This is a genomic window from Flavobacterium sp. LC2016-12 (genome assembly GCF_015351595.1).
GTDB lineage: Bacteria > Bacteroidota > Bacteroidia > Flavobacteriales > Flavobacteriaceae > Flavobacterium.
Genome location: NZ_JADKPT010000002.1, coordinates 346,029 through 403,699, shown reverse-complemented (window position 1 = coordinate 403,699; position 57,671 = coordinate 346,029). Strand labels below are relative to the sequence as shown.

General features: G+C 32.8%; 56 protein-coding genes (1 of these 56 only partly in view). 43 read left to right on the top strand and 13 right to left on the bottom strand.

The features are described 5' to 3' along the window. The first annotated feature begins 256 nt into the window (after nt 1-256). Nucleotides 257-688 carry a ribose 5-phosphate isomerase B gene (gene rpiB / locus IRZ99_RS06175; RefSeq protein ID WP_194656423.1) on the top strand — a complete coding sequence of 144 codons (432 nt, stop codon included), beginning with the start codon at nt 257-259 and terminating at the stop codon, nt 686-688. Between the two features lie 190 nt (nt 689-878). Here rpiB and IRZ99_RS06170 read toward each other — a convergent pair whose 3' ends face one another. After that, nucleotides 879-1,148: a DUF1294 domain-containing protein gene (locus IRZ99_RS06170; RefSeq protein ID WP_194656422.1), complete on the bottom strand. Its 270-nt coding sequence runs from the start codon at nt 1,146-1,148 to the stop codon at nt 879-881. Nucleotides 1,149-1,243: 95 nt separating this feature from the next. Between IRZ99_RS06170 and IRZ99_RS06165 the strand changes: the two genes are divergently transcribed. The 3 genes from IRZ99_RS06165 to IRZ99_RS06155 all read left to right on the top strand — a co-directional run bounded on the left by IRZ99_RS06165 (nt 1,244) and on the right by IRZ99_RS06155 (nt 5,169). Next, nucleotides 1,244-2,065, top strand: coding sequence for a BRO family protein (locus IRZ99_RS06165; RefSeq protein ID WP_194656421.1), 822 nt, complete (start codon nt 1,244-1,246; stop codon nt 2,063-2,065). 113 nt (nt 2,066-2,178) lie between these two features. Next, entirely contained in the window at nt 2,179-4,302 is a 2,124-nt protein-coding gene (locus IRZ99_RS06160; RefSeq protein WP_194656420.1) for a Tex family protein, read from the top strand. 240 nt (nt 4,303-4,542) lie between these two features. Next, on the top strand, nt 4,543-5,169 hold the full coding sequence (locus IRZ99_RS06155; protein WP_194656419.1) for a hypothetical protein: 627 nt from the start codon (nt 4,543-4,545) through the stop codon (nt 5,167-5,169). 71 nt (nt 5,170-5,240) lie between these two features. Here the strand turns inward: IRZ99_RS06155 and IRZ99_RS06150 are convergent, their stop codons facing one another. Then, the gene (locus tag IRZ99_RS06150) at nt 5,241-5,420 is read right to left on the bottom strand and encodes a twin-arginine translocase TatA/TatE family subunit (protein ID WP_194656418.1); all 180 of its coding nucleotides are present in this window, start codon (nt 5,418-5,420) and stop codon (nt 5,241-5,243) included. Between the two features lie 211 nt (nt 5,421-5,631). Here IRZ99_RS06150 and IRZ99_RS06145 point away from each other — a divergent pair, with 211 nt between their 5' ends. From IRZ99_RS06145 to IRZ99_RS06105, 9 genes are all read left to right on the top strand, one after another. Beyond that, nucleotides 5,632-6,132 (top strand): peptidase, encoded by a 501-nt coding sequence (locus IRZ99_RS06145; protein WP_194656417.1) that lies wholly within the window; start codon nt 5,632-5,634, stop codon nt 6,130-6,132. Between the two features lie 11 nt (nt 6,133-6,143). Next, nucleotides 6,144-7,628 (top strand): GH3 auxin-responsive promoter family protein, encoded by a 1,485-nt coding sequence (locus IRZ99_RS06140; protein WP_194656416.1) that lies wholly within the window; start codon nt 6,144-6,146, stop codon nt 7,626-7,628. A 69-nt stretch (nt 7,629-7,697) separates the two neighbouring features. Then, nucleotides 7,698-8,333, top strand: coding sequence for a transposase (locus IRZ99_RS06135; protein WP_194656415.1), 636 nt, complete (start codon nt 7,698-7,700; stop codon nt 8,331-8,333). 82 nt (nt 8,334-8,415) lie between these two features. After that, nucleotides 8,416-10,095: a hypothetical protein gene (locus tag IRZ99_RS06130; RefSeq protein ID WP_194656414.1), complete on the top strand. Its 1,680-nt coding sequence runs from the start codon at nt 8,416-8,418 to the stop codon at nt 10,093-10,095. Between the two features lie 7 nt (nt 10,096-10,102). Further along, complete coding sequence (locus IRZ99_RS06125) at nt 10,103-11,092, top strand: hypothetical protein (RefSeq protein ID WP_194656413.1); 990 nt, start codon at nt 10,103-10,105, stop codon at nt 11,090-11,092. 5 nt (nt 11,093-11,097) lie between these two features. Further along, nucleotides 11,098-12,402: an MATE family efflux transporter gene (locus IRZ99_RS06120; protein WP_228519029.1), complete on the top strand. Its 1,305-nt coding sequence runs from the start codon at nt 11,098-11,100 to the stop codon at nt 12,400-12,402. Nucleotide 12,403: 1 nt separating this feature from the next. Then, the gene (locus tag IRZ99_RS06115; protein WP_194656412.1) at nt 12,404-13,489 is read left to right on the top strand and encodes a glycosyltransferase; all 1,086 of its coding nucleotides are present in this window, start codon (nt 12,404-12,406) and stop codon (nt 13,487-13,489) included. After that, complete coding sequence (locus IRZ99_RS06110; protein ID WP_194656411.1) at nt 13,489-14,553, top strand: hypothetical protein; 1,065 nt, start codon at nt 13,489-13,491, stop codon at nt 14,551-14,553. Before IRZ99_RS06115 ends, IRZ99_RS06110 begins: the two co-directional genes overlap by 1 nt. After that, a complete protein-coding gene (locus IRZ99_RS06105) occupies nt 14,525-15,829 on the top strand; it encodes an O-antigen ligase (RefSeq protein ID WP_194656410.1) in 1,305 nt (434 codons plus the stop codon). The genes IRZ99_RS06110 and IRZ99_RS06105 overlap by 29 nt, the downstream gene beginning before the upstream one ends. On the opposite strand, the gene IRZ99_RS06100 is transcribed toward IRZ99_RS06105, so the two are convergent. Then, complete coding sequence (locus IRZ99_RS06100; RefSeq protein WP_194656409.1) at nt 15,798-16,874, bottom strand: glycosyltransferase; 1,077 nt, start codon at nt 16,872-16,874, stop codon at nt 15,798-15,800. The two genes, IRZ99_RS06105 and IRZ99_RS06100, sit on opposite strands and share 32 nt — an antisense overlap. Before the next feature lie 182 nt (nt 16,875-17,056). Between IRZ99_RS06100 and IRZ99_RS06095 the strand changes: the two genes are divergently transcribed. Both IRZ99_RS06095 and IRZ99_RS06090 read left to right on the top strand, forming a co-directional pair. Next, a complete protein-coding gene (locus IRZ99_RS06095; protein ID WP_194656408.1) occupies nt 17,057-18,040 on the top strand; it encodes a UDP-glucuronic acid decarboxylase family protein in 984 nt (327 codons plus the stop codon). A gap of 12 nt (nt 18,041-18,052) precedes the next feature. Further along, nucleotides 18,053-18,820, top strand: coding sequence for a glycosyltransferase family 2 protein (locus tag IRZ99_RS06090; RefSeq protein WP_194656407.1), 768 nt, complete (start codon nt 18,053-18,055; stop codon nt 18,818-18,820). A gap of 74 nt (nt 18,821-18,894) precedes the next feature. On the opposite strand, the gene IRZ99_RS06085 is transcribed toward IRZ99_RS06090, so the two are convergent. Next, nucleotides 18,895-19,425, bottom strand: coding sequence for an ORF6N domain-containing protein (locus tag IRZ99_RS06085; protein ID WP_194656406.1), 531 nt, complete (start codon nt 19,423-19,425; stop codon nt 18,895-18,897). Between the two features lie 43 nt (nt 19,426-19,468). Next, entirely contained in the window at nt 19,469-20,779 is a 1,311-nt protein-coding gene (locus IRZ99_RS06080) for a phenylacetate--CoA ligase family protein (RefSeq protein ID WP_194656405.1), read from the bottom strand. 135 nt (nt 20,780-20,914) lie between these two features. Here IRZ99_RS06080 and purD point away from each other — a divergent pair, with 135 nt between their 5' ends. Beyond that, a complete protein-coding gene (purD, locus tag IRZ99_RS06075) occupies nt 20,915-22,189 on the top strand; it encodes a phosphoribosylamine--glycine ligase (RefSeq protein WP_194656404.1) in 1,275 nt (424 codons plus the stop codon). Here purD and IRZ99_RS06070 read toward each other — a convergent pair. Then, nucleotides 22,181-22,411 carry a uracil phosphoribosyltransferase gene (locus tag IRZ99_RS06070; RefSeq protein ID WP_074660106.1) on the bottom strand — a complete coding sequence of 77 codons (231 nt, stop codon included), beginning with the start codon at nt 22,409-22,411 and terminating at the stop codon, nt 22,181-22,183. The genes purD and IRZ99_RS06070 overlap by 9 nt on opposite strands. A 141-nt stretch (nt 22,412-22,552) precedes the next feature. Here IRZ99_RS06070 and IRZ99_RS06065 point away from each other — a divergent pair, with 141 nt between their 5' ends. After that, a complete protein-coding gene (locus IRZ99_RS06065) occupies nt 22,553-23,482 on the top strand; it encodes a DUF6427 family protein (protein WP_194656403.1) in 930 nt (309 codons plus the stop codon). Here the strand turns inward: IRZ99_RS06065 and upp are convergent. Next, complete coding sequence (upp, locus tag IRZ99_RS06060; protein WP_194656402.1) at nt 23,477-24,130, bottom strand: uracil phosphoribosyltransferase; 654 nt, start codon at nt 24,128-24,130, stop codon at nt 23,477-23,479. The genes IRZ99_RS06065 and upp overlap by 6 nt on opposite strands. Nucleotides 24,131-24,241: 111 nt before the next feature. On the opposite strand from upp, the gene IRZ99_RS06055 reads away from it, so the two are divergent. Then, complete coding sequence (locus IRZ99_RS06055) at nt 24,242-24,847, top strand: DUF4254 domain-containing protein (protein ID WP_194656401.1); 606 nt, start codon at nt 24,242-24,244, stop codon at nt 24,845-24,847. A gap of 39 nt (nt 24,848-24,886) precedes the next feature. Then, nucleotides 24,887-25,900, top strand: coding sequence for a glycosyltransferase family 9 protein (locus IRZ99_RS06050; RefSeq protein WP_194656400.1), 1,014 nt, complete (start codon nt 24,887-24,889; stop codon nt 25,898-25,900). Between the two features lie 84 nt (nt 25,901-25,984). Here IRZ99_RS06050 and IRZ99_RS06045 read toward each other — a convergent pair whose 3' ends face one another. Both IRZ99_RS06045 and IRZ99_RS06040 read right to left on the bottom strand, forming a co-directional pair. Then, nucleotides 25,985-26,383, bottom strand: coding sequence for a hypothetical protein (locus tag IRZ99_RS06045; RefSeq protein ID WP_194656399.1), 399 nt, complete (start codon nt 26,381-26,383; stop codon nt 25,985-25,987). A 264-nt stretch (nt 26,384-26,647) separates the two neighbouring features. Next, nucleotides 26,648-27,700, bottom strand: a complete 1,053-nt coding sequence (locus tag IRZ99_RS06040; protein WP_194656398.1) for a ferredoxin--NADP reductase — start codon at nt 27,698-27,700, stop codon at nt 26,648-26,650. A 128-nt stretch (nt 27,701-27,828) separates the two neighbouring features. Between IRZ99_RS06040 and IRZ99_RS06035 the strand changes: the two genes are divergently transcribed. From IRZ99_RS06035 to IRZ99_RS05920, 24 genes are all read left to right on the top strand, one after another. After that, entirely contained in the window at nt 27,829-29,289 is a 1,461-nt protein-coding gene (locus tag IRZ99_RS06035; RefSeq protein WP_194656397.1) for a DUF5687 family protein, read from the top strand. 83 nt (nt 29,290-29,372) lie between these two features. Then, nucleotides 29,373-30,068, top strand: coding sequence for an ABC transporter ATP-binding protein (locus IRZ99_RS06030; protein WP_194656396.1), 696 nt, complete (start codon nt 29,373-29,375; stop codon nt 30,066-30,068). A gap of 172 nt (nt 30,069-30,240) precedes the next feature. Continuing rightward, complete coding sequence (locus IRZ99_RS06025; RefSeq protein ID WP_370527655.1) at nt 30,241-32,772, top strand: tetratricopeptide repeat protein; 2,532 nt, start codon at nt 30,241-30,243, stop codon at nt 32,770-32,772. 3 nt (nt 32,773-32,775) lie between these two features. Beyond that, nucleotides 32,776-33,186 carry a polymer-forming cytoskeletal protein gene (locus tag IRZ99_RS06020; protein WP_194656394.1) on the top strand — a complete coding sequence of 137 codons (411 nt, stop codon included), beginning with the start codon at nt 32,776-32,778 and terminating at the stop codon, nt 33,184-33,186. Further along, nucleotides 33,152-33,379, top strand: coding sequence for an AtpZ/AtpI family protein (locus IRZ99_RS06015; protein WP_194656393.1), 228 nt, complete (start codon nt 33,152-33,154; stop codon nt 33,377-33,379). Before IRZ99_RS06020 ends, IRZ99_RS06015 begins: the two co-directional genes overlap by 35 nt. A 566-nt stretch (nt 33,380-33,945) precedes the next feature. Then, nucleotides 33,946-35,097 (top strand): F0F1 ATP synthase subunit A, encoded by a 1,152-nt coding sequence (gene atpB / locus IRZ99_RS06010; protein ID WP_194656392.1) that lies wholly within the window; start codon nt 33,946-33,948, stop codon nt 35,095-35,097. Nucleotides 35,098-35,198: 101 nt separating this feature from the next. Further along, nucleotides 35,199-35,390, top strand: coding sequence for an ATP synthase F0 subunit C (atpE, locus tag IRZ99_RS06005; protein ID WP_053472986.1), 192 nt, complete (start codon nt 35,199-35,201; stop codon nt 35,388-35,390). 126 nt (nt 35,391-35,516) lie between these two features. Further along, on the top strand, nt 35,517-36,017 hold the full coding sequence (locus tag IRZ99_RS06000; protein WP_194656391.1) for a F0F1 ATP synthase subunit B: 501 nt from the start codon (nt 35,517-35,519) through the stop codon (nt 36,015-36,017). Nucleotides 36,018-36,021: 4 nt separating this feature from the next. Beyond that, complete coding sequence (gene atpH, locus IRZ99_RS05995; protein WP_194656390.1) at nt 36,022-36,555, top strand: ATP synthase F1 subunit delta; 534 nt, start codon at nt 36,022-36,024, stop codon at nt 36,553-36,555. Nucleotides 36,556-36,593: 38 nt separating this feature from the next. Then, nucleotides 36,594-38,171 carry a F0F1 ATP synthase subunit alpha gene (gene atpA / locus IRZ99_RS05990; protein WP_194656389.1) on the top strand — a complete coding sequence of 526 codons (1,578 nt, stop codon included), beginning with the start codon at nt 36,594-36,596 and terminating at the stop codon, nt 38,169-38,171. 91 nt (nt 38,172-38,262) lie between these two features. Then, nucleotides 38,263-39,123: an ATP synthase F1 subunit gamma gene (gene atpG, locus IRZ99_RS05985; RefSeq protein WP_194656388.1), complete on the top strand. Its 861-nt coding sequence runs from the start codon at nt 38,263-38,265 to the stop codon at nt 39,121-39,123. Nucleotides 39,124-39,400: 277 nt separating this feature from the next. Then, nucleotides 39,401-40,075, top strand: coding sequence for a hypothetical protein (locus tag IRZ99_RS05980; RefSeq protein WP_194656387.1), 675 nt, complete (start codon nt 39,401-39,403; stop codon nt 40,073-40,075). Continuing rightward, entirely contained in the window at nt 40,075-41,196 is a 1,122-nt protein-coding gene (locus tag IRZ99_RS05975) for a hypothetical protein (RefSeq protein WP_194656386.1), read from the top strand. Before IRZ99_RS05980 ends, IRZ99_RS05975 begins: the two co-directional genes overlap by 1 nt. Before the next feature lie 27 nt (nt 41,197-41,223). After that, nucleotides 41,224-43,038 (top strand): phosphate ABC transporter substrate-binding/OmpA family protein, encoded by a 1,815-nt coding sequence (locus tag IRZ99_RS05970; protein WP_194656385.1) that lies wholly within the window; start codon nt 41,224-41,226, stop codon nt 43,036-43,038. A gap of 84 nt (nt 43,039-43,122) precedes the next feature. Continuing rightward, complete coding sequence (locus tag IRZ99_RS05965) at nt 43,123-43,854, top strand: ABC transporter permease (RefSeq protein ID WP_194656384.1); 732 nt, start codon at nt 43,123-43,125, stop codon at nt 43,852-43,854. 2 nt (nt 43,855-43,856) lie between these two features. Beyond that, complete coding sequence (locus IRZ99_RS05960) at nt 43,857-44,687, top strand: ATP-binding cassette domain-containing protein (RefSeq protein ID WP_194656383.1); 831 nt, start codon at nt 43,857-43,859, stop codon at nt 44,685-44,687. An 8-nt stretch (nt 44,688-44,695) separates the two neighbouring features. Continuing rightward, the gene (locus IRZ99_RS05955) at nt 44,696-46,228 is read left to right on the top strand and encodes an AAA family ATPase (protein WP_194656382.1); all 1,533 of its coding nucleotides are present in this window, start codon (nt 44,696-44,698) and stop codon (nt 46,226-46,228) included. Between the two features lie 575 nt (nt 46,229-46,803). Continuing rightward, nucleotides 46,804-47,250, top strand: coding sequence for a GNAT family N-acetyltransferase (locus IRZ99_RS05950; RefSeq protein WP_194656516.1), 447 nt, complete (start codon nt 46,804-46,806; stop codon nt 47,248-47,250). 94 nt (nt 47,251-47,344) lie between these two features. Beyond that, nucleotides 47,345-48,805, top strand: a complete 1,461-nt coding sequence (locus IRZ99_RS05945; protein WP_194656381.1) for a lipopolysaccharide biosynthesis protein — start codon at nt 47,345-47,347, stop codon at nt 48,803-48,805. Between the two features lie 29 nt (nt 48,806-48,834). After that, nucleotides 48,835-49,269: a dUTP diphosphatase gene (gene dut / locus IRZ99_RS05940; protein WP_074660083.1), complete on the top strand. Its 435-nt coding sequence runs from the start codon at nt 48,835-48,837 to the stop codon at nt 49,267-49,269. Between the two features lie 174 nt (nt 49,270-49,443). Beyond that, nucleotides 49,444-50,460: a sugar phosphate nucleotidyltransferase gene (locus tag IRZ99_RS05935; RefSeq protein ID WP_194656380.1), complete on the top strand. Its 1,017-nt coding sequence runs from the start codon at nt 49,444-49,446 to the stop codon at nt 50,458-50,460. A 29-nt stretch (nt 50,461-50,489) separates the two neighbouring features. Next, entirely contained in the window at nt 50,490-51,839 is a 1,350-nt protein-coding gene (locus IRZ99_RS05930; RefSeq protein ID WP_194656515.1) for a lipopolysaccharide assembly protein LapB, read from the top strand. A gap of 3 nt (nt 51,840-51,842) precedes the next feature. Then, nucleotides 51,843-52,622: a DUF4292 domain-containing protein gene (locus tag IRZ99_RS05925; protein ID WP_194656379.1), complete on the top strand. Its 780-nt coding sequence runs from the start codon at nt 51,843-51,845 to the stop codon at nt 52,620-52,622. Nucleotides 52,623-52,645: 23 nt separating this feature from the next. Continuing rightward, nucleotides 52,646-53,899, top strand: a complete 1,254-nt coding sequence (locus tag IRZ99_RS05920) for a murein hydrolase activator EnvC (protein WP_194656378.1) — start codon at nt 52,646-52,648, stop codon at nt 53,897-53,899. Between the two features lie 29 nt (nt 53,900-53,928). Here the strand turns inward: IRZ99_RS05920 and IRZ99_RS05915 are convergent, their stop codons facing one another. From IRZ99_RS05915 to IRZ99_RS05900, 4 genes are all read right to left on the bottom strand, one after another. Beyond that, entirely contained in the window at nt 53,929-54,876 is a 948-nt protein-coding gene (locus IRZ99_RS05915; protein ID WP_194656377.1) for a transglutaminase family protein, read from the bottom strand. A gap of 4 nt (nt 54,877-54,880) precedes the next feature. Continuing rightward, the gene (locus tag IRZ99_RS05910; protein ID WP_194656376.1) at nt 54,881-55,834 is read right to left on the bottom strand and encodes an alpha-E domain-containing protein; all 954 of its coding nucleotides are present in this window, start codon (nt 55,832-55,834) and stop codon (nt 54,881-54,883) included. A 32-nt stretch (nt 55,835-55,866) separates the two neighbouring features. Continuing rightward, nucleotides 55,867-57,303, bottom strand: a complete 1,437-nt coding sequence (locus IRZ99_RS05905; RefSeq protein WP_194656375.1) for a circularly permuted type 2 ATP-grasp protein — start codon at nt 57,301-57,303, stop codon at nt 55,867-55,869. A 330-nt stretch (nt 57,304-57,633) separates the two neighbouring features. Then, nucleotides 57,634-57,671, bottom strand: partial view of a CBS domain-containing protein gene (locus IRZ99_RS05900; RefSeq protein WP_194656374.1) — the end only. It continues 382 nt past the right edge of the window; the window shows 38 of its 420 coding nt (coding positions 383-420); its start codon lies beyond the right edge, outside the window; it ends in the stop codon at nt 57,634-57,636.

Genomic DNA, 57,671 nt, shown 5'->3' with positions numbered 1-57,671 from the left:
TGGGGAGTGTTTTACCACAAAGAACACAAAGTTTTTACGCAAAGTTAATAAAGTTAGGATCTATATATACGTGTTAATCTGTGTCAAAAAGGTCACAAAGTTTAATGCATATACTAAACAGTTTTTTCGCCACGACTTAAGGAATTTTATAAAACTAAAAATTCGTGAATTCGTGGCGAAAAAATTTAATTTCCTTTTTAGACATGTTTGTAATTGTTTGGTTAAATTTGCAATACACAACTAAATAGTATTTACAATGAAAATTTCGATAGGAAACGACCACGCAGGACCAGATTATAAAAAAGCAATTGTTGCCATGCTTAAAGCAAAAGGATATGAAGTAACGAATTACGGAACAGATTCTGAAGATTCTGTTGATTATCCAGATTATGGGCATCCGGTTGCGAATGATGTATCTGAAGGAAAAGCTGATTTTGGAATTGTTATCTGCGGAAGCGGAAACGGAATTGCAATGACAGTGAACAAACATCCAAAAGTAAGAGCTGGTTTATGCTGGACTAAAGAAATTGCTTATTTAACACGTTTACATAATGATGCCAACATTGTAAGTATTCCAGCGCGTTTTACGTCGGTTCCGCAAGCAGTAGAAATTGTTGAAACTTTTTTAACAACTGCATTTGAAGGTGGAAGACACCAAAACAGAGTGAATAAAATCGCCTGTTCGTAAAAAGTAAAAAAAATCGGGTGCTTCGCACCAATAAAAATAAACACACCGGGCGGATTTTTAAAATTCATCCGGTTTCTTGATTTATAAAAACGTTAATTCAGTCAGTTCGCTGATCAAATTAATGTAAATTCAGTCAGTGCGTTGACTGAATTTACATGTTATTTTTACTAATATAAACATAGTCAAGTATTTAGATTTTATCAGTTAGTATTAGATAAACTAAAACAATCTGGATCAAAAAAATCCCCGAAAACTTCACAATAAAAGAGGTTTTACTCGTTTTATGTTTAAAGAACAACATGGCGAGCAATAAACCAATTGATCCGCCGATGCCTTCAAGAAGAAACAATGTGTTTTCCGGAATTCTTCGTTTGTTTTTTCGGGCTTGATGTTTATCATATCCAGCGAGAACAAAAACAACAATATTTATAAATAAAAACGACACTAATAAAACTTTCATTGGCTTAAAATTAGAAACAAAGGTATTATTTTGGCTGTATAGAAGAAATTATTAATTTCAAACAAAGAATTAAATAATATAATTCCTAAATAATTATGAGCCCAGTGCAATTATTTGAAGAAAAGAAAGTGAGAAGTCATTATGATGCTGAGAAAGAAATTTGGTATTTCTCGGTAATTGATGTTATTCAGATTTTAACAGATAGCGTCAATCCAAGAGATTATTGGTATAAAATGAAAATTAGAGTAAAAACTGATGATGGGCTTGAACTGTCGACAGTTTGTCGACAATTCAAAATGATTGCTGAAGATGGAAAAATGAGAATGACAGATACTGCGGATACTGAAACATTATTACGTTTAATTCAATCTATTCCTTCCCCAAAAGCAGAGCCTTTTAAGCAATGGCTGGCGAAGGTTGGTTATGAAAGAATCCAGGAATTAGCAGATCCATCTCAAAGTTTAGATCGAGCTCGAGAAAATTGGCAAAATCTAGGTCGTAGTGAAAAATGGATTCAGCAACGAATGACAGGGCAGGAGACACGTAATAAATTGACAGATTATTGGAAGGAATCTGGAGTAGAGAAAAAGGATGAATTTGCATTGCTTACCAATATTATTCATCAGGAATGGACTGGATTATCTGTAAAGAAACATAAAGAAGTAAAAGGATTAAAATCTCAAAATTTAAGAGATCATATGTCGGAAGCCGAATTAATTTTTGCAGCTTTGGCAGAACTTTCTACAAGACAAATTGCCGAAAGTGATGAGGCAAAAGGGCTTTTAGAAAATGCAAAAGCAAGTAAAAAGGGAGGAGCAATTGCAAAAAATGCCCGAATAGCTTTGGAAGACAAAACAGGGAAAAGCGTCGTAACGGGAGAAAATTTTCTCCCTCTGGATAAAAAGAAACTAGAATAATTTTTTTTAAATATTTAGTTTATTTTTGGCCATGTTAAACCAAAACAAATAACACAAAATCTTTACAAACATTGCAAAACACTTTGCATCTTTGCGATTAAAATAACACAAGAATGACTAATATTCAATTCATTGCCAAGACTGTTCAAACGGCGCCAATTAACATTCAAAAAACCGTTCAACTATTAGAGGAAGATTGTACGATTCCGTTTATTTCCCGTTACCGAAAAGATACAACCGGGAATCTTGACGAAGTTCAAATTGAGCTAATTGCCAAACTTCAAAAAGAGTATGAAACGATTGTAAAACGTAAAGAAGCCGTTTTAAAATCAATTGAAGAACAAAAAGCGCTTACGCCAGAATTGAAACAAAAAATTGAACAAAGTTTTGATTTACAAGAAATTGAAGATTTTTACCTTCCCTACAAAAAGAAGAAAAAAACAAAAGCCGATGTGGCGCGCGAATTTGGTTTAGAGCCATTAGCGAAAATTATAATGTCGGAAAGTAATGTTGATGTTGATTTTATTTCGACGCAATATATCAATGAAAATGTAATTAACGAAGAAGCCGCCATGCAAGGCGCAAGAGATATTGTGGCCGAATGGATCAACGAGAATATTTTTGTTCGTAAGCAATTGAGAAGGTTATTTCAGCGAAAAGCGACTATCGGAACTAAAGTTGTAAAAAAGAAAGCCGAAGAAGAAGGAGCGCAAAAATTCAGTCAATATTTTGATTGGGAAGAACCTTTGACAAAAGCGCCATCGCACCGTTTATTAGCGATGCTTCGTGCAGAAAACGAAGGTTTTGTGAAGATGAAAGTTGATGTTGATTTGGATGAAGCTTATGATGTTATTGACGAAATTATCATTAAAAAACAAAATAGCACAACAGCTCATTTGCAGTTAGCGATTGAAGACAGTTATAAACGTTTATTGAATCCGGCAATTGGAAATGAGACTTTGCAGGAAGCAAAAGCAAAAGCAGATGCTAACTCAATTCAGGTTTTTGCTAACAATTTAGGGCAATTATTATTAGCTCCGCCGTTGGGAGAAAAACGAATTTTAGCGATCGATCCAGGTTTTAGAAGCGGTTGTAAAGTAGTTTGTCTGGATGAAAAAGGTGATTTGTTATACAATGAAACGATTTATCCGCATGCGCCTCAAAATGAGGAAGCAATGGCAATTAAGAAAATCCGTTCAATGGTAAATGCGTATCAAATTGATGCAATTTCTATTGGAAATGGAACAGCTTCAAGAGAAACGGAATTCTTCATCAAAAAAATTGCATTTGATAAACCGCTGCAGGTTTTTATCGTTTCAGAGGCTGGAGCTTCGGTTTATTCGGCTTCAAAAATTGCAAGGGAAGAATTTCCTAATTATGATGTTACAGTTCGTGGATCGGTCTCAATCGGGCGACGACTTTCAGATCCTTTGGCCGAATTGGTTAAAATCGACCCGAAAGCAATTGGCGTAGGCCAGTACCAACACGATGTTGATCAAACCAAATTAAAAGAAGAATTAGATAATACGGTAATTCGCTGCGTAAACTCGGTTGGAATCAATATCAACACCGCAAGTAAGCATTTACTAAGTTATGTGAGTGGAATAGGAGAGAAGCTGGCGGAAAACATTGTGCAGTATCGTTCAGAAAATGGTCCGTTTGAAGACAGAAAACAGTTGAAAAAAGTGCCTCGCTTAGGCGATAAGGCGTATCAGCAAGGTGCGGCTTTTATCAGAATTTCGAATGCTAAAAATCCGTTGGATAATTCGGCAGTACATCCGGAAGCTTATCCGGTTGTGGAGAAAATGGCAAAAGATCTGAAATTATCTGTAAATGACTTAATTGCAAACAAAGAGAAAACAGCGCTAATTAAAGCCGAAAACTATATTACACCTGAAATTGGTTTGCTTACGCTAAAAGACATCATTAAAGAGCTTGAAAAGCCTGGTTTAGACCCAAGAAAGTCTGCGAAGGTTTTTGAATTTGATGCGAATGTAAAATCGATCAAAGATTTAAGAACCGGAATGATTTTGCCGGGAATTGTGAATAACATTACCAACTTTGGCTGTTTTGTTGATATTGGAATCAAAGAAAGCGGATTGGTTCACATTTCTCAATTAAAAGCTGGTTTTGTAAGCGATGTAAATGAGGTTGTAAAATTGCATCAGCATGTTGATGTGAAGGTTACTGAGGTTGATGAAGACAGGAAGAGAATTCAATTAACGATGGTTTTGTAGAAATACCTAAATACCAAGTAGAAAAGTCTTAAAAAAAATCCCAAACGACAATTGCCGTTTGGGATTTTTGATTTTAAAGCTATCCAGGTTTTGTAAGTGAAGTTTTAGATTATAACAACTAATTGGCTGTAAATATGTTAAGTTAAATTAGGTAAAAAAAAAACCTTTTCCACTTCAATTTGTTAAACTAATTCTTACCTATTAGTATATATTTGCGGGAAATTAAAAACCCCAAATACCATGAAAAAAATTATTTTGATTCTAATTACGTTATTATTCTCCACCGTAGGACAGGCTAAATATCTTAAGGCAGTTTTGTATTTAGCAGATGGAACCAATAAAACTGGTTTAGCAAAACTTGTTGAAGAGAATGACTCTAAAGTTACTTTTAAAATAAACGAAGATGCAGATAATGAAAAAATAGCAAGTGCTGATGTTATTAAAATAGTATACACTAATGAATCAGGGAATATATTTACTATGGAATACCTTTATTTAACAAGTGCAGGTGTTTTTTCAGGAAAATTTTCAAATTCCAGAAAGAAATATTGGTTTGATATTATTTACAATAAAGAATATAAAATAGGTAAAATCTTTGATAAAGGAGATAGTAGAAGAAATACTTTCAGATCAGCCAGTTCTTCTTTTTATTTTGGAAAAAAAGGAACCGATCATTTAGTTTTTGGCTACAATACTATGGGAAATGTAGTTAAATCTTATGGAACAGATGCAATGATGAAGAAAATGGCGAAGCAGGAATTTGCAGATTGTCCAAAACTTAGTAAAGCGATCGAAAACGAAACATTTGAACTAGATACAGTATTAGATAGAATAACAGCTATTTTTAATAAAACAAAATGTAAATAAGAAAAAAAAATCCCAAATTACAATCATAACAATTGTAATTTGGGATTTCTAAATTTTAAAAGTTGTAATTATTATTTTACTTCTTCCTCTTCTTTTTTGGCAGCAGCAGGCTGGTCATCTTTGGCAGCGTTTTTAAATTCCTTAATTCCGCTTCCTAAACCTTTCATTAATTCTGGAATTTTTTTACCTCCAAAAAGTAATAACACAATACCTACTATTACAAGGATTTCTGTAAGACCTAATCTTCCCATGATTGTATATTTAATGCCGAAGCAAATTATTTTTCTAATTGTACCGCAAAGGTATATAGAAATATACGAACAAAAAGTGTTTTTGGATTAAAATATTTAGCGTTAGCAACGTTAAATATTTTATAAAATAGTAAATTAAGCAGATTCGTTCAAATCTGGTCGGCATCAACAAGGCGATTAATTATTATATTTGCTCATATAAAGAACCGAAATGACTAAGAAGAAACATAATTTCAGGAGAAAATTATTCACTAAAAACCGACTGGTAATTTTGAATGAAGACACTTTTGAAGAAACGTTTTCGCTCAAACTCAATCTAATGAATGTTTTCGTTGTGTTGTCTTTAGGAAGTATATTCTTAATTTTAATTACCACTTTTATTATTGCTTTTACGCCTTTGCGCGAATTTATTCCGGGATATTCTTCTTCTAAATTAAAAAGGGATGCAACCAGATTGGCAATAAAATCAGATTCACTAGAAACTGCTTTAAGGAAAAATGAAGCTTATATTCATGGAATACAGAAAGTTTTAAGAGGTGAACTGGACTATGCAAAATTCAATAAGGATTCGATTTTAGCAGAAGTTGATGAACCTTCAGAAGTAAATATGAAAGCTACTGAAGAAGAAATGAAATTAAGAGAATCTGTGGCAAAAATAGAAAAGGAGTCTGGCGAAAAAACGCCTGGTAAAAACAAAAGTGACAAGAAATAATAGTATAAAAAATGTCGATTAAATCTGTAGCAGCAAAATTATTTGCCAGCAAAATATATTATAAAACGCAAGCTTGGGCTAATAAACCGGTAGAAACACAACAAGAAGTTTTTAAGGGTTTAATAAACAGCGCAAAAGAAACTCAGTTTGGAGTTGATCATCATTTTGATAAAATAAAAACAGTTCACGATTTCAAGAAACGAGTTCCGATTCGTGATTATGAAGACTTAAAGCCTTATATCGACAAAGTTCGAATGGGCGAAAAGAATATTTTGTGGAAAGGAAAACCGCTTTATTTTGCGAAAACTTCAGGAACAACTTCGGGCGCAAAATATATTCCGCTGACAAAAGAATCAATGCCGTTTCATATTGAAGCTTCTAGAAATGCAATTCTTCATTATATATATGAAACCGGAAATGCAGATTTTGTGGACGGAAAAATGATATTCCTTCAAGGAAGTCCCATTCTAGTTGAAAAATACGGAATCAAATTTGGAAGACTTTCCGGAATTGGGGCGCATTTCGTTCCGAAATATCTCCAAAAAAACCGAATGCCATCCTGGGAAACCAATTGTATTGAAGATTGGGAAACCAAAATTGATGCGATTGTTGAGGAAACTATCGAGCAGGATATGACGATAATTTCCGGAATTCCGTCTTGGGTTCAAATGTATTTTGAGCGTTTGCAAGAGAAAAGCGGTGGTAAAAAAATCAGCGAATTATTCAAGAACTTTAATTTGTTTATTTACGGAGGTGTGAATTATGAGCCGTATCGTGCGAAGTTCGAAAATATGATTGGCAGAAAAATCGATAGTATCGAATTGTTTCCGGCTTCAGAAGGATTTTTTGCTTATCAGGATTCTCAAAAAGCAAAAGGAATGCTGCTGTTATTGAATTCTGGAATTTTCTACGAGTTTATTAAAGCAGATGAATTTTTCGAACCAAATCCAAAAAGTTATACTATTGGAGAAGTTGAGGTTGGCGTAAATTATGCTTTGATTATTTCGACAAATGCGGGACTTTGGCGTTATAATATTGGTGATACAGTGCAGTTTACTTCTTTGTTTCCGCATCGTGTGATAGTTTCAGGCCGAATCAAACATTATATTTCTGCATTTGGAGAACATGTCATTGCGAATGAAGTCGAAAATGCTATGAAAGAAGCCACTGCAGGAACCAAAATTGTTATCAACGAATTTACAGTAGCACCACAAATTAATCCGTCAAGCGGATTACCGTATCATGAATGGTTTGTAGAATTCGAGACCGAACCGGAGAATATGGAAGTTTTTGCTGAGGCAATTGACAGTTCTATGAGAAAGCAAAATATTTATTACGATGATTTGATTACAGGAAGTGTTTTACGAAAAGTGGTAGTAACCAAAGTTTCTAAAAATGGTTTTCAGGAATATATGAAATCGCAGGGAAAACTAGGTGGTCAGAATAAAACGCCGAGGTTATCTAATGATAGAAAGATTGCGGATAATTTGAAGTAACTTTCGAAATATTTCGAAGGTTAAATTATTTATTATCCCTATGAATAGGATGCAGAGTTATTAAAATTAATGAGTCAGGGAAAGTTTCAAAATAAATACCGTACTTCTTCTATAAGAGCTCAATGGTGGGATTATGGCTGGAATGGAGCCTATTTTATAACAATTTGTACACAAGACAGAGAACATTATTTTGGAGAAATTCAAAATGATAAAATGGTTTTGTCAGAAGTCGGTATTATTACGGATATATTGTGGCATCAAATTCCAATACACCATAAAAACGTTGAATTGGGTGATTTTGTGGTCATGCCAAATCATATTCACGGAATTTTGATTATTGATAAACAATCGGATAATATAGATGTTGATAATGTTGAGACAGGGCATGTAGAGACAGGGCATGCCCTGTCTCTACCGTCATCACCACCGTTACCGGCGTTACCATTATTACCCACAGAAACAATTCAAAAACCAGGTTCGCAACGTTTTCAAAATATTGGTAAAAATACCATTTCGTCAATTGTTGGTTCATATAAATCTGCGGTAACCAAACATGCTAATAGATTAGGATATCCACATCAATGGCAAAAATTATTTTATGACAATATCATTAGAAACAATAATGACTATCAAAGAATTTCTGATTATATTGTTTCAAATCCGGAAAATTGGGCGAAAGATAAATTTAAAAGAGAAGGTAAATAAAAATGATTTTTTAAAAAATTATGTGGGAGATACAAGGTATGCCTTGTATTTGCTTAAATTTGAGTTTATAAAATAATATAGAATGAAAGAAACCAAACATATATCAAGATCAAGGGCACAGGAATCATCTGCGGCTATTGAAAAAATGTACATCACAATGCGCCACTTATTCAACCGTGGTTTTTATAAACCAATGGGAGTTTCAGGCGACAGTTTACGCGAATCATTATTAGCATTACGCCCTGAGATTTACGGAAATATAGGTGAAGAAAAAGTAGAACTAAATGGTCTTTTGTACGTTATAGAACGTCTTCCGATAGGAATTGAACAATGTCGTTTTATCAATTTAACTTCAGACGAAGGATATTCTAAATCACATTTTCAGGCGATTGTTCCTCCAAAAAGAAGAAGAAACTGTTACAGAATCGATGAAGAACAAATGAATGTTGAAATCACACGTGGACGTTCTGACATCTACGATATTTTGACGCATTTGACTTTCATTTTTATCGAATCACATAAAATTAAAAACAGGGTTTTATTAGATGACGGAGGAGAGGTTTCACGCGATTGGCTGAAATTGGAGCAAGCGGTAACGCAAACAAAAAAACTGGCTTTAATAGAAAAAGAAAAAGCAATCTCGCACGTTGCCAATATTTTAGGAAGAACTTTTGAAGAAGTGTTGGATATTTACGATTCTTTCGGATCTGAAAATGCTCCGGATCGTTTTCTTCATGTGATTTATTGGTTAGGAAAATTGGCGATTGAAGAAGTTATCGAAAACAATAAAAGAACAATTACGTTCAGTCCGGTTTTAAGAGAGCGTTTAGGACACCATATTCACGGTGAAATCTGGGCAACGAACATCAAGGAGGTTTTAAAGACTAACAATCTTTTAAAACGCCCGATTCACGTGATAAGTGCAAACATGCACAGCGTTATGAATTCGATTTTCGCAACACCGTTATTGAAAACGAAATTCAAAGACAAATCAGATTTCTTTATTTATGAAGAATTAAGTAAGTCTGGTGCCAAAGATATTAGAGGTGTTGTCGAAGAACTGGCATTAAAAAACGGAATGATTTCTTTACCAGATACATCAGGAACAAATATTGATGTTCAGATTTTTGACACAGCCAAAATTGACTGGGAAAAAACCGGATTTCCAAAAGCGGTTATTGAAGAAGCCGCACCGGTTATTATTGTAATGGATTATGCGTTTGGAGAACAAGCCTATGAAACAATAGACGAGCTTTTGAAACCGTATAAAAAAGATACTTTATTGAATGTACGATCGGTTTCGATTATGGGAAAAGCCGGAATCTTGGAAGGCGGAAAAGGCGATATCATGATTCCGACAGCTCATATCAACGAAGGAACAGCTGATAATTATTTCTTTGAAAATGAATTAACAGGCGCTATGTTTGAAGGAAACGACATTGCCGTTTTTGAAGGTGCGATGGTTACCGTTTTAGGAACATCGTTGCAAAATAGAGATTTGTTGAAATTTTTCCATGAATCAACCTGGGGTGTAATTGGTCTTGAAATGGAAGGTTCTTATTATCAAAAAGCAATTCAGTCAGCATCAAAAATTAGAAAAAGTGTTCCGCACGATATTAAGGTTCGTTATGCTTATTATGCTTCTGATAATCCTTTGGAAACAGGAAGTACACTAGCTTCAGGCGGATTAGGAACGACTGGTGTAAAGCCAACTTATTTGATTACCATTAAAATTTTGGAACAAATTTTCAACGTAAAATAAAAAATAAATGAGTACAAAAGTACCCCAAAATTCAGATCAGGAAATAGATATTTTTCAGCTTTCAAGAAGCATAAACAGCTTTTTTGATCATGTAAACAGATCTATTTTTAGAGCAATTCAGTTTTTTATTCGAAACTGGATTGTGGTGTTGGTTTTGGTGGTGCTTGGAGCTGCACTGGGATATTATTTAGATTCCAATAAAAAATCATATAACAATCAGATTGTGGTAACGCCAAATTTTGAGAGTGTTGATTATTTATATGCCAAAGTCGATTTGATACAGGCCAAAATTGTTTCCGGAGATGTAGATTTTATTAGAAATACAGTGGGAATTGCAGATCCAAAAGCAATTCGAAGAATTGAAATTAAACCAATTGCAGATGTTTATAAATTTATTGAAGATAAAGAACAAAACTTTGAACTCATTAAATTAATGGCTGAGGTTGGTGAAGTAAAAAAGGTGTTAGAGGATAATGTTACGAGCAAAAATTACACCTATCACACTATTTCTTTTCTTTCAAACGGATTAGTAAACGAAAAAGAAGTTGTAGAGCCGTTATTGAAATATTTGAATAATTCGGCTTATTTTAATTCAATTCAAAAAATAGGTTATAAAAATCTGGAACGTGAAATCGCTCAAAATGATACCATAATAGCTCAGATCGATAATGTTTTAAACGGACTTTCGAGTACTGCAAAAAACAGCACTAAAAACGATAAACTGGTTTATTACAGTGAGAATTTGCAGCTAAATGACATTATAAAAACGAAACAAAAGTTAGTTACAGAACAAGGAAAAAATAGATTTAGAATTATAAGTTTTGATAAAACAATTAAAGATATTACTACAACTTTGAATATAAATGAAAATAAAACAGTCAACGGAAATTTTAAAATCTGGCTGCCAATTTTCTTTGTTTTTCTTTTTGTTTTAGTGAGTTTGTTCCGTAAATTTTATCGTAAGCAACTTGCAATCTCACACGCAAATCAACCTTAATACAATTGAAAACCAATTCTATTTTTGAAAGACTTTTGCAAAATCCATTTTTAAGACGAAGTTTTGGGACTTTGTTTTTAAGAATTTCGGGAGCGCTATTGTTATTTGGTTTTACAGTATTTTTGACAAAATCGTATAGCCCGAAATTGGTAGGACAATATGATTTTGCAAGATCCTTTCTTTTAGCAGTAGGAACTATTTGTTTGTTGGGTTTCGATCAGTCTATTTTATATTTTAAGGGCAAATTGGCAAGTTTGGACGCTGTAGACGCGTTAAAAAGCATATATGTCAAAATGGTTGCAATGCTTTTTGGAACTTCGGTTATCGCTCTGGTTATTATATTATTGATAGATAAAAAAGTAATCAATACTTATTTTGCAGATTCTGAAGTTTATTCCATTTTTTTAAAAGGAGCTGCAACCTTGTTTTTTTACGGTTTATCTACTTTAAATACTGAAGTGATCAGAGCTGTAGATAAATTATATATTGCAGAGTTATTTAGAAATATCATTAAATACATTCCGCTTATTATTGGTTCTATTGCCTTATTTTATTGGCATAAGGAAACTTATTTGGTAGATGTTTTTTTAATCGGATTTGTGTTTCTTGCCCTAATTAGTTCATTATTAGTTTTATATTATTTCGGTAAAATATCAGTAGTAAAGCCAAGTGAAGTTTTTTCGCATAAAGAAGTTTTTCTAAGATCATATCCAATCGCAATCAGCGGAATGGCTATATTTTTATTAATGTGTTTCGATATTATGTTTCTAAAGAAATATCGAAATGACGAAACAGTTGCTTTTTATTCAGTTGGAGTAAAATTGATGACTATTATTTCGGTGGTAATTTTATCCATAAATATTACGGTCTCTGCTAAAATTTCAGAATATTTTGCAAGCCAGAATAAAGCAGAATTAAAAAAAACAGTAAGAAACTGTGCTCGTTTGATTTTCGGAATTACATTTCCTGTAATTGTTTTAATCAGTGTTTTTTCTGAACATATTTTGTCTTTTTTTGGGCATCAATATATAGCGGCTAAAGAAGCTTTTCTCATTTTAATTATTGGTCAGGGAATTTGTTCTGCATTTGGTTCTGCTCCGATTTATTTGAATATGACCGGAAGACAGCACACTTTTCAGATGATTTTAATTATTGCTGTTGTTCTTAATTTTGTTTTAAACCGATTTTTAATTCCGGAATACGGAATGACTGGCGCTGCAATTGCGTTTGTTTCGGCTTCTCTTTTCTGGAATTTTGTGGTAGCAGTCTATATTTATAAAAAGGATAAAATAAAGATTTTTTTGAATTAAAATGAAAATACTTCAAGTCATAAATTGTCTGGAAACCGGCGGCGCTGAAAAGTTGCTTTTGGATTCAATTCCGCTTTATAATAAAAGAGGAATTCAGGTCGATTTATTACTCTTAAACGGAACGGATTTTCCTTTTTTAAAAGCATTAAAAACCATCAATTGCTGTAACATTTATTCTATAGGGTCAAAAGCATATAATCCGCTTCATATTTTTAGAATAATGCCCTTTTTACGAAAATACGATATTGCTCACGTTCATTTATTTCCATCACAATACTGGATTGTTTTGGCTAAGATTTTTTCTTTTTCCAAAATAAAATTGGTTGTTACAGAACATAGTGCGACTAATCCGCGCATAAATAATTTTTTTTTAAGTATTCTGGATCGCTTTATTTATAAATTTTATGATAAAGTGGTTTGCATTACAGAAGAGGTTTATCAAATTCGGAACAAACATTTAAGAAATCCAAAATCTCAGCTTGTCTTAATTCAAAATGGAGTTAAGCTACAAAACATTTATAATGCCAAACCTTATGAAAGAAAACTAATTTCAGAATCAATTCAGGACCAGGATATTTTATTAATACAAATTGCAAGCTTTAATAAGCATAAAGATCCTGAAACAGTTATAAATGCAATGCAATATTTAACTGAAAATTATAAGCTTATTTTTGTTGGAAATGGTCCATTTAGAGAAAATTGCGAAAATTTGGCAAAAAAAATTAACGTTGTAAATAGAGTGTTTTTTTTAGGAAGCCGCACTTATGTACCACAACTTTTAAAAGCTGCAGATATTTCTGTTCTAAGTTCAAAAGGCGAGGGATTAAGTCTTAGTGCGATTGAAAGTATGGCTTCAGGAAAACCTTTTGTAGCTTCAAATGTCTCCGGAATGGACATTGTTAAAGATGCCGGTATTTTGTTTGAAAAAGGAAATGCTGAAGAACTTGCGTTTCATGTTAAGAAGTTAATGGAGGATAAGGATTTTTATGAAAGTATTGTAAACTCCTGTCAAACAAGAGCCAAACAATTTGACATAGAATATATGATTGATAAACATATAGTTTTGTACAAAACAATAATTCAATAATGAAAAGAATGGTAAACAAAAGCACAATGGCATTTCTGCTGATTGCGATAGCTAATTTAGCTGTAGCTTTCTTGTCGTTTTTTATTTTACCACCAAGATTTTTTTACGATTCAGCAATTATAATTTATGATAAATTTGGTGAGATAGGTTATTTCGGAAGTTATCCGTTGACTATCTTATTTTATAAAATCTCGGGTTTACGCTATTTACCTTTTCCAATAATCGCACTTTTGCAATTTCCAATTTTAATATATATTTTATATAGAATTGGAATTCCTGATAATTTTGAAAAAGTCAACATAAAAAATCTTTTAGTGTATTTAGGAATTTTTATGATTGCTGTTTTCATAGCAATGCCCTCAAAAGAATTTATCACTTTTTTATATGTTGCGCCAATAGTGTTTATGTGTAGAAGTAAGCGATTCTCGTTTAAAAAAACCATAATAATATCGGTATTGTTGTTAGTTTTATTTGGTGCCTTATATAGGCCTTATTTTGCTTTGATTCCGGTAATAACTGGCGGGATGTATTTGATTAGTTTAATTAATTTTAAGAATAAGACGCTAACGACTCTTTTTTACGGTTTATTAATTGCCTTTTTTTTGTCATTAAGCTATGGAATAGTAAAAGGAGAATATTTTTCTGAAATGAGTCGTGAGTTAGTGAATAAAGCCCGAATTGGGGCGGCAGATGCAAATTCAATGATTGTACCGCCATTAAAACCGGATACTTGGTATGGAGAAATTGTCGCTATTTTTTACGGTTTTTTTACGGTGAACGTTCCTGTAAATGGTTTGAAACATATACTTTCACCTCAAATTTTAGTTTTTATAATTTGGCAACTTTTGCTGTTTTATATCTTACTGGTTCGTTTTTCTAAATGTTTAAAAGAAAGAAAAAAATACAATTATGAACTTTTAATTATGTTCATTTTGTTTTCATTTTTTATCCTGCAGGGAGTTTTTGAACCCGACTTAGGTTCGGCAATAAAACATAAAATTGGTGTTTTTCCTTTAATCTATTTTGCATTATATTATGAATATTTCCGAAAAGAACTTCAATAAAATATTTCATGTTTTTCTATGTTTGATCGGAGTTGCGATGATTTTTAGAAAACCATGTTCAGTGCTGATTATATTGTTTGCCGCATTTAATTTGATTTTCGTAAAAAAATTAAAATTTACTAAAACAGCATTGATTTTAATCGCGTGTATTGCTTCTCCAGTTTTACTGGAGTTATTACTGTTTTGGAACAATGATTCTTTTGCAAAAGGACTAAAAGCAATTGAAAAAAGTACTTCATTATTGATTTTCCCTTTGTTTATTATCGGAAATTATCATCGTGTAAATTTTCAAAAATTAGTGCAGACTTATGTGATTGCGACAACTTTAATCATGTTGTTTTTCTTTATCAGATTTAATATAATAGATGCTGAATTGATGAATAAATACCTAAACGGAATTCATTTATGGGAAATGGGATATCAGTTTGCAAATAGTATTGGAATTCATGCTCCGGCATTGAATATGCATCTGGCTTTTGTGTCGGTGTGTGCGCTTTATTTTGTTTTTGATAGTTTCAAAAATCATCAAAAAATACTATTTAAAATAGCAAGCGTGATTGTTTTTCTACTCTCTTTTTTCTTTGTTCTTTTTGTAAATACAAGAATGGCATTAATGAATGTTTTGGCAGGATATGTTATTGTTTTATTTTTTGAAATAAGCTCAAAATTCAATACAAAAAAGATTGTTTTTACTGCAATTACAGTTGTTGTTGTGGTAATGGGAATTATATTTTTCTTCGTTCAGAAAGATCCATATATGAAGGAAAAGTATTCGACAACAACATTTGCATATATGGATAAAGTAGGGAAATTAGATGAAATTGATCATCCTGAAATAAAGGTTTTTAATTCGTTGGTAACAAGGGTTTCGATCTGGAAATCGGCTTGGGAATTGTCTTTAAAAAATCTTCCTTTTGGAGTTGGTGCTTCTGATGGAAAACCGGAGTTAAACAAATATTATAAAGCAACGAATCAGCAATTTTTAGCTAAATATGAATTTCCAACACACAATCAATTTCTTGATTTTTTATTGAAATTTGGAATTCTGGGGCCGTTTGTGGTTCTTCTTTATATTTTCACAATGGGTTATTTGGGTTACGATTTAAAAAATGCGATGATATTTTCATTTTTCTTAATCTTTTTCACATCCAATTTAACTGACGATTTTTTACTCCGTTTTGACGGAATAGCCTTTAGTGGATTTTGGTTTTCTATTTTCGGAAGCTATTGGCTACAGAAAAATGTTATTCCTGATAAAGAGCCAGTAATTGTCTAAAGTTTTTATTTTTGTCGAATAAATCATGACATCTTAACAATGCATTTTCTCCAAAAGAAGCTCTTGTTTTAGGATCTTTTAAGATTTCAAAAAATCGTTCTAATTCGCTTATATCAGTAAAAAGAAAGCCTGTTTTATCATGTACAACAGCATCTTTATTTCCAATAATGTTAGTTGCTATTACTGGTTTTTGCATTGCCATCGCTTCAAGAACAGCAATTGGAAGCCCTTCCCAAAGAGATATTTGCATGTAAATATCAATGTTATTCAGTTCTTGTAAAACCGTTTTCCGATCTAAAATCCATCCTGTAATTCTGATGTTTGGAGCTGTAATTAAAGGTCTTAATTCACCATCACCAATCCAGACAAAATTGAAATCCGGAAACTGTAAAGCTATTTGATTTAACATTTCAGGATTTCTTGCAGCTGTAATTCTGGCCATTATGCCAATCGTTAATTTTTCGTTTTGATGAAGTGTAAAATGTTCACGGATATTATCAATATCGATTCCGTTTCGGATTAATTTTGCATCGCCAATTTTTTTGGCAATTTCAAGTTCAGTATCACCACAGGCAATAGTTGTTCCGCCAAAAAGCCATTGAAAGGTTTTCTCAATTCGCCAATATAAATTGGAGGTCGTGTTTGAAATATCAGTTCGTAAAAAGGAATAACCGTGTGGCGTGTAAAAGAGTTTTGTTTTTTTGAATAAAAAAAAATAAGCAATCCGACCCAAAATACCTGCTTTTGAGGAGTGAAGATGAACAACATCGGGATTAATTTTTCGAAGTTCCTTAATTAAATTGATAACCGCTTTTAAATCCTGAACAGGAGAAAACTCCCGAACCATAGGAATCTCAGTTAAGTTAACTCCATCTGAAAATTCAGATTTTATTTTACCCGGATCGATTTCTTTTCGATTGCCACTATAAATAATAGTGGTTTCTGTGTTTTTGTTTATTTCAGTATCGCCAAAGTAAGTCGATAAATCACGAAAATAAGTATAAACGCCGCCGCCCAGAGCTTCTATAATGTGTACAACTTTCAAAACAGGGGATTTTATTACGGGTAAAAATAGATAAATGTGTTTACAAATTATCTAAAAACGAGAAACTTCTTTTAAGATATGATTTCAAGTCTAATTTAAAGGACAGATATTTTATTACATTTGTGCCTCTATCTTAGGTTTTACTTAATAATAAAACTTGAAAAAGTCCAATTAAATCAATTATGAAAAGAATACTTATTACCGGAGCAGCAGGATTTTTAGGGTCGCATTTGTGTGACCGATTTATTAAAGAAGGCTATTTTGTTATTGGAATGGACAACCTGATTACGGGAGATCTTAAAAATATTGAGCACTTATTTAAGTTAGAAAATTTCGAATTTTATCATCATGATATCACCAAGTTTGTTCACGTTCCTGGTGATTTAGATTATATTTTGCATTTTGCTTCACCAGCTAGCCCAATTGATTATTTAAAAATTCCGATCCAGACTTTAAAAGTGGGATCGTTAGGAACGCATAATTTATTAGGATTGGCCCGTGTCAAAAAAGCAAGAATTTTAATTGCATCAACTTCGGAAGTTTATGGAGATCCGTTGGTTCATCCTCAAACGGAAGAATACTACGGAAACGTAAATACGATTGGCCCTCGCGGTGTTTACGACGAAGCCAAACGTTTTCAGGAATCGATCACTATGGCGTACCATACTTTTCATGGTGTAGAAACCAGAATCGTGCGTATTTTTAATACGTATGGACCAAGAATGCGATTAAATGACGGACGTGTAATTCCGGCTTTTATTGGTCAGGCTTTGCGTGGAGAAGATTTAACCATTTTCGGAGATGGAATGCAGACACGTTCTTTCTGTTACGTAGACGATCAGGTAGAAGGTATTTTCAGATTATTACATTCAGATTATGTTTATCCTGTAAATATTGGAAATCCGGACGAAATCACTATTAAGGATTTTGCTGAAGAAATCATCAAATTGACTGGAACTAATCAAAAAGTAGTGTATCATCCATTACCAATAAATGATCCTTTACAACGTCAGCCAGACACTACAAAAGCGAAAGAATTATTAGGATGGGAAGCAAAAGTAAGCCGTTCTGAAGGAATGAAAATTACTTATGATTATTTCAGATCGCTTTCTAAAGAAGAACTTTCCAAGGAAGAACATAAAGACTTTTCAAGTTATATAAAATAATTTCGAGCGTTAATGAGTGAATTAGTTTCTATTATAACGCCAACTTACAATGCTGAAAAGTTCATTCGGGCAACGATAGAATCAGTTCAAAATCAAACGTACCAAAATTGGGAAATGATTTTGGTTGATGACGCTTCAACGGATGAAACTGTAAAAATTATTCAGGATTTTGCCGAAAAAGACAGTAGAATAAAACTGTTTAAATTAGAAAAAAATTCAGGAAACGGTTTTGCACGAAATATAGCTTTAGAGAAAGCAGTCGGAAAATATATTGCTTATTTAGACGCCGATGATTTGTGGTTTCCGAATAAATTAGAAAAGCAGATTCAGTTTCTAAAAGAGAATAATTTGCATTTTACTTTCAGTTTTTACGATTGTATTGATGAAGAAGGAAATTCTTTAAACAGAAGAGTAGAAGCACCAGTTAATCTAACTTACGACGAACTGTTTTTTTGCAATTACGTTGGCAATTTAACCGCCATTTACGACGCAGATTATTTTGGTAAAATTGTAATTGAAGCCACTCAAAAGAGACAAGATTGGCGTTTGTGGCTCACGATTTTAAAACAAATTCAGGTTACAAAACCAGTTCCTGAACCTTTAGCTTTTTACAGAATAAGAAAAGATTCTATTTCGTCATCAAAATTCAAATTGATTAAACATAACTTTGGTGTTTACAGAGAATTCCACGGATTTAATTTTGTGTTTTCTGTTATGCTGATGGTGCGATTTTTATTCACACAGTTGATTATCAAACCCAGATACATAAAGAAGATTTAGTGTTTTTCAAGATCACAAATTGTGACCTTGAAGAATCGTGCTTAAAATTGGAGGTCGCAATTTGCGACCTTCAATTATTTTTTATATCCAATTTTAACTCTTTCACTTTCGTTTTCTTTTTTCTCTGTTAGTTCATCTAAATAAGAAAAAACCAATTCAATATTTTTGTCATGATTCTCTAACTTCTTCTGAATCTGTAAAATATCAACTTTAATTTCTGTTGTATCCAGAAGCATTTGTCTCACTTTCGTGAAAATGCGCATAATTTGAATATTGGTTTGAATAGCTTTGTCGCTTTTTAATACACTTGACAACATCAAAATACCATGCTCAGTGAAAGCAAAAGGTAAATATTTTTGGTGGAGACCTCTTCCTTTCTTTAAGGTCGCAATTTGCGACCTTAAAGAAATACTTTCATTTTCAGTTAGTTGAAACATAAAATCTTCAGGAAAACGAGATAAATTTCTTTTTACTTGTTCATTTAACCTCTTAGTTTCTACTTCATAAAGAGATGCCAAATCACTATCTAGCATCACTTTTTGATTACGGATAAAATATATTTTATTTGAAATTGTTTCTTCTGAGAGCAAAGATTGATCGTCCATAAGTTTTTATTAGCAAAAAAACAAATGTAAGATTTTATTTATATTATAGGTAAGATTTGAATTGCTTTAATTTTCCTCGATTGGTTCTTTCTAAAACTTTTTTTTGGGTAAAAGTGAAGTTTAAATTAGGTTCCAGATATAAAGAAATTGCTTCTTCTATTTTTTGAATTTGTTCTGCATTCAATTCTTTTTCAGAAACATATTCAATTTCAAAAGTATCCAATTGAGTTTGTTTGATGATAAATTCTTTGACGTTTCCATCGTCTTCAATAATACTTTTAGTTACGTAATAGAAAGTCAATCCTGGCGATTTTTTTCCGCTTGGCAAAATCGCAACGTCGTTTGTTCTTCCAATTAATTTCTTTAGAATTGGTTTTTGTGGTGTACTTTTTTCATCTAAAATTCCGATGTCGCCAATTTCATATCTTATAAAAGGATTTGCTTTATTGAATAAAGAAGTAATTACAATTCGGCCTTCTTCTCCGTAAGGGAGCACTTTATTATTTTCATCTAAAATTTCTACAAAAAGTGTTTCGGCATTCACTTGCCATTCACCTTCTGGATTTTCAAAAGCAATTAAATCCAATTCTGAAGCGCCGTATTCGTTGATGATCGGAATACCGAATTGTTTTTCCAAAAGTTTTTTATCCGATTCAAAAAGCATTTCCGAAGTAACAAAACATGCTTTTAATGTCGGACAAATTTCTTTTAGAATGATATTTTTTTGTTCTAAATATTTGGCAAACAAAACAATCGAACTGGTATAACCGTTGAGGTAATCGAATTTTTTTGTTTTGAATTTCTGCAGAAATTTTTCTAAAACTTCATCGGATAAATCGAAAACCGGAAAACGAAAACGCCGACTCAAAAAATCCTTAAAACGCTCTTTTTGATAGCCAATAAAATCCATCGGAATACCGTAAAAACGAGCCTGATACGAAAGATTAAAATCGATGTTAAACCATCCGAAACGCATAATATTCGAAGCCCAGGTTAAAGCATGCGAATATTTGTCTTTGGCAAAAACAAAAGGAGTTCCGCTGGATCCAGATGTTTTGTTGAGGTAAACATCTTTTTTAGAATATCCTTTAGAAAGCCTTTCTTCAAGAGGCTTTTGTAGATTTTGTTTATTCAGAATAGGTAAATCTTCCCATCTTGGAATATTTTTATTTCCAACTAATTCCCCATAAAAGGCGTTGTTTTGTAAATGAAAAGCAACAATTTCTTCTTTTTTATTTTGAAGGAAAACCGCATAATCTTCTGCAGATAAATTCACAATTCGATCCAATTCAGCTTTGGCTTTCTTTATCGGAAAACCATTTAGTTGAAGCGAAATATCGAAAAGAGAAATCATTTTTGGGGATTAATTTTCATCAAAAATAATATTATCCAACTACTAACAGAGAAGAATCACGAACTTTTTAAGATTTAATTATTTTTTACGTGTAAAAGCAATTATTTTTGCACCACAACTAAATACAACTATACCATGACAATTTTATTATTGGGATCAGGCGGAAGAGAGCATGCTTTTGCGTGGAAAATGATTCAGAGTCCGCTTTGCGAAAAACTTTTTGTTGCACCAGGAAATGCGGGAACGGCTGGAATTGCTACAAACGTTGCAATGTCTCCAACCGATTTTGATGCCATAAAAGCATTTGTACTAAAAGAAAATGTAAAAATGGTAGTCGTTGGACCTGAAGATCCGTTGGTAAAAGGTATTTACGATTATTTTAAAAACGACGAAAGTTTAAATCATATTCCAGTAATTGGACCATCAAAATTAGGTGCTCAATTAGAAGGAAGTAAAGAATTCGCTAAAGAATTCTTGATGAAACACAATATTCCAACAGCGGCTTACGATAGTTTTACTGCCGAAACAGTAGAAAAAGGATGTGCTTTCTTAGAAACTTTACAACCTCCATACGTTTTAAAAGCAGATGGTTTAGCAGCTGGAAAAGGAGTTTTAATTATTCAAGATCTTGAAGAAGCAAAAACGGAATTAAGAAACATGCTGGTTCATGAAAAATTTGGAGCAGCAAGTTCAAAAGTGGTTATCGAAGAATTTTTGGACGGAATAGAATTAAGCTGTTTTGTTTTGACAGACGGAAAAAGTTATAAAATCCTTCCAACAGCAAAAGATTATAAAAGAATTGGCGAAGGCGATACAGGATTAAACACAGGCGGAATGGGAGCAGTTTCTCCAGTTCCTTATGTTGATGCTGTTTTGATGGAAAAAATCGAAACCCGTATCGTTAAACCAACAATTGAAGGTTTTCAGAAAGACGGAATCGAATATAAAGGATTTGTTTTCATTGGCTTGATCAATGTAAAAAACGAACCAATTGTTATTGAATACAACGTAAGAATGGGTGATCCGGAAACTGAGGTTGTGGTGCCAAGATTAAAATCTGATTTAGTAGCATTGTTTCAGTCTGTTGCAGATCAAAAGTTAGACACTTTCGAATTAGAAGTTGATCCAAGAAGTGCGACTACAATTATGGTAGTTTCTGGTGGATATCCTGAAGATTTTGAAAAAGGAAAAGTAATTACAGGATTAGAAAATATTACAGATTCTATAGTTTTTCACGCAGGAACAAAATTAGATAACGAAAATGTCGTTAGTAATGGAGGACGTGTATTAACAGTAACATCATACGGAGACGATTTCCAACAGGCCATAAAAAAATCTTACCAAAACATAGATAAACTAAATTTTGATAAGATGTATTTTAGAAAAGATATCGGCTTCGACTTACTTTAAGAAAGAGTGAGCTGTAGTATCTTGGTTTTCTGTTCCGGCGTCATCAAATATGCGTAATTGTTTAATCCAATAACCGATTGCGCATGCGCAGATGATCATAAAAATCCAGTTAATTGTGCTTGCAGCAAACCAGCTAACTAGTTCCAAACGACGTAAAAAGTCAAGAGGAGCAAACAAAATGTTAACGAATAAGTATTGTATTCCTTCGAAAAAAGCTGTCATAATTTAAAAAATTATATGTTATTTATTGTTTTGTAACGCATTGAAGACAAAATTCAGGTAATAGAATCTTTTTTCAACTTGTTGGGTTTTTCCTTTTAAACAAGTATTATATTTACAATCACAAAAGTATAAAATATCCTTATGATAACAAGTGTTTTTAAAAAATCTACACCATTAAATTATTCTTTGGTTGTAATTTTAATACTGGTTTTCTTTTTTCTCTTTCAAATTCAGGAACCTTCATGGATGAGTTCTTATTTTTTGGCGTTTCAAAAAATAAGTTTATTATGCTTTATTTCAGCTTCTTTTTTTCTGATAAACTTTATCGTTAAAAAGAACGGACTCAGTAAAGACAATGGTTACGCGATATTTTTCTATTTATTATTTATCTTATTTTTCCCGACGATATTTAATAACCCAAACGTTATCTACGCCAACTTTTTTCTGTTATTGGCCCTTCGAAGATTGATTTCACTTCAGTCATTAAAGGCCTCAAAAGAAAAAATATTTGATGCTTCTTTTTGGATTTTAGTGGCTTCTCTCTTTCAATTTTGGTGTATTCTTTTCCTTATTTTGGTTTTTATATCAATTGTTTTTCATGTTTCGAGAGATTATAGAAACTGGGTTTTACCCTTTATAGCGCTCTTGGCGGTCGCAATCATCTTTTTATTGGTCTCTTTAATTTTTCATTTTAATGTCATTGAATTTTTCGAAAAACGAGCCGTAATTGATTTAAGGATTGATTATTTTAAGAACAATTACGAAAATGGAGCACTTTCAATATATGTTGCGGTAGCTTTATTTTTTGTAGTTTCGATGTTGACAACATTATCAAACAGACCTCAAATTGTACACACATCGTATAAAAAAGTAGTGGCTTGTTTTTTTATTGCCGTCTTTGTTTTTATTCTTTCACCTAACAAAAGCAATGATTTATTGATTTTCAGCATTACGCCTTTAACCATTATGGCTGCAAGTCATGTTGAATATGTGCAGCAAAAACTAAACAATGAAATCGTATTTTACGTACTTATGTGCTGTAGTTTATTTACGTTTTTCTCTCAATTATAATTTACTTCCATAAGCAAGATCACCGGCATCACCAAGTCCTGGAACAATGTAGTTTTTCTCGTTTAATTTTTCGTCTAAGGCAGCAACCCAGAGATGGCAATTGTCTGGAAGACTCTTTTCAAGATGGGCAACACCTTCTGGTGCAGCGATAACTACGACAATATGAATTTCTTTTGGAACCGCATTCTGAACTAATTTTTCATGAACGGCAACAATAGATTGGCCAGTTGCCAGCATTGGGTCCAGAAGTAAAACTGTTTTATCATTTAAGTCTGAAAGTGCTTGATATTCAACTCTAATTTCAAATTCATGATCGTTATTCGGATGATATCTGCAGGCCGAAACAAAACTGTTTTCAGCATGATCAAAATAATTTAAAAAGCCATTATGAAGCGGTAACCCAGCTCTTAAAATGGAACACAAAACCAAATCACTATCTATTTCAGTAGTTTTTTTAATGCCAAGCGGTGTTTGAATTTCGACTTCTTTATAAGACAAATTTTTGCTTAATTCATAAGCCATAATTTCGCCAATACGTTCGATATTTCTTCTAAAACGCATGCTGTCGTTCTGAACATTTACATTTCTGATTTGACCTAAAAAGTGGTTTAATACGCTATTATTTTCAGATATATAATGAATTTTCATGAGGAGTTTTTAGAATTATCAATGATTTGCGATACTAAAATGAAAAAACAACCGTTTTTTTCACACTATAAAAGTATAAAAAGTATCTTTGTCTCTCTAATAATTAAAGACATGTTTTCAAAATTAGCTTATTCTGTTTTCGAACAAAGTATCAAAGATTATCACCAGTTTGATAATGTTGATCAGCCAATAAATAATCCTTATCCAAAGGACAAATTTGAGCATTTATTATATCTAAAAAACTGGATTGACACAGTTCAGTGGCATTTTGAGGATATTATTCGTGATCCACAAATTGATCCGGTTGCGGCTTTGACTTTAAAAAGAAGAATCGATGCTTCTAACCAGGAACGTACGGATATGGTTGAATATATCGACAGCTACTTTTTGCAAAAATACAGTACTGTAAAAGCAAAAGACGGAGCAAAAATTAATTCTGAAAGTCCAGCCTGGGCATTTGACAGATTGTCAATTTTAGCATTGAAGATCTATCATATGCATGAAGAAGCTACTCGAGCAGAGGCTTCACAAGAGCACAGAGATAAATGTCAGGAAAAATTAAACATTCTTTTAGAGCAAAGAAGTGATTTGTCTACAGCAATTGAAGATTTATTGACTGACATTGAAAATGGTGATAAATTCATGAAGGTGTACAAACAAATGAAAATGTACAACGACGATGATTTGAATCCTGTTTTATATCAAAATAAAAAATAATTGGCAGAATTGTCCAATAAAATTAAGCATATAGCCGTCATGAGACTATCCGCAATGGGAGATGTCGCCATGACGGTTCCTGTTTTACGCGCCTTTGTAAAACAATATCCTGACATTAAACTGACGGTAATTTCCCGTCCGTTTTTTAAACCTTTTTTTGACGGAATCCCAAATCTTGACTTTTTTGCTTTTGATGAAAAAGAAAGACATAAAGGTTTTCCAGGGCTTTTGAGATTGTACAGAGATGTCAAAAAATTCAAAATTGATGCTTTTGCAGATCTTCATAATGTTTTAAGATCTAAGGTTGTGAGCTTACTTTTCGCTTTAAGCGGAAAAAAAAGAGCAACAGTCGATAAAGGAAGAGAAGGAAAGAAAGAATTAACCCGTGCAGAAAATAAGATTTTTAAGCAATTGCCAACCATGTTTGAAAGACACGCCAAAGTGTTTGAAGAACTCGGTTTTCCATTAGATTTATCGAATCCTGAATTTCCTGAAAAGGCAAAATTAGATCCAGCTATTTTGGAAATCATTGGCAATCAAAATCAAAAATTGATCGGAATTGCACCTTTTGCGCAATACGATTCTAAAGTATATCCAATCGATTTAATGACGGAAGTTATTTCAACTTTGGCACAAAATTCAAATAATAAAATATTGCTTTTTGGTGGAGGAAAGAAAGAAATTGAAGTATTAGATTCGCTCTCAAAACCATTTGAGAATGTAATAAATATGGCTGGTAAAATTAAATTCCAACAGGAATTGCAATTGATCAGCAATCTTGATGTGATGCTTTCTATGGACTCAGGAAATGCGCATATTGCTGCAATGTTAGGCGTAAAAGTGATTACGCTTTGGGGCGCAACGCATCCGTTCGCGGGATTTTTACCATTCAATCAAAGTTTAGAAGATGCTTTAACTTCAGACAGAAATCAATATCCAAAATTGCCAACATCTGTTTACGGAAATAAAATAGTTGAAGGTTATGAAGATGCGATGAGAAGCATTTCTCCGAAAGACGTAATTGCTAAAATAGAACAACAGTTCTCAAAATAATCTTAGAGAAATTCCAAAATAGAAATTCCAAATCCCAATTGTAAAGTTGGAATTTGGAATTTTTTTATTGAGATTTAATTTTTTTCATAAATCAAGAAATAGATACCCCATTGGTTTCTTTTTGTTTATATCAACTACAACTTTAACAAAACGATTTTCTTTTTCTGTTGCCAGTAAAATATGCTCAAAATCGTTGGTTGAATTTCTGTAAACTTTATGGATCAAATCTGATTCTTTAACTTTATTCGATAAAATTTTGACAGCTTTTAATTCACTTATATAAGGCCAAATATTAAAAACACTATTGTTAGAGACTGATATTTCTGTCATTCCATCAATCATTGATGCGTTATACTTTTCTTGCGAAAGTAGTTTAGGCCCTTTTTTGTTTCTCCTTTTTTTAATTATAAAGTAAACACAAAAAAAGGATGTTACTACAAATAGTAATATAAAAGACAAACGAAGGTAGTGATGCATTGCCATAATATTTAGTGTTTTAAACTTGTTGACAATCAGAAATAGCTTTACAAAATTTACTATAAGAAAAAAGAGATGTATCAGCTTTAAGCGCACTACTAATATAGTAAATTTTAGGCATAATTTTTAAAAAATATATAAAATTTGATACGGTTTTTTGCACATTACTTAGACATACTTATCGAACTGTATAAAATTATTGAAAAAAAAATTCCAAATCCCAATTTTAAGTTGGTATTTGGAATTTAAAATATTGGAATTTCTTATCCTCTACACATCGTCATAATCTACATAAATAGATTCTGATGTTGGATGTGCCTGACAGGTTAAAATTAATCCTGAAGCAATTTCTTTATCTGTTAAAATAGAGTTTTTTGTCATTTCTGCAGTTCCAGAAGTTACACGAGCCAAACAGCTGCTACAAATTCCGCCCTGGCAAGAATAAGGAGCGTCAATTCCTTGTTTTAAGGCTGCATCCAGAATAGTTTGTTTTTGAGACATTTCGAAAGAAACTTCGTCATCATCAACTAAAACGGTAATTTTTGTATGTCCTTCAAGCGAAGTTTTTATTTCATGTTCCTGAGAGGAAGAAGTAAAAAGTTCAAACTTAATAGCCGAATCTTTTACGTTTTTCTCTTTCAAAATACCAGAAACGGTATTGATCATTTCCTCTGGTCCGCACAAGTAAAATTTGTCAAATTGAAGTTCTTTATGTTTATTGTTCAAAACAAAATTCACTGCCGATTTTTCAATTCTTCCAAACAATGCATTTTCGGCTTTAGCCTGACTAAATACATAATGCACGAAAAAACGACCAACATATTTAAGTTGTAAATCGTGTAATTCCTGATGAAAAATAGTTTCCTCCGGAGTTCTATTTCCGTAAACCAATACAAATGAACTTTTTGGCTCACTTTTTAAAACCGATTTTATAATAGAAAGTACAGGAGTAATTCCACTTCCTGCAACAAAAGCAGCATAATTTTTTTGTCTTTCAGCATCCGGTTCAAAGGTAAACTTTCCTTCAGGATGACCTACTTCAAGAACATCTCCGGCTTTCAGTTTTGTATTGGCAAATTGAGAAAATAAACCGTTTTTAACCGCTTTTACAGCAATTCGCAATTCACCGCTTTCTGGTGCAGAGCAAATAGAATAAGCACGTCTAATCTCTTGATTGTCAAGTGTTAGTTTTAAATTTATATATTGTCCCGCAATAAATTTATAGTCTGGTTTTAGTTCCTCGGGAACATTAAAAAGTACAGAAACGGCATCTTTGGTTTCACGTTTTACCTCTTTAATTATCAGTTTTAAGAATGAAGGCATGATTGTATATTTTATGCAAAAGTAGCAAACGGCGGTTAATTCACAGACACTAAACGATTATTTTTAACTTTTTTTGTAACGTTTTCTTACATTTGATCTCTTACTACAAAACTCAAAACCAATTAACCATGATTAAAAAGTTTATTTACCTCGAATGGAAAGCCTTTACAAGATCGGCTTCATTTGGAGCAAACCTGGCAATGAAAATTTTACTAGGTTTTTTAATGATTTATTTTTCGCTGATTTTTATTGGAGCGGGAGTTGGAGCATTTTATATATTAAAAGAAATGAACCTTGAGCCTTTAGTAACCATCAATAAATTTTTACTTTATTATTTTCTGTTTGATTTGGTAATTCGTTTACTTATGCAGTCAATTCCGGTATTAAACATCAAACCATTATTGGTTTTACCTTTCAAAAAACCAACGATCGTTCACTTTTCGCTAGGAAAAACAGCATTGTCTTTTTTTAACTGGGTTCACGCACTCTTCTTTGTACCTTTTTCGATCGTGATGGTATTAGAAGGTTATGATGTTATTGGAATCATAATGTGGCTTTTGGCTATTTTCTCTTTAATATATATCAACAATTTTTTGAATATCATTCTAAGTAATATCGACAAACTATTTGTTGTTTTTATTGGCCTTGCAATTGGTTTAGGAGGGGCACAATATTATAAATTATTTGACATTACCATTTTTACAACACCTTTTTTTCAGGGACTGTATGCGCAAAAGGGATTATTTTTAATTCCAATTTTGGTGTTGGTAGGATTGTATCAATTTACGTTTAAGTATTTTAAGAAAAATTTGTTTTTGGACGCTGGACTTTCAAAAAAAGAAGATGTCGCAACAACTGAAAATTTGGTTTGGTTAAATCAATTTGGAACTCTGGGAACGTTTCTTAAAAATGACATCAAATTAATCCGAAGAAATAAAAGATCTAAAACGACTATTGTTATGAGTGTGGTCTTTTTGTTTTATGGATTGATCTTTTTTGGAAATACACATCAGCCAGAGGCAATGCATATTTTTGCGGGAATATTTGTATCAGGTGGGTTTTTATTTGTTTTCGGACAATTTGTACCAAGTTGGGATAGTTCGTACTACCAATTAATGATGACACAGAATATTCCGTATCGCGGTTACATTACTTCAAAATGGTGGCTGATCGTTATCGCGACTTTTATATCAACAATAATCGCTTCATTTTATCTCTTGTATGGTTGGGAAGTATATTTAACAATAGTTGTTGGTGCAATTTATAATATCGGAGTTAATTCTCATTTAGTTCTTTTGGGCGGTGCATTTACCAAAACGCCAATTGACCTGAGCAATGCCGGTGGGGCTTTTGGAGATAAAAAAGCATTTAATGCCAGCGCGATGCTGCTTTCATTACCAAAGATATTTTTGCCCTTATTATTGTATTGGCTTGGACTTCATTTTGCTGATAAAACTGTTGCATTGGCTTTAGTTGCCGGAGCTGGGGTTTTAGGATTTATTTTTAAGGAAAAAGTTTTTTCGCTTATTGAAAAAAGATATAAACTTGAGAAATACAGTACGATAAGCGCTTACAAACAAAAGAATTAATTAGTCAATTTGAAAATGTGCCAATTAGAGAATGTATTTCTATTGGAAAATCTAAGATCAACAATCTAAAATCTAAAATTACCATGATACAAGTAAATCAACTTTCAAAAAAATATAACGGAACAACAGTTTTAAATATTAACAATCTTGAAATTCCAAAAGGACAGAGTTTTGGATTAGTAGGGAACAACGGAGCGGGAAAAACAACTTTTTTCAGTTTGCTATTAGATTTGATTCAGCCTTCGACTGGACATATTACGAGTAATGATATTCAGGTGAATACGAATGAAAACTGGAAATCTTTTACAGGTTCATTTTTAGATGAAAGTTTCCTTATTGGTTATTTGACTCCAGAGGAATATTTTTATTTTATCGGAGATTTACGTCATCAAAATAAAGCTGATATTGATGCATTGTTAGCCCAACACGAAGAATTTTTTAATGGAGAGATTCTGAATAACAAAAAATACCTGCGTGATTTATCGAAAGGAAACCAGAAGAAGGTGGGAATAATTGCCACACTTATCGGTAATCCTGAAGTTGTAATTTTGGATGAACCTTTTGCAAATTTAGATCCAACAACAGTTAGCCGATTAAAAAAGATCATTAAAGATTTGGCAGAAAATCCAGATGTTACTGTTTTAGTTTCAAGCCATGATTTGCAGCATACTGTCGAGGTTTGCGACCGAATTGTAGCCTTGAATAAAGGAGAAATTGTCAAGGATATTCAGACCTCAAGAGAAACCTTACAAGAGCTGGAATCGTTTTTTGCCGTTTAAGTTTCTATATTTCAAAAAGAAGCGTATTTTTACACGTCATTATACTAAAAAGCCTTTTTAGAAGTTAATGGATTTAAACTCTTTTCTATTGAAAAAGAATACTCTAAAATATTGTTTTCCGTTCGTGTTTTTGTTCTTTTTGATAGCTTGTTCTACCAAAAAAAACACGTTTTTGTCCAGAAATTCACATGCTTTAAGTACAAAATATAATATTTTGTACAATGGAGGCATTGGTCTTGATAAAGGTTTGAAGTCTATTCAGGCAAATGATCAGGATAATTTTTGGAAGATGCTGCCTATTGAAAAAATGCAGGTTGACGAAAATTATTCCGGAGAAGAAAAAGCTAAAAACCCTGATTTTGAATTAGCGGAAACAAAAGCAACAAAAGCAATTCAGAAACACTCCATGAATATTGGCGGAAGAGAAAAAAACACGCAAATTGATGAGGCATATTTAATGCTTGGGAAAGCGAGATACTATGATCAGCGTTTTATTCCGGCTCTGGAGGCATTCAACTATATCTTGTATAAATACCCAAACAGCAGTAATATTTACACGGCAAAAATCTGGCGAGAGAAAACCAATATGCGTTTAGGAAATGATGCTATTGTAGTAAAGAACATTAATCTGTTGTTAAAAAATACAGATTTGAATAAACAAACTTTTTCAGATGCGAATGCATTATTGGCCGAGGCTTTTTTACATCTGGAGAAAAAGGATAGTGCTGTAGCGAAACTTAGAATTGCTGAAAATTTTTCGCGTATAAACGAAGACAAAGCGCGTTATCGTTTTATTTTGGGACAAATGTATCAGGAAATTGGAATACGAGACAGTGCGATTTATTTTTATAATGCTGTGATCGACATGAACCGCAAAGCCGATCGAAAATATATGATGCATGCTTACGCGAAAAAAGCACAGATGTTTGATTATGAAAATGGCGATCAGGATATGTTTATTGAAACGTACAATAAATTAGTCGATGATCGTGAAAACAGACCCTACTACGATATTCTATTTTACGAAATGGGTGTTTTTTTCGATAACTATAAAGAACAGGAGAATGCGCTTGAATTTTATAACAAATCGTTAGCAAGAAAATCTAAAGACCCTTATTTGGTAGCTTCGACTTACAGAAACATTGGAAACATGTATTTTAAGAATACAGATTATACGATGGCTGCCAAATATTATGATAGTACATTAGTAAAATTAGATCCAAAAAGCAGAGAGTTTGCCTTTATTGAAAAAAACCGAAAAAACTTAGACAACGTCATTAAATACGAAGCAATTGCAAAACGAAATGACAGTATTATAATGGTGTATGGTTTACCAGAAACAGAGCGAAAATCCTATTTCGAAAATTATATTACCGAGCTTAAAAAGAAAGACGATGCAAAACGTATTGCAGAAAAAATAGAAGAGGAGAAATTGGCAAATATTGAACGTAACTCAAATGCAGGGAACTTACCTACCGCTGTAAATCCACAAGCACCGGTACCTACTGATTTGCCGGGTGGAGGAGCACTTAATCCTCCAGGAGCAAATGACCAGGCAAGTACTTTCTATTTTTACAATCCAACAACGGTTGCATACGGAAAAGTGCAATTCAGAAAAATGTGGGGAAATCGATCTTTAGCCGGTAACTGGCGTTTGGCTTCTTCAAAAACAATTGTAAATCCTGTTCTACAAGATTCCTTAAGTATGCGTCAGGATTCTCTTAATGCTTTGCAGGATTCTGTTGTCGTTGAGAAGTATACCACGGCATTTTACGAAAAACAACTTCCAACAAGTCCCGTTGTAATGGATAGTATTGGTAAAGAACGAAACTTTGCTTATTACCAACTGGGTCTCATTTATAAAGAAAAATTCAAGGAATACAATTTAGCGAGCGACAAATTGGAACAATTATTGAAAAATAATCCCGAAGAAAAATTGGTTTTGCCGTCGATGTATAATTTGTACAAAATATATCAGATTACAAATCCGGCTAAGGCAGAGAAAGTAAAATCGGATATAATAGGAAATTATCCAACTTCAAGATATGCCCAACTTTTAAATAATACCAATACAAATGATTTGGCATCGCCTGATAAAGAATATAAAAAGTGGTATAAATTATATGAAGAAGAGCAATTTGATGTTGTTTTAGATAATATTGATAATTTGATTAATCAATATGCCGGAGATGAAATTGTTTCTAAATATGAATTATTGAAAGCCAATACTTTAGGAAAAGTAAAAGGATTGGCTGCTTATAAAAAAGGCTTAGAAACGGTAGCAGATAATTATCCGAACAGTGAAGAAGGTAAAAATGCCCGTGAAATTTTAGAGAAACAAATCCCAGGTTTAGAAAAGCTTGATTTTACGGCAGTTGATGGAAAAAACTGGAAAATTTTATATTTAGTTGCTAATAACGATTCTCAAACAATTAAAAAAATTGAAGAAGCCATTAAAGTATTTTTATTAGTTGAAAATTATGAAAGATTAACAACGTCATTAGATAAATACAATAAAACCCAAAGTTTTGTAGTTATTCATGGAGTAAAATCTGAGGCATATGCCAGAGATCTTTCAGGAGTTTTTAGAGACGATAAAAAGTATAAAATCACACAGCCTGCAATTATTATTTCAAGCGATAATTACAAAGTGATTCAAATCAAAAAAAATCTGGAAACATATCTAGCGCCCAAAAATCCATAAACCATGTTTGAAAAAGCAAAAAAAAGCGGCACAGAATTATTAGGTAAAACAAATCGAATAGTAGAAGGAACTTCTATTATAGGTGATATTGTTTCTAAAGCCGATTTTAGATTGGATGGAGAATTGATAGGTAATTTTACTTCGCAGGGAAAACTGGTTATAGGACCATCAGGAATTGTAAAAGGAGAAATTATTTGCCACAATGCTGATATTGAAGGTGAGTTTCAGGGAAAACTAAAAGTTTTGGAAGTACTTAATATAAAAGCTACGGCCCATATTCATGGAGAAGTACTTGTTGGTAAATTGTCTATAGAACCAGGAGCAGAATTTACTGCAACATGTTCGATGCTTGCAAATACAAAAGAAGTAACTTTGAAAGATGGAAAAGGAGCCGAACAAAAACCAAAGGAATAAGTGGATAGCACTTATTAATATTCCCATTCAAATGGGCGTTATTATTTTTTTGTTTTCTTATTTAGGAACCTGGTTAGATGAAAATCATCCAAGTCCAAAAATCTATTATAATAAGATATTAATCATGGTTGGCGTTTTTCTGGCTTTATATAATGTATTTCGCCAGGTAAACGAAATCAATAAAACAAAGTAGTTTGTCTTTTAAAAGAGCTTTAAATAAATGTTGCATCTTTGCATAAAATTATTTCAAAATGCTTTTTAAAGACAAAACAATTTTACATTTATTCTTTTTTGCTTTAGCGTCGTATATAGTGCACAAAGCTGTATTTATTTTTTTTGATCTCCCAAATCAAAATTTTCATTATAGTATAGAATCGTTGTATTTGATTTTTTTTGCTTTTGCAGCTGTTTTTTTCATGATACTATTAAAGTTTAAAACAAGTCATTTTGATAATATCGGAATGCTTTTCATGGGAGGTACTTTTATTCAAATGTTTTTTTTCTATTTTGTTTTAAGACCGATTTTGACAGATAAGCTTCCAAACATGGCAATTGAGAAAATCAATTTTTTTATAACATTTATTTTATTTTTGTTATTTGAAACGCTTTTAACTATCCGATTATTAAATGAAAAGCGTTAAAATAACGATTCTGTAAAACAAGGTTCAAAAATAATTTTTCATATCCTTTTGAATATTAATAAAAAATGTACCTTTGCACCAAATTTTAGAAACGTAAAAAATAAGATTTTCAACAGATATGGTGATTTCAAACAAACCACTCAGATTTATTCTTGTAGCTTTATTAGCTTCTCTTCCTGTAATTAGTTTTGCTAATACAGAAAAAGATACTGCACATACACAAACTGAAGCAGCTCACGAAGCTGTTGCGGAAGGGCATCATGCAGAGCCGACAGATGTAAAATCTAAAATTAAGGCTTTTATTGGTCACCACGTTTTAGATTCTCATGATTTTACTTTGACTCAGGATGATGAAACAGGAAAATACTATGGGTTTTCTTTACCTGTTATTCTTTGGGATAATGGGTTGCAAGTTTTTTCTTCATCAAAATTCAATCACGGACATAGTGTAGCTGAATCTAATGGAAACTTCTATGCAATTAATCACCACAATGGCAAAATCTATAAAACAGATGCTGCCGGAACAATTACTGAAGATGAAAAGACAGGAAATCCGACAAATGTTCGTCCTTTAGATTTTTCAATTACAAAAACTGTAGTTTCTATTTTTGCAGCAGCGTTATTAATGTTTTGGTTATTTTCAAGCCTTGCAAAATCATATGCTAAAAACGGAGGTATTGCTTCAGGAGTTGGAAGAATTTTCGAACCATTAGTAGTTTACATTCGTGACGAAGTTGCGATTCCAAATATTGGAGAGAAACACTATAAGAAATACATGAGCTATTTATTGACAATATTTTTCTTTGTATTGTTTTTAAATATTTTTGGATTAACTCCACTAGGAATTAATGCTACAGGTAATTTAACAATTACATTTGCTCTGGCACTAATTACTTTTCTAATTACAAATCTTTCAGCAAATAAAAATTATTGGGGACACATTTTCTGGATGCCAGGCGTGCCAAAACCAATGCGTATTATTTTAGCACCAATTGAATTGTTAGGAGTTTTCATTAAACCATTCTCATTAATGATTCGTTTGTATGCAAATATCTTTGCAGGTCACATTGTTTTAATGAGTATCATCGGATTAATGTTTATCTTTAAAAGCTGGATTGGAAGCAGTTTATCTTTTGGATTATCATTTGTACTTTCTATTCTTGAAATTTTGGTTGCCTTTTTACAAGCCTATATTTTTACAATGTTATCTGCACTTTACTTTGGTTCTGCTGTAGAAGAACACCACCATGAAGAGGAAGCTCATCATTAAAACTTAGATTCAAGATCTCAGATAAAAAGATTATTAATCTAAAAATCTGAATTCAAAAATCTAAAATCAAATTGAATGTTTAATTTTTAATATATATACATATGAACGGTTTAAATTTCATAGGAGCAGGATTAATCGTAATCGGAGCTGCATTAGGTATTGGTAGAATTGGTGGTTCAGCAATGGACGCTATTGCTCGTCAACCAGAAGCTTCAGGAAAAATCCAAACAGCTATGCTTATCGCAGCTGCACTTATTGAAGGTATTGGTTTCGCTGCGTTATTCGCTGCTTAATTAAAACACAAAAAAGAAATAGTTGCAACGGTTGGTTGCAACTATTCTTTAAAAATTAAAACATTAAAATTGTTTCTTATAGAAGCAATTTAAAAAGACATAATTTAAAATTTATAATTATATATAATGGATAAGTTAATATATCAGTTTGAGTTCGGTTTATTTTTCTGGCAAATACTAATATTTGTTGGATTAATTCTTTTGTTGAAAAAATTCGCTTGGAAACCAATTCTTGATGCAGTAAACGATAGAGAGCAAGGTATTAAAGATGCATTACTTTCTGCTGAAAATGCAAGAAAAGAAATGGAAAATTTGCAAGCTGACAATTTAAGAATTTTGAACGAAGCTCGTGCAGAACGTGATGCGATGTTGAAAGAAGCTCGCGAAATGAAAGAGAAAATGATTGCTGATTCTAAAAACGAAGCACAAGCGCAAGGTCAAAAAATGATCGAGCAAGCTAAAGCTGCTATCGAAAGTGAAAAAAATGCTGCTATGGCTGAATTGAAATCGCAAGTTTCAACTTTATCATTAAGCATTGCTGAAAAATTATTGAAAGAAGAATTATCTAACAAAGAATCTCAAACTAAATTAGTGGAGAAAATGTTAGGTGACGTAAAGTTAAACTAAGATTATGGCAAGTACAAGAGCAGCAATTCGTTATGCAAAAGCAATTCTAGACTTAGCAAACTCTAAAGGTGTTGCCGAAGCTGTAAATAACGATATGAAGTTAATTGCTTCTACAATTGAAAGCAATTTAGAATTAAGTACTTTTATTCAAAACCCAACTACAAAAGTTGAAATTAAAGAAAGTGCTCTTTTAGAAGTTTTTGCTAGTGTAAATGGTGTAACTAAAGGGTTGTTTCATTTATTATTCGAAAACAAAAGATTCGAAATTCTAGAGGCAATCGCAGTAGAATATAGTAGAGTTTTTGATGAAAGTAATGGAATTGAAGTAGCAAAAGTTACCACAGCTATTCCGATGGATGCAGCTTTGGAAGCTAAAGTTTTAGCAAAAGTTTCAACTTTATCAGATAAAAAAATAACAATTGAGAATATAGTAGATCCATCAATTATTGGAGGATTTATTTTAAGAATAGGTGATCAACAATACAACGCTTCTGTTGCAAACAGATTACAAGTATTAAAAAGAGAGTTAAGTAATTAGTTTTATTACACATAAAAGTGTCTAAATTATAAATTAAGATGGCGGAAATCAAACCTGCTGAAATTTCAGCAATATTAAGAAAGCAAGTAGAAGGTTTTGAATCTGGTGCTACGCTAGAGGAAGTAGGAACGGTACTTCAAGTTGGAGATGGTATTGCTCGTATTTACGGGCTATCGAATGTACAATATGGTGAGTTAGTTGAATTTGAAAACGGACTTGAAGCTATTGTATTGAACCTTGAAGAAGACAATGTTGGTGTGGTACTTTTAGGACCATCAACTGGAATCAAAGAAGGATCAACAGCAAAAAGAACACAACGTATTGCTTCTCTTAAAGTAGGTGAGCAAATGGTAGGACGTGTAGTAAACACTCTTGGTTTTCCAATTGATGGAAAAGGACCAATTGGTGGAGACTTATACGAAATGCCTTTAGAAAGAAAAGCTCCTGGAGTTATCTTCCGTCAGCCAGTTACTGAACCATTACAAACAGGAGTAAAAGCAGTAGATGCTATGATCCCGGTTGGTCGTGGACAACGTGAGCTTGTAATTGGTGACCGTCAAACAGGTAAATCAACTGTTTGTATCGATACAATCTTAAATCAAAAAGAATTTTACGATGCAGGAAAACCTGTATTCTGTATATATGTTGCAATTGGGCAAAAAGCTTCAACTGTAGCAGGAATCGCTAAAATGTTGGAAGAAAAAGGTGCAATGGCTTATACAGTTATTGTTGCAGCTAACGCTTCTGATCCAGCTCCAATGCAAGTTTATGCTCCTTTCGCAGGTGCTGCAATTGGAGAATACTTTAGAGATTCAGGTCGTCCTGCACTTATTGTGTATGATGATTTATCTAAACAAGCTGTTGCTTACCGTGAGGTTTCTCTTTTATTAAGAAGACCACCGGGACGTGAGGCTTACCCTGGAGACGTTTTCTACTTACACTCTCGTTTATTAGAGCGTGCTTGTAAAGTAATTGCTGATGATGGAATTGCTAAAAACATGAACGATTTACCAGATTCTATCAAGTCTATCGTAAAAGGTGGTGGTTCATTAACTGCTTTACCAATTATCGAAACTCAGGCTGGTGACGTTTCTGCATATATCCCAACAAACGTAATTTCGATTACAGATGGTCAGATTTTCCTTGATGGAGATTTGTTCAACTCTGGAGTTCGTCCTGCAATCAACGTAGGTATTTCTGTATCTCGTGTTGGAGGTAATGCTCAAATTAAATCAATGAAAAAAGTTTCTGGAACTTTAAAATTAGACCAGGCTCAATTCCGTGAATTAGAAGCTTTTGCTAAATTTGGTTCTGACCTTGATTCAGTTACTTTAAACGTAATTGAAAAAGGAAGAAGAAACGTTGAAATCTTGAAACAAGGACTAAATGATCCTTATACAGTTGAAAATCAAGTAGCAATTATTTACGCTGGTTCTAAAAACTTATTGAAAAACGTTCCTGTAAATAAAGTAAAAGAATTTGAAGCTGATTTCTTAGCTTACTTAAACAGCAAACATAAAGATACGCTTAACGCGTTGAAAGCTGGTAAGTTAGATGACAACATTACTGATGTTATCGAAAAAGCAGCAAAAGAAATTTCAGCAAAATATATCTAATTAGATAATTCGTTAATTAGATAATTAGAAAATATCTCAGGAGACTTTCTAATTATCTAATTTTCAAATTGTCACATTTTTTAATCGACAAATGGCAAATTTAAAGGAAATCCGTAATAGAATTACTTCCGTTTCATCGACGATGCAAATTACATCGGCTATGAAAATGGTTTCTGCAGCAAAGCTTAAGAAAGCACAAGATGCAATCACTGCGATGCGCCCTTATGCCGAGAAATTAACGGAGTTGTTACAAAATCTTTCTGCTACACTTGATGATGAAGTGGGAGGTGATTACACGACACAACGTGAAGTAAAAAAGGTATTGCTTGTAGCTATAACTTCTAATAGAGGTTTATGTGGTGCATTCAATTCTAACGTAATTAAAGAGATTAAAAATCGTGCTGCTTTTTACGCTGGAAAACAAGTTGATGTTTTTCCTATCGGTAAAAAAGGAAATGATGTGCTAAGTAAAACTTTTAAAGTTCACGGTCATCATAATGCCATTTTTGATCATTTGACTTTTGAAAATGTTGCCGGAATTGCAGATAATTTGACTGAAAAATTCTTATCTGGAGAATATGACAGAATCGAATTAATCTACAATCAGTTTAAAAATGCTGCGACTCAAATTGTTCAGACAGAACAATTTTTACCGTTAGCTCCAATTAAATCTGATGTACCAGTTTCAGCTGCAGATTACATTTTCGAACCTTCAAAAGAAGAAATCGTGTTGACTTTGATTCCTAAATCATTGAAAACACAATTATACAAAGGAATTCGCGATTCATTCGCTTCAGAACATGGAGCACGTATGACAGCTATGCACAAAGCAACTGACAACGCAACTGAGTTGAGAAACCAATTGAAATTGACTTACAATAAAGCACGTCAGGCATCTATTACTAATGAGATCTTAGAGATCGTTGGTGGAGCAGAAGCATTGAACGGATAAGACGTATTTTAATAAAATAGCTAAAAAGAGCCAACTTATTGTTGGCTCTTTTTTTTTGATAATTATTTTAGGATACCAATAAATTAAAAAAAAAGGGTGAAATATTTTTTTCGTTTTCAAAGAATTTATGAGAATTAACTTATTTGGTAATTAAATAGTTACAATTTGATTTTAAAAATATATATATTTATGCCTTTATAATTAGTAACTTTTTAACACTTTCTGCGTATAACATTTAACAACCAAAAAGTTATTAAAAATAGTTTAACCTAAAACAATGGCAAAAGAAAGTTTCAATTGGAAAAGTCTCTTCATTAATGATGAGACAAATAATTCAGAGGGTACAACGGCAACTCAACCATCGACGCCCATTTCAACAACTACTGACAAGAAGTTTCCGAATCAAGCTGCAGAAGCATTTCCAACAAATTCGCTGACAAATCCTTTTTTAAACGAAATTTTTGAAGTTTACGATAAAGGTTTTGAGTCATTGAATGAGTCTGGATTTGATTTTTTCGAACTTTATAAATCTGTTATGGCAGTTGGAGTGACAAATCCACAAAGTTATCAGATGGCTTTTACTATGGGTAAATCGATCAAATCTGACCTGACTAAAGAATTCCTTTTACAGAAAGGTAGTTTTTATATTGCAGAAATAGAAAAGGTTTATGCCAAATATGATACAATTGGGAAAACAAAAAAAGCCGAGCTAGATAATACGATAACCAAAGAAAAGTATAATTTATCTAAAAGCATTTCTGATTTGGAAGCCAAGATTATTGAACTTCAGAAAGAATTAGAAGCCAAAAAAATTGAACTTCAAAAAATTGATCCTGTTAATATGGAGCAGCTTTCAGAAATTCAATTAAAGATGGATGCCAACAATTTAGCGAAACAAAAAATATTAACCTCAATCAATACTGTAATAACAGGAATTAATCAATACTTATAATGGATAAATACGAACAAGAAAGAAGTACTCTTTTGACATTGCCAATTTTAAAACACTTTGACGAGTCTAAAGGAGAAATTGCTTTAAAATCAGGTGCGCTTAAAAAAGGTGAAAAGTCATTGTTTTTGGCTTTGGCACTTGGTTTATTAGGAGTTGGTGGTTATTTAATCTGGACTTATATTATTCCGCCATTATTTACGATGCTTGGTCAGGCCATTGCTTTGTCTGCTACGGGAGTATTTTTGGTTTTTTTGGTTATGATGGCGCCAGTTATTATGAAAGCGCTTCGTTTTGCAACAAAAAATCTTCATAAAGCGTTGATTCAAAGCAATCCTTTTAATGAGTTAGAAGAGCAAAAACAAAAAATGATCAAAAACCGTGAAGTTTTTAAGAACACAAAAGCGAAGCTAAAAGGTCTTAAAAATGAAATGGAAATAGAAGCCAATAAATCTGAAAAAGAGGCAAAAGAATTTCAGGAAGATGTTTTAAGCTTACAACGTCAGTCAGAAAAATTGAAATCTGCGATGGATGAAATGGTGAAACAAAACGGCGTTGCTGCAAAGGATACTGATGAATATGTAGCCCTACAAAGTGAGTTGGCCAGAAAGCTTAGCGATTCTCAAAGGGTTTCAACTCAATATGAGCAAAGCAAAAGTTTCATTCAAAAATACGGTGTTCGTGCTAATGTATTAGGGAAGATGGACCGTAAATTGACTTTAGCAGGAACAGCAATCGACATTAAAATTGCTGATTTTGATGTGACAGTTAAAATGCTTCAAAAAGAATATGAATTTGCTAAGAATGCTAAGGAAGCAACAGAAAGTGCAAAAAGCGCCATGTTGTTTACGAAAGACTGGGAATTAGAGTATGCTCTGGAAGTTGTAACATCTACAATCGCTCAGGATATTGCTAAAACTTCTGAAAACTTAATTGACATTGATGCACTGACTTCTAAATATTCTGTTGATAACGACGAACTTTATTCAAGGTTAGATTCATTGGCAGATGAAATTAAAACAGGTGACAATACAATTCCGGATTCAACAAAATATACAAATCCAAATTATAAAATGACCAAAGATGATAAAATGTCTGGTGGTGGTTTTGGAGATATTTTTTAACACAATAAATTAAATTTTATAAATAAAATGGGAAAAATTTTAAGAACAGAAAAGTTAACGACGTTTTCTGAATTATTAATAGTTATTGCTGGAATTGGTGCAATTTTAGGAGGAGTTTATTATTTGTCTCCTGGAATTAAGACTGCAGTTTCAAAACAATTAAACGGAATTGAGCTGAACCAGACAGATGTTAATAATGTTACGAATGCCGAAAAAATTGCACTTCCTTCGACAGAAATATCTTCAGAAGTTGCAGACAAACCTTTAGTGAAAATTGGTGCTTATGCATGGAATGCGCAGTCTGGAATTATTGTTTCGAATGGTGGTCCAAAAACAACAAAAGGATCATTGATGGAAAAAAACGGAGTTAATCTTGAAATTATTCGTCAGGACTGGCTTTCAGAATTGCGTAATATGCAAATGAAATTTATCGAGGAATTTGATAAAGGTGAAGCTTTCCCTTCTTCAGATAAAAGTGTTTTTGCTGTTATGATTATGGGTGACGGTGCGCCATTTTACATTAGCTCTGTTCAAAAATCATTAGACGAAAAATACGGAAAAGATAAATACCATTTACAAGTTATGGGTGTTGTCGGTATGAGTTATGGTGAAGATAAATTAATCGGGCCACCAAGCTGGAAGTCTGATCCAAAAACGATGAAAGGTTCTGTTATTTCTGCAGTTCTTGGAGATGGTGACTGGGTTACTACTGTAAACTATTGTTTTGCAAACGGATTAAAAGTAAATCCTGATCCAACTACTTATGATGCAGATGCGGTGAATATTTATCCATCTGAAAATGATGATTATATTAAATCGGCAGAAGAATTAATCAAATCTCAGACAACTGGATGGACGGTTACTTTGAAAGAAGTAGTAAACGGAAAATTAACAGGAAAATCTGTAAACAGAAAAATCGATGGTTGTGCGACATGGACACCTGGAGATAAAACAGTTTTTGATAAACTTACTGGTTTTGTTGATATTGTTTCTACAAAAGAATTCAATAACCAAATGCCAACTGCTCTTATTGGAGTTAAAGAATGGGCTGAGAAAAATCCGGATATTGTTTCTAATATTTTGAAATCGGCATTGACGGCTTCAAATCAAATGAAAAACTATGAAGACTGGAAAGTAAGAGCTTCACAAGCGGTTGCTGATACCTATAAACTTGAAACTCCTGAATATTGGTACAAAATGTTCAAAGGACAACAAGGAACAAAAGCGGGATTGACTTATAATATGGGTGGATCTAAAGTATTTAATTATGCTGACGTAATGCAATATTTTGGTTTATCAGACGGTGTGAACAGATACAAATCGGTTTATAATCAGGTTTCCGGATATTTGACAGAATTGAATCCGTTTGGATTTAATGAAAATGTTGGAGCAGTAGTTCCTTACGATCAAGCTGTAAACTTGTTTTTCTTGAAAAACATCAATGATATCGAATCTACTTCAGCTGATAAAGCAGATTATAGTTCAGAGGCAAAAGAAGTTGTAGCTTCTGGAGAATGGAAAATTAATTTTAATACAGGAAGTGCTGAGATTTCAAACTCTTCTAGTAGAGAAGTAGAAAAAATCTACAATCTTTTAATACAAGCGGAAAATACAAAATTAACGGTTGTTGGTCACACAGATAATGTTGGAAATGCAGATGCTAACTTAGCTTTATCAAAAAGTAGAGCAGAGGCAGTTGTAAATTACCTGAAACAAAAAGGTATTCCTGCAAGCCGTTTCCAATTAGTAGACGGAAAAGGTCAAGGCGATCCGGTTGCAGATAATAATACTGCTTCAGGAAAAGCATCAAACAGACGTGTGGTTATCACTTTATTAAAATAAAAAATATTAAAAGGCTATCTTAACGGATAGCCTTTTACAATAACTATGATAAAACTTTTAACTCCCTTTGAAAAAATATCAAAAATGAACAGAACGCTTATTTTAATAGGCTGGTTAGTTCTTTTGATTGTTATTTGGTTTGCGACAACAGCTGGTGAAAAACATCTTTTCCCATCTCCTGCTCAGGTTTTAGCTGGATTTTCTGATTTGTATAGAGAAGGTTTAGTGGTACATATTTTTAATTCGTTGTCTTTATGTTTTATTTCGATTTTTCTGGCTACCATAATTTCGTTATTATTTGCTTATGCATGGCCAATTCCATTATTGAAACCAATCGCTGAATTTGTTACAAAATTTAGATTTTTGCCTTTTACCGGACTTTCATTTTATATTACAATGGTAGTTCATGATGCACGAGCAATGCAGGTTTGGATCTTGGTCATTTTCCTGACTACGTTCTTAACAACTTCATTAATTGCCGTTATCAAAGACATTCCACAGGAAGAATTTGATCATGCAAAAATGCTGAAATGTACTCGGTTAGAGGTGCTTTGGCAGGTTATCATTTTAGGAAGGGTAGATTATGTAATTGATGTCATCAGACAAAATCTTGCCATCACATGGATGATGCTGGTAACAGTTGAATCGATTGTGGTAGCTTCTGGTGGATTAGGGTTTTTAATTAAAAACTCGGATAAATTCATGAATACCGGACGAATCATTGCACTTCAAATGATCATTTTATTAATTGGTCTTGGCTTAGATGCAGGAATAAACTTCTTAAGAAAAGCACTATTTAGATATTCAAAAATATAATCATGAAACACGAATATAAAGAGACGCTTTTATACGTAGAAAATCTTAGTGTTGCCTACGATGATACTGTTATTATAAAAGATATAAGTCTGATAGAAAAAGACGTAGTTAGAGACGGAGTACATTGCACCGGACAAGTTGTTGCTTTTGTTGGAAGATCGGGTAGAGGAAAATCAACATTCTTTAAAGCATTGACTGGTTTGATTCCGACGAATTCAGGAAAAATATTAATTAGAGACTTTGAAAACAAAGAACCGAATGCCGCTAAATCAGTAAACGAAGGTGACATAGGTTTTGTGGATCAAAAATATACTTTATTCAGACATAAGACAGTTACTCAGGCATTGCGATTTTCGCTGAGAAAAACAACATTGTCGAATACTGAAAAAGAGGAAAAAATAAAAAAATACCTGAAAGAATGGGGTTTAGAAAATTGTGCCGACAAATATCCTAACGAACTTTCTGGTGGACAAAGACAAAGAACAGCAATTATAGAACAGTTGTTTTCATCGGATCAATTTATTGTTTTAGATGAGCCTTTTTCAGGATTAGATGTTGGAAATATTGAAGAAGTAAAAAAATCTTTTGAGTTGCTTGGTCAATCTTCAGATTTTAACACTGTTATTTTTTCTACCCATGATATTGAATTGGCTATAGAATTGGCACAGACTATTTATGTAATTGGACATCCAACGGTTAATGGAAAAAAAGAAAACTACGGAACAATTGTAGCTAAATATGATCTGAGAGATATGGGCTTGGCCTGGAAAGATTATTGTGATGATCACTTAAAATTATCAAAAGAAATTATTCATCAAATGATGATTTCTTAAATTAGCGTATGTCAAAAAAGAACAATCCGATATCGATTATAGAAGAATCATTTTTGTCTCTAAAAAAATATTTAGAAACAAATATAAATACTAATGAAGCCGTTTTTACGGCTTCATTTATTATGGATCTGCAAAAAGAAACAAAAGACATTCTCGAAATTTGCAATGCATTAAATCAGGACACAGATTTTATTCAGAAAATAAATCAGGCTGTAAATCCTGTTTCCTCAAAAGGCTTATTGTTTAAAGCAGAACATTTTTTTCTTTCAGACATTTTAGATCTTTATGAAAGAGAATCTGCAAAAAAAACTGAAAAACAAGAGTTTGTTCTGGCGTATTATTATGATGCATTGCGTAACAAACATTTCGCAGATGAAAATTCAGTAAATGAATTAAATCAATTGGTTTTTACTGCAGAATTCAAAAATCATCTTTTAAAAATAAAGAAGGAAAACAAGATAATTGGTTCAAACGCGTATCAAAATCAATATTTACTTCCTGAAGTTTTATCCGAAAAAAAGCATAACAAATTAGAAGAAATTTTATTGAAGTATCAAAACTTCATTCATTTTGCATTTGATAAAAAATTTGAAAACGGACAAGCTTTTCAAAATTATATTGGTTTGAATTTAAACAAATTAAAAAATGAAAAAAAGGAGATAGATCCTCTTCCGGAAGAAGATACGCTCGAAAAAGTGCTGAAAGAATTAAACGCATTAGTCGGTTTAGCAGAAGTTAAAAAAGACGTTTCGGAACTTATCAATTTATTAGAAATACAGAAAAAACGTTCTCAACAAGGATTAAAGAATGTTGAAATAACTTTGCATACTGTTTTTCTTGGGCCACCCGGCACCGGAAAAACTTCTGTCGCAAGACTTTTAAGCCGAATTTTTAAACATTTGGGTTTTTTATCTAAAGGTCAAATGTATGAGACAGATCGGGAAGGACTTGTCGCGGGCTATGTAGGACAAACAGCGACAAAAGTTGATGCCGCAGTAGAATCAAGTCTTGGTGGGGTTTTGTTTGTTGATGAAGCTTATGCGTTATCTCAAAATGCATTTGGGAATGATTACGGAGCTGAAGCTGTAAATACGCTTTTGAAAAGAATGGAAGATCATCGCGAAGATCTGGCAGTTGTAGTTGCGGGATATACTGAACCAATGAAGATTTTTATAGAATCTAATCCTGGACTTCGTTCTCGTTTTAATAGATATTTTCATTTTGATCATTTTACTCCGAGTGAATTATTTCAAATTTTTGAATCCTTTTGTTCGAAGTCTGATTTTATTATTTCTGACGATGCTAAAGAAAAACTAAGCGACACTTTCGATTTGCTGTATGAAAGTAAAAATGAAAGTTTTGGAAATGCCAGAGTGGTTAGAAATCTATTTGAGAAATGTGTTCAGAATCAGGCAAACCGAATTGTGAAATTAAAAAAAATCACCAACAAAGTATTGAAAACATTGACCGAAGAAGATATCCCGGAACCAAAGGAAACGGAGCAAAATGTTAACTTAGAAATGAAAAATAAAGAATCTTAAAAGCAAAAAGAGCTGACATCCCCAATTGTCAGCTCTTTTTAAAATATAGTAGTTTTTATCTTTTTCTATTTGAGTTATAAAATGGTGATTCCTGGAATTACTCAAAAACCAAGAATCAATACCATTTTATAAATTTACCAGGCAGAAATCCATCTGCAGCGCTTTGTCTTTTATGGGAACAAACTAGCTTTATCAATCCCAATGCTCTGTTTTTTTTTTTGAGGGTTACAATCCAGCAGAATCAATCCCTTGTGCTTTGTCTTTTATGGGAACAAACTAGCTTTATTAGTCCCAATGCTCTGTTTTTTTAAGGGTTACATTACAGCAGAATCAATCCCTTGTGCTTTGTCTTTTGTGGGAACAAACTAGCTTTATTAGTCCCAATGCTTTTCTTTTTTATAAGGGTTGTATTTCTAGCTTTTCTCAATCCCTGTGATAACAAATTTAAGAACAGACTATTAATTAATAGTTACATAATTATTAACTTTTATTTATAGATTTCACATGTCTAATATTTTTACTAATATTTAGGCAATGAAAAAAAATGAGTATTTTTGAAGTCTATACTTTTTACAATGGGACTACAAATTCAGGAACTGCTTACAATAGAAGAAATGCTGGCTCAAATTGATACAATGCGTTTTCTTTATCCAAAGCTTTCAATTGAAAAATATAAATCATTTCTTTTAGAGATGGTGCCGCACAATTATATTCAGATTGGTGTTTTTGAAGATGGCGTTTGTTTAGGTATAACCGGTTGCTGGTCAGCAACAAAATTGTGGACCGGGAAATATCTTGAGATAGATAATTTTGTGGTAAACCCGGAGCATCGTTCTAAAGGAATCGGAAAATTACTGACAAATTATATTGAACAAAAAGCCATTGACTTAGACTGCAGTATCATTGTTCTGGATGCTTTTACGGGAAATTTTGCCGCACACCGTTTTTATTATAATCAGGGTTACGGACCAAAGGGATTCCATTTCGTTAAAATTTTGGATGAAAATAAACTAACGCAATAAAAAAGTATCTTACTTTTTTTATTGAACCTGCAAAATCAATATTAAACCAAAGAATTGGTTATTTTTGTTTTACAAACCTTATTATTAAATTATTTTGGGATTATATAAAAATCTATTCAAGCAAACTGCGATTTACGGACTAGCAACGGTATTACCGCGAATGCTGAGTTTTTTATTAGTAAGATTGTATACAGGTATTTTACCAACTGCAGAATATGGTGAAGTTTCAATTGTTTTATCCTGGATGGTTTTCTTTAACGTTGTACTTTCTTATGGAATGGAAACCGCCTTTTTCAGATTTTATAGCGCTGAAGAGGACAAGAAAAATGTAATTGCTACTTCTACAATTTCGATATTTTGGTCTTCGATAATTTTCTTGTTTGTTGCCTTAATTTTTAGAAATACGTTGGCAAGCCTTGCCGAAGTAGATGCACAATATGTTACCTATTCGGTTTGGATTTTAGTTTTAGATGCTTTGGTTTTAGTCCCATTTTCTAAGCTTAGAGCCAACCAGAGACCAATGGTTTATGCTGCGATTAAAATTGGAAATGTTATAATCAATTTATTGCTGAATATTTTCTTTTTAATGTACTTGCCAAAATTGGCTGCTTCAAATCCTAATTCGGTTTGGGATAATTTATATGTTGAGAATTTCCAGATTGCTTATATTTTCATTGCAAACCTATTGGCGAGTTTAGCCACTTTTGTTGTGCTTTCGCCAAATTATCTTTCACTGGGAAGAAAATTCGATCCTGTACTTTGGAAAAAAATGATGAAATACGGTCTGCCAATTTTGGTTGCCGGGCTTGCATTTGCCGTTAACGAACATTTCGATAAAATTCTATTAGGATATTTATTACCTGAAAATCTGGCTAAATCTGAAGTAGGAGCTTATTCTGCCTGTTATAAACTTGGTTTGTTTATGGTTTTGTTTGCAACAGCATTTAGATTAGGTATCGAACCTTTCTTTTTCAGTCATGCCAAAAATGAAAACGCACCTCAGACATACGCTGTAATTACCAAATATTTTGTGATTCTGGGATCCCTAATTTTATTAGGTGTAATTGTTTTTGCAGATATTTTAAAGTTTTTGCTGCTTGATAATAAATCATACTGGGAAGCCATGAAAGTCGTGCCGCTAATTATTCTGGCAAACTTCTTTTTAGGAATTTACAACAACTTATCGGTTTGGTATAAACTGACGGACAAAACAAAAATTGGCGCTTATATCTCAATTGTTGGCGCAATCGTGACTTTGGTTTTAAATTATTTTTTAATTCCAAAATACAGTTATTACGGTTCTGCAATTGCCACTATTTCTGCTTACGGAAGCATGATGTTGATTTCTTATGTTTTAGGAAATAAATATTACCCGATACCTTATGATATGAACAAAATTGGAGCTTACCTTGGAATTTCAATTGTATTTTCAGCTATTTCTTTTTACGGATTTAGAGAAAATTATTTTGTCGGAATTCCGTTATTACTAGGCTTTATCTATTTTGTTTACCATAACGAAAAAGACACGATCAAAGGAATTATGAATAGAAAGTAATATTACTTTTTAATCTTTTAAAATAAAAAATGAAAATACAAATTATCAATAAATCACAGCACGACTTACCAAACTACGAAACAATTGCTTCGGCAGGAATGGATTTACGTGCTAATTTAACGGAATCAATTACGCTTAAACCTTTAGAAAGAACTATTGTAAAAACGGGTCTTTTTATTGAATTACCAATAGGATACGAAGCTCAGGTTAGACCAAGAAGTGGATTGGCGGCCAAAAAAGGAGTAACCGTTTTGAATTCACCCGGAACCGTTGATGCCGATTACAGAGGCGAAATAGGGGTAATTTTAGTAAATTTATCAAATGAAGAATTCGTAATCGAAAACGGTGAACGAATTGCTCAATTAATAATCGCGAAACACGAAAGAGCCGAATGGATTGAAGTTGAAGAATTATCAGAAACTTCAAGAGGCGAAGGCGGATTTGGAAGTACTGGTGTGAAATAGTTTTCAGTTGCAGTTTCAGTAATTAGTTTTCGACTTTGCGATCTCAAAAATGAAATGATTAAGCATTGCGAACAGTGCGTATCCCGATAGCTATCGGGATTGCGAACATTGCGGTAAAACAAGAACCAACTCAAGAAGATTTTTTTAATCTTCCCATAAAAAATAAATACAAAAATGAAAATAATAGTTCCAATGGCGGGCCGTGGCTCGAGACTTAGACCACATACTTTAACTGTTCCTAAACCATTAATTCCTGTTGCAGGAAAATCAATCGTGCATCGTTTAGTCGAAGACATTGCTAAAATCTTAAAACAGCCTATTGAGGAAGTTGCTTTTATTTTGGGTGATGAAGCTTTTTTTGGAGATGATGTTGTTGCAAGTTTACAAGATTTGGCAAAAGGTTTAGGTGCAAAAGCATCGATCTATCGTCAGGATTTGCCATTGGGAACAGGTCACGCGATTATGTGTGCAAAAGAATCACTATCTGGTCCTGCAGTTATTGCTTATGCAGATACTTTGATCAGAGCCGATTTTGAGCTAGATCCTTCTGCGGATTCGGTAATTTGGGTAAAACAAGTAGATCAGCCAGAAGCATTTGGTGTTGTAAAATTAAATGCTAATAATGAAATTATAGAATTGGTTGAAAAACCAAAAGAATTCGTGAGTGATTTAGCTGTTATCGGAATCTATTATTTTAAAGAAGTTGGTGATTTGAAAAAAGAACTTCAGGGCGTTTTGGATAATAATATTCAGAATGGTGGAGAATATCAAATCAATGATGGTATTAAAGCCATGATGGCTAACGGAAAAGTTTTCAAAACAGGAAGCGTTGACGAATGGATGGACTGCGGAAATAAAGATGTTACCGTTGAAACTAATTCAAGAATGCTTGGATTTTTGCATAATGACGGAGAACATTTAGTAGACTATGATGTGACATTAGAAAATTCGACAATTATTCCTCCTTGTTATATTGGTGAAAATGTAGTGTTGAAAAACACAACAGTAGGACCAAACGTATCTTTAGGAAAAGGATGTCATGTAACGGATAGTGTTATAAAAAACAGTTTAGTTCAGACATTTTCTCAAATAAAAAATGCTAACTTAGACAATGCGATGATTGGGAACCATGTTAGTTATGATGGTAAATTTTCAAGTATCAGCATTGGAGATTATTCTGTTTTGGAATAATAAAAGTTTAAAATAAAATTATGTAAATGATGAAAAGAGGGTTTTTTGTAATTTTATTTTTCGTTTTGCTTGGCAATTCAATGTCGGTTTTAGCTCAGACTGAACCGGAAGATATTGCTATGGCAACCGATGAATATCAAGACTCTTTTTATGAATCATTAAAACAAAAAGGAATTGAAAATTATGATAAAGCCATCGTATCATTAGAAAAATGTATTAAACTAAAACCTAATGATGCAGTAGCTTACTTTGAATTGGGAAAAAATTATTTTTTCCTGAAACAATATAGTAGTGCTCAAAGTTCATTTGAAAAAGCAACACAGCTAGATCCGAAAAATAAATGGTATTGGCTTGGAATTTATGATGTAAGTTATGAAACCAAGAACTACCCTTTGGCAATCGAAACGATTCAGAAAATTATTCCGTTTGACGAGGAGTACAAAGATGATTTGATTTCGCTGTACATGTTAACGAATCAGTACGACAAAGCGCTTGCGACAATCAATGAGATGAACGATAAGTTCGGAAAATCGGATGATCGTGAAAGATATAAATTGCAGATTTTATCACAGGGGAAATATCAAAATTCTGAGATTGAAAATTTAGTTACCCAGATTAAACAAAATCCGAAAGAAGAATCAAACTATGTTGACCTGATTTTTTTATATTCAAAAAACGAGGAAACAGATAAAGCTTTGGATGTTGCAAAACAGTTGGCGAAAGAAATTCCGAATTCTGAATGGGCTCAGGTGAGTTTGTTCAAAGGATATTTGGATTCTAATAAAGCGGATCAGGCAATTAAGTCGATGAATGTAATTTTATCAAGTTCAAAAATTGATTCAAAAATAAAGCATCGTACATTAAATGAGTTTTTGATTTATGTGAATAAAAATCCGCAGTATGCTCCTGACTTAGAGAAAGCGATTGCCTACTTCGACAACGATGCGAATGTGGATGTTGCAAAAGAAGTTGGTAAATTTTATCATAGTAAAGGTCAGTATGAAAATGCAATTAAATATTACGAAAAACATTTAAAGGCCAATTCAGATACAGATCGTGAAACCAATTTGCTTTTGCTCGAAGCATACACTCAGGCAAAACAGTTTGAACCTATGACAAAAAGAGCGATGACTATGATTGAAGTGTATCCGAGCCAGCCTCAATTTTACTATTACGCAGGCTTGGGAAGCAATAAGTTACAACAATTTAAGAATGCAAAAACCGTTTTAGAAATGGGACTCGATTATGTGGTCGATGATAAAACACTTGAGGGAAATTTTAATATTCAGCTTGGAGAGGCATATAATGGGTTAGGAGACGCTAAGAAAAAAGAGGAATACTTTTTGAAAGCAAATGAGTTATTAAAACAAAAAAAGTAAAAAATGAAAAAATATATAGCATTAGTACTACTGTCGGTTTTTGTGATTTCATGTAAATCGAAAGCTGTCGCAGTACAAAACACAGACAAAGCTGTTGAAGCGCCAAAAGAGGATCGAAAGGCAATAGCAAAACATTACGACAATAAATTAGATTTCAAAACATTAAATATTAGAGCAAGCGCGAAATATGAAGATGAAAAACAAAGTCAGAATGTAAGCGCAGATATTAAAATTGAAAAAGACAAGCAAATTTTAGTAAGTGTTCGTTTTCTTGGAATTACAATGGCAAAAGCATTGATTACGCCAAATTCAGTAAGTTACTATGAAAAAATAAAAGGGACTTATTATGAAGGTGATTTTACAAGTTTAAGCAAATGGCTGGGAACGGAATTAGATTATAGCAAAGTTCAAAATTTATTAGTTGGAGAAGCTTTGGATGATTTAAGAAAAGGAAAATATACACAAACAATTGTAGAAAATCTTTTTAAATTAGAAGATGAAAAGGAAGCCAAAATAAAGAAGACATTTTATTTAGACTCTGAAAAATATCTGATTCAAAAAGAAGAGATTTCGCAACCAACAGAAAATAGAATTTTATCAATAAAATATTCTGATAGTAAAACTTTTGATCAGGGTATACTCCCAACAAAAATCGAAATTAATGCCGTTCAGCCAAAAGGGAAGACGGATATTAATTTAGAATATAATAATATTACGTTTAATGAAGAACTTTCTTTTCCATATAGTGTTCCAAGTGGGTATAAAAAAGTTATAATTAATTAAATTTGCAAAAAGAAAAAAGAAACATGCCAAAATTTCTCCTCAGCCTAATTTTTATTTGTGCCACAACTTTTATGTGGGCGCAGGATTCGCAACAAGAAAAACTGGAGCAGCGTAAAGCCCAGATTCAGCAGGAAATTAGAGACAATGAAAAAATGCTGCAGTCTGTAAAGAAAAAAGAGAAATCGGCTGTAAATGTCTTTTTAATTCAGGCGAATAAAATTAAACTGAAAGAAAAGCTAATCAATACTACCGCAAAGCAGGAGAGACTTCTCAGCAATGATATGTATATTAATCAGGTTCAGGTTAATAAGCTAAAAAAAGAATTGAAGGTTTTGAAAGAAGATTATGCTAAAATGATCCTGAAATCATATAAAAGCCGTTCAGAGCAAAGTAGAGCGATGTTCATTTTGTCTTCTGAAAGCTTTTTGCAGGCTTATAAAAGAGCACAATATTTAAAACAATATACGAATTTTAGAAAAAACCAAGGTTTAGAAATTCAATCAAAAACGGCTCAATTAGTCGATTTCAATGCTAAATTGGATGGACAAAGACAGGTTAAGAAAAAAATTATTGCAGAAAATCAAAAGGAAAAGCAAAGCTTGGAAATTGAAAAGAAAGAGCAGCAAAAATTGGTTAATTCAATCAAAAAAGATAAAAATAAAATTATAGCAGACACCAGAGCTAAACAGGCAGAAGCAAAAAGAATCGACAGACAAATCGACCGCTTGATTCGTGAAGCCATTGCTGAGGCAAATAGAAAAGCTGCTGCGGAAAGAGCAAAAGATAATCCGGGATCGGCAGCATCTACTGCTCCGGTTTCCTCTTCTAAAATTGCTTTAACACCAGAAGGAAAGATTCTGGCAGCTGATTTTAAAGCCAACCGAGGAAAATTGCCCTGGCCGGTGGAAAAAGGATTTATTTCATTAGGATATGGCGATCAGCCACACCCACTTCATCCATCAATTACAGTTCACAATTCCGGAGTTGAGATTACGACAGAGCAAGGTGCAACAGCACGTGCCGTTTTTGAAGGTACAGTTTCAAGTGTTATTGTTTTATCTCCAATCAACAGAGCAGTTATGATTCAGCATGGAGATTATTTCACTGTTTATCAAAACTTAAGTCAGGTATTTGTAGAAAAAGGGGATAAAGTAAGTATCAAACAAAGTATTGGAAAAGTAAGAACCAGCGGTGATACCGGTAAAACAGTAATTAAGTTTTTGATTCTTCAAAATACATCAAATAATAATCCGGAAGGATGGTTGCAAAACAGATAAAAAAAGGGAGCTTTAATTAGCTCCCTTTTTTATTGTTGCTGTTGCTGCAAATGATCCATATAATCAAGTTGCTCCTGAACGCGCGATGAAACTTCCTGAAGTTTGACGTCATTGATTTCTTCGAATTGCCTTCCATCTTCATAACCAATCGAAACACAGACAGAAAGTGTCTGTCTCGCTAATCCCTTAAAAGTTCCTTTTATAGGTGTACAATCGCTAAAATTTCTTCCCACTGAAAGCCGAACATGATTGTCCATAGTCCAGATATTATTCGTCGGATCCAGACCTAACCAACCTTGTTTTGGAGTGTAAATTTCTACCCATGCATGTGTTGCGCCTTCGCCTCGAAGACCGCTTTCATTGGGACAAATATAGCCGCTGACATATCTTGACGGAATTCCCGCAGTACGTAAAAGCTGTAATAAAATATGAGCAAAATCCTGACAAACCCCTTTTTTTAAAGTCAAAATTTCGTCAACAGTAGTTTCAATATTTGTGATTCCTTTGGTATAAATGAAATTATCATAAACGTAAGCATTACATTGTTGCGCAATTTCAATTATGGACTTGTCTTCAATTTTGATTTTTTTCAATATAGCTTCAATTTCATTTTGTTTCTGAATATCATCCAGATAACAAAGGCGCAATAACAGAATGCTCTTTTCTTTTTCATCCTGAATATCTTCCACGGAAGTGGCATCAATCTCCGGAATTCTAAGAGAATGATTCACCCGAACTAACATTCGGGATTCGATTGTCATTTCAGTATGAACACCCAAAACATTGAAATTTCCAACGCGATTTCCATAATAATCTTCAGAAATATCAACATCAGGATTGTGTGTAATTAAAAGCTGATATTGTAATACTTCCTGATTTTCAAAATGATGTGGAAATAACCGGATTTCATTAATACTTTCTTTTATGGGATGATTATATTGATATTTTGTAAGGTGAACTATTTTGAAAACCGCCATATTTTTAGGTATAAGAAAAGAATAATTTTGAAAAATCTGTGGAAAACTGAATCAATTGATTTTTGGTATTTCGCAAGACTTCTTCCAATTCCTGATTAGTCAAATGTTGATAATCTGTATAAGCAACATAACTTTTCAATCGACCAAACTGGTTCATCAAAGTTCGCGCTTCACTCAGATCATTGTCTTTGAAAAGACAGTTTAGATAGGTGTTTATAAAGTCTAAAGTATAAATTACAGAATGCGCAAAATCCATATTAAAAATAACCTGATGCACTACTTTTCGATTGTGCGAAATGTTGCTGTAACTTTTGAGATATAATTCATATCCGGACAGAGACAGCAATAAACGGCGCCAATACATTAAATCTTCTTCACCTTCAAGATTATAATTAATAGGATCAAAGTAAGCCTGCGTCATCGAAATAGTTTGTAAACATCTTTCGATATGTTTGCCAATACTCGAAAAACACCAGCCCAAACCTCTTGGCATTGTAACCTGAAGGATTCCGTTATAAAGCAGTAAATCCTTGTTAAGTTTGGTAATAATTTTTAGTGCGTCATTGGTTTCCAGTTTTTTTGGAAGATCTGGCGAGTTCATATAATGATACATCGAATTGATATGTTCCCACAATTCTTTGGTGATTTTATCCTGAGAACCGCGTGCATTTTCGCGTGCTTTCACCACTAAATTTTTAACCGAATTATCATTTTGATTGTCGCAAATAATGTATTTCAGAACATAAGTAGAGTCATATTGTATCGCATGAATTTTATCTCTAGACAAATTGGTATAATATTCTAAAAGCGGTTTATATCCTTGAGAATCATTAATTTCTTTATCAAAAGATAAAATATAGGAAGTGTTCAAAGTAAGCAACATTCCATCTGTGCGTTCCATGTATCGGTTGAGCCAAAACATTCCGTCGGCAACCCGGCTAAGCATATTTACTCCCATTTTGAATGTTTTTTTGAGGTTAGAAAAATGATTTATTTTATAATCCAGGTGTCTTTACTGCCGCCGCCTTGAGAGGAATTTACAACCAAGGAACCTTCTGTTAAAGCAACTCGTGTTAATCCGCCGGGAACAATTTGAATTCCTTTTGGTCCGCAAAGGGCATAAGGCCTTAAATCGACGTGACGTAATTTTAGTTCACCATCAATCAAACACGGAACAGTACTTAATTGGATTATAGGCTGTGCAATAAAATTTCGGGGCGTTTTGGTAATTGCAATTTTAGCTTCGTCCATTTCTTCCTGAGTTGCTTTGTTGCCCATAATCATTCCGTAACCGCCACTTTGATTGGTTTCTTTGATAACCATCGTTTCCATATTGGCAAAAACGTGTTCGCGTTCGTCTAAATTTTCCATTCTGTATGTTGGAACATTTTTGAGAATCGGTTCCTGATTTAAATAATATTTAATCATATCCGGAACGTAGGCATAAATGGCTTTGTCATCGGCAACGCCATTTCCTACAGCATTTACCAAGGCTACATTTCCTTGTCGATAAGCACTAATTAAACCCGGAACGCCAAGTGCGCTGTCGGGTTTAAAAACCAAAGGGTCAAGATATTCATCGTCTAAACGGCGATAAATAACATCGACCTGCTGTAAACCAGAAGTCGTTTTCATATAAACGCGATTATTATTGACGACCAAATCTCTTCCTTCAACTAAGGGAATTCCCATTTGACGTGCCAAATAAGTGTGTTCATAATACGCCGAATTATAAACGCCGGGCGTCATTAAAACCACATTTGGATTAGACACATTTCTTGGCGAAAGCGAAACCAAAATGCTGTGAAAAATCATAGGATAATTACTGACCATACTTACATGGTTTGACGAAAGCATATCCGGAAAAATACGTTTGGTAATTTCACGGTTTTCCAACATATAACTTACGCCGCTCGGGCATCGGAGATTATCTTCCAGAACATAAAATTCACCTTTTGCTCCGCGAATCAAATCGATTCCGGCAATGTGAACATGGATGTTATGAGGCACTTTTATTCCCTGAACTTCCTGAATATAATGTGGACAAGAAGCGATCAATCCTGCTGGAATAATTCCATCTTTTATAATATTTTGGTCATTATAAATATCTTCCAAAAATAAATTCAGCGCCATTAAACGCTGTTTTATTCCGGATTCAACTTCTAACCAATCTTTTTGTGTAATTATCCTCGGAATAATATCAAACGGAAATATGCGTTCAATTCCGTTATCATCATCACTATATACGGTAAAGGTAATTCCCTGATTCATGAACAAGTCAGAAGCCTGTTGCTGCTTGTTGGTTAAATTTTTATGACTTAAACTTTGTAAAGTTTTGAAAACCTGACTATAGGATTCCCGAACACCATCGTTAGAGAACATTTCATCCCAACCACTATGATTTAAACTGGGTGCTAATTTTGCCATACTATAATTATTAAATAAATTGAATTACGGACTTTTTGATGAAAAATATTTATTTTTTGGTCTAAAATACAACTTTATTTTTCTTTAAACTTTCAAATAACTGTGAATTTTGTAATTTATGTAAAATTCATTTTTTGAAGTTTTTATTTTGAAAATATGACTTTTTAGAGGTACGTTTTTTTGAGATTTCGTAGCGAAGAAAATGTGAAGTAAGAAGAAAGAGAGCTGTTAATCAGTTTTTTGAATAAAAAAAGGAGCAATTTGAGCTCCCTTTAATTAATTCGTGAACTCCAAAGATTGGAATTTGGAATTTAAAATTTGAAAATTATTTTAGTCATATTGTTCTAAAAAATATTTCACAACATCCG

Excerpts from the sequence above, each read along its gene's own strand:
- rpiB (WP_194656423.1), top strand. The coding sequence starts at position 257 with ATGAAAATTTCGATAGGAAACGACCACGCAGGACCAGATTATAAAAAA.
- IRZ99_RS06170 (WP_194656422.1), bottom strand. The coding sequence starts at position 1,148 with ATGAAAGTTTTATTAGTGTCGTTTTTATTTATAAATATTGTTGTTTTT.
- IRZ99_RS06165 (WP_194656421.1), top strand. The coding sequence starts at position 1,244 with ATGAGCCCAGTGCAATTATTTGAAGAAAAGAAAGTGAGAAGTCATTAT.
- IRZ99_RS06160 (WP_194656420.1), top strand. The coding sequence starts at position 2,179 with ATGACTAATATTCAATTCATTGCCAAGACTGTTCAAACGGCGCCAATT.
- IRZ99_RS06155 (WP_194656419.1), top strand. The coding sequence starts at position 4,543 with ATGAAAAAAATTATTTTGATTCTAATTACGTTATTATTCTCCACCGTA.
- IRZ99_RS06150 (WP_194656418.1), bottom strand. The coding sequence starts at position 5,420 with ATGGGAAGATTAGGTCTTACAGAAATCCTTGTAATAGTAGGTATTGTG.
- IRZ99_RS06145 (WP_194656417.1), top strand. The coding sequence starts at position 5,632 with ATGACTAAGAAGAAACATAATTTCAGGAGAAAATTATTCACTAAAAAC.
- IRZ99_RS06140 (WP_194656416.1), top strand. The coding sequence starts at position 6,144 with ATGTCGATTAAATCTGTAGCAGCAAAATTATTTGCCAGCAAAATATAT.
- IRZ99_RS06135 (WP_194656415.1), top strand. The coding sequence starts at position 7,698 with ATGAGTCAGGGAAAGTTTCAAAATAAATACCGTACTTCTTCTATAAGA.
- IRZ99_RS06130 (WP_194656414.1), top strand. The coding sequence starts at position 8,416 with ATGAAAGAAACCAAACATATATCAAGATCAAGGGCACAGGAATCATCT.
- IRZ99_RS06125 (WP_194656413.1), top strand. The coding sequence starts at position 10,103 with ATGAGTACAAAAGTACCCCAAAATTCAGATCAGGAAATAGATATTTTT.
- IRZ99_RS06115 (WP_194656412.1), top strand. The coding sequence starts at position 12,404 with ATGAAAATACTTCAAGTCATAAATTGTCTGGAAACCGGCGGCGCTGAA.
- IRZ99_RS06110 (WP_194656411.1), top strand. The coding sequence starts at position 13,489 with ATGAAAAGAATGGTAAACAAAAGCACAATGGCATTTCTGCTGATTGCG.
- IRZ99_RS06105 (WP_194656410.1), top strand. The coding sequence starts at position 14,525 with ATGAATATTTCCGAAAAGAACTTCAATAAAATATTTCATGTTTTTCTA.
- IRZ99_RS06095 (WP_194656408.1), top strand. The coding sequence starts at position 17,057 with ATGAAAAGAATACTTATTACCGGAGCAGCAGGATTTTTAGGGTCGCAT.
- IRZ99_RS06090 (WP_194656407.1), top strand. The coding sequence starts at position 18,053 with ATGAGTGAATTAGTTTCTATTATAACGCCAACTTACAATGCTGAAAAG.
- IRZ99_RS06085 (WP_194656406.1), bottom strand. The coding sequence starts at position 19,425 with ATGGACGATCAATCTTTGCTCTCAGAAGAAACAATTTCAAATAAAATA.
- IRZ99_RS06080 (WP_194656405.1), bottom strand. The coding sequence starts at position 20,779 with ATGATTTCTCTTTTCGATATTTCGCTTCAACTAAATGGTTTTCCGATA.
- purD (WP_194656404.1), top strand. The coding sequence starts at position 20,915 with ATGACAATTTTATTATTGGGATCAGGCGGAAGAGAGCATGCTTTTGCG.
- IRZ99_RS06070 (WP_074660106.1), bottom strand. The coding sequence starts at position 22,411 with ATGACAGCTTTTTTCGAAGGAATACAATACTTATTCGTTAACATTTTG.
- IRZ99_RS06065 (WP_194656403.1), top strand. The coding sequence starts at position 22,553 with ATGATAACAAGTGTTTTTAAAAAATCTACACCATTAAATTATTCTTTG.
- upp (WP_194656402.1), bottom strand. The coding sequence starts at position 24,130 with ATGAAAATTCATTATATATCTGAAAATAATAGCGTATTAAACCACTTT.
- IRZ99_RS06055 (WP_194656401.1), top strand. The coding sequence starts at position 24,242 with ATGTTTTCAAAATTAGCTTATTCTGTTTTCGAACAAAGTATCAAAGAT.
- IRZ99_RS06050 (WP_194656400.1), top strand. The coding sequence starts at position 24,887 with ATGAGACTATCCGCAATGGGAGATGTCGCCATGACGGTTCCTGTTTTA.
- IRZ99_RS06045 (WP_194656399.1), bottom strand. The coding sequence starts at position 26,383 with ATGGCAATGCATCACTACCTTCGTTTGTCTTTTATATTACTATTTGTA.
- IRZ99_RS06040 (WP_194656398.1), bottom strand. The coding sequence starts at position 27,700 with ATGCCTTCATTCTTAAAACTGATAATTAAAGAGGTAAAACGTGAAACC.
- IRZ99_RS06035 (WP_194656397.1), top strand. The coding sequence starts at position 27,829 with ATGATTAAAAAGTTTATTTACCTCGAATGGAAAGCCTTTACAAGATCG.
- IRZ99_RS06030 (WP_194656396.1), top strand. The coding sequence starts at position 29,373 with ATGATACAAGTAAATCAACTTTCAAAAAAATATAACGGAACAACAGTT.
- IRZ99_RS06020 (WP_194656394.1), top strand. The coding sequence starts at position 32,776 with ATGTTTGAAAAAGCAAAAAAAAGCGGCACAGAATTATTAGGTAAAACA.
- IRZ99_RS06015 (WP_194656393.1), top strand. The coding sequence starts at position 33,152 with ATGGAAAAGGAGCCGAACAAAAACCAAAGGAATAAGTGGATAGCACTT.
- atpB (WP_194656392.1), top strand. The coding sequence starts at position 33,946 with ATGGTGATTTCAAACAAACCACTCAGATTTATTCTTGTAGCTTTATTA.
- atpE (WP_053472986.1), top strand. The coding sequence starts at position 35,199 with ATGAACGGTTTAAATTTCATAGGAGCAGGATTAATCGTAATCGGAGCT.
- IRZ99_RS06000 (WP_194656391.1), top strand. The coding sequence starts at position 35,517 with ATGGATAAGTTAATATATCAGTTTGAGTTCGGTTTATTTTTCTGGCAA.
- atpH (WP_194656390.1), top strand. The coding sequence starts at position 36,022 with ATGGCAAGTACAAGAGCAGCAATTCGTTATGCAAAAGCAATTCTAGAC.
- atpA (WP_194656389.1), top strand. The coding sequence starts at position 36,594 with ATGGCGGAAATCAAACCTGCTGAAATTTCAGCAATATTAAGAAAGCAA.
- atpG (WP_194656388.1), top strand. The coding sequence starts at position 38,263 with ATGGCAAATTTAAAGGAAATCCGTAATAGAATTACTTCCGTTTCATCG.
- IRZ99_RS05980 (WP_194656387.1), top strand. The coding sequence starts at position 39,401 with ATGGCAAAAGAAAGTTTCAATTGGAAAAGTCTCTTCATTAATGATGAG.
- IRZ99_RS05975 (WP_194656386.1), top strand. The coding sequence starts at position 40,075 with ATGGATAAATACGAACAAGAAAGAAGTACTCTTTTGACATTGCCAATT.
- IRZ99_RS05970 (WP_194656385.1), top strand. The coding sequence starts at position 41,224 with ATGGGAAAAATTTTAAGAACAGAAAAGTTAACGACGTTTTCTGAATTA.
- IRZ99_RS05965 (WP_194656384.1), top strand. The coding sequence starts at position 43,123 with ATGAACAGAACGCTTATTTTAATAGGCTGGTTAGTTCTTTTGATTGTT.
- IRZ99_RS05960 (WP_194656383.1), top strand. The coding sequence starts at position 43,857 with ATGAAACACGAATATAAAGAGACGCTTTTATACGTAGAAAATCTTAGT.
- IRZ99_RS05955 (WP_194656382.1), top strand. The coding sequence starts at position 44,696 with ATGTCAAAAAAGAACAATCCGATATCGATTATAGAAGAATCATTTTTG.
- IRZ99_RS05950 (WP_194656516.1), top strand. The coding sequence starts at position 46,804 with ATGGGACTACAAATTCAGGAACTGCTTACAATAGAAGAAATGCTGGCT.
- dut (WP_074660083.1), top strand. The coding sequence starts at position 48,835 with ATGAAAATACAAATTATCAATAAATCACAGCACGACTTACCAAACTAC.
- IRZ99_RS05935 (WP_194656380.1), top strand. The coding sequence starts at position 49,444 with ATGAAAATAATAGTTCCAATGGCGGGCCGTGGCTCGAGACTTAGACCA.
- IRZ99_RS05930 (WP_194656515.1), top strand. The coding sequence starts at position 50,490 with ATGAAAAGAGGGTTTTTTGTAATTTTATTTTTCGTTTTGCTTGGCAAT.
- IRZ99_RS05925 (WP_194656379.1), top strand. The coding sequence starts at position 51,843 with ATGAAAAAATATATAGCATTAGTACTACTGTCGGTTTTTGTGATTTCA.
- IRZ99_RS05920 (WP_194656378.1), top strand. The coding sequence starts at position 52,646 with ATGCCAAAATTTCTCCTCAGCCTAATTTTTATTTGTGCCACAACTTTT.
- IRZ99_RS05915 (WP_194656377.1), bottom strand. The coding sequence starts at position 54,876 with ATGGCGGTTTTCAAAATAGTTCACCTTACAAAATATCAATATAATCAT.
- IRZ99_RS05910 (WP_194656376.1), bottom strand. The coding sequence starts at position 55,834 with ATGGGAGTAAATATGCTTAGCCGGGTTGCCGACGGAATGTTTTGGCTC.
- IRZ99_RS05905 (WP_194656375.1), bottom strand. The coding sequence starts at position 57,303 with ATGGCAAAATTAGCACCCAGTTTAAATCATAGTGGTTGGGATGAAATG.